Genomic DNA, 54,810 nt, shown 5'->3' with positions numbered 1-54,810 from the left:
AAGCGGAAAAAATATTGCTTAGCGTAGGCCGTAAGGCAAACCTGTCCGGCGTAGGACTGGATAAACTGAACATCGAACTCCTGCGTAACGGAGTGAAAGTGGATGAACATCTACAGACTTCCCATCCCCATGTATATGCTTGCGGAGATATTACGGGATATTCCTTATTGGCGCATACCGCCATCCGTGAAGCGGAAGTTGCCGTCAATCACATTCTGGGAGTTGAAGACCGGATGAATTACGATTGTGTGCCGGGCGTGGTCTATACCAATCCCGAAGTTGCAGGAGTCGGAAAGACCGAAGAAGAACTGATAAAACTGGGACTTCCTTATCGTGTCTCCAAATTGCCAATGGCTTATTCAGGGCGATTTGTAGCGGAGAATGAGCAGGGCAACGGACTTTGCAAGCTGATTCAGGATGAAGAAGGAAAAATCATCGGTTGTCATATGTTGGGAAATCCTGCATCGGAACTCATCGTGATAGCCGGCATCGCCATTCAGAGAGGATATACGGTGGAAGAATTTCAAAAGACCGTATTCCCGCATCCTACGGTGGGAGAGATTTATCACGAGATTATGTTTTAATTCTTATCCCGGCCAGTCTATGATTCGATGTATATATAGTCCGTTTACTGATATTTATTTTCACTTGGCAGCAGAAGAGTATTTGTTAAAGCAGGGAAACGATGATATTTTTATGCTTTGGCAGGATACTCCCTCTGTGGTGATAGGTAAACATCAGCGTCTGCGGTCGGAAGTGGATACGGAGTGGGCAGAACAGGAACAGATACATATTGCCCGCCGCTTTTCGGGCGGAGGGACGGTGTATCATGATTTGGGTAATGTCAATCTGACTTTTATCGAAACAGCGCCGCGCCTGCCTGAGTTTATCACTTATCTTCAGCGGACATTGGACTTTTTGGCATCCATCGGTGTAATGGCAAAGGGGGATGAACGGCTCGGTATCTATCTGGATGGAATGAAAATATCGGGGAGTGCACAATGTGTACATAAAGACAGGGTTCTGTATCATTGCACTTTGCTTTATGATACCAATCTTACGGTACTGAATAAGGTCTTGAACCCGGAACTGCCAGGCGATGACGGATCTCTATCCTCTGCATATGCCGTTCCATCCGTTCGGAGTGAAGTGACCAATATCCGTAAGCACTTGTCAGTAGGAACTGTGGACGATTTTAAAGAAAAGGCTTTCCGGTATTTCAGCAAATCGCAAATGGTCAGTTCATTCAGTGGTGAAGAGATTGTGGCTGTCAATCAGCTTCGGAAAGAAAAGTATGTTCAGAAAGAGTGGATATATAATCGTTGAAATATAAGTTATGTTTATCAGCGTCCGGTTAAAAATACCTTAACATAAAACTTTCTATTTCAGCCCATTGTTCTATTATATCAAGGTTGAATAAATAAATTTACTGTCTATGTCAAGATTCGAAATAAAAATGCCCAAGTTGGGCGAGAGTATAACCGAAGGGACAATCGTCTCCTGGTCTGTAAAAGTGGGTGATATGATTCAGGAAGACGATGTTCTTTTTGAAGTAAATACTGCTAAAGTAAGTGCCGAAATACCTTCTCCGGTAGCGGGAAAGGTAGTCGAGATTTTATATAAAGAAGGGGATACCGTTGCGGTAGGTACAGTTGTAACCATTATTGATTTGGATGGTGAAGGCGCTGCCGAAGGGGAAACTACCCATGAAGAAACTGTAAAAGAAGAAGTTCCCGCAAGTCAGTCTCCGGCTCAGCAGGAAGTTGTCAAACCGGTTGTCGCCGAGGAAGAGCGTTGGTATTCGCCGGTCGTGATTCAACTCGCAAGAGAAGCGAAGATTCCAAAAGAAGAACTGGACTCCATACAGGGAACCGGTTACGAAGGACGATTGAGCAAGAAGGATATAAAAGATTATATCGACAAGAAGAAAAGAGGTGTCAGTGGGGATTCCAAACCGTCAGCACCCGTTGCTGCTCCTGCTGCAAGCAAACCGTCGGTTGCTGCTGCTTCCGCACCGGCAAGCCCGAAATCTTCTCCGGCCGCTCCGGCTGAGTCCAAATCATCCGCTCCTGTCACTATGCCGGGTGTAGAGGTGAAAGAGATGGATCGTGTCCGCCGGATTATAGCCGACCATATGGTTATGTCTAAGAAAGTATCTCCGCATGTCACTAATGTGGTAGAAGTAGATGTCACCCGTTTGGTGCGCTGGCGCGAAAAGAACAAAGACGCTTTCTTCCGTCGCGAAGGTGTCAAGCTGACTTATATGCCCGTGATTACGGAAGCCGTAGCGAAAGCATTGGTAACCTATCCGCAGGTGAATGTATCGGTAGACGGATACAATATTCTTTTCAAGAAACATATCAATGTGGGTATTGCCGTTTCTTTGAACGATGGAAATCTGATTGTGCCTGTGGTACACGATGCCGACCGTCTGAATCTGAACGGACTGGCTGTTGCCATTGATTCCCTGGCCCTGAAAGCGAGAGATAACAAGCTAATGCCCGACGACATTGACGGCGGTACATTTACCATCACTAACTTCGGTACATTCAAGAGTTTGTTCGGTACGCCGATTATTAATCAGCCCCAGGTAGCTATCTTGGGAGTAGGCTATATCGAAAAGAAACCTGCCGTCATAGAAACCCCTGAAGGCGATACGATTGCTATCCGTCATAAGATGTACCTTTCCCTGTCTTACGACCATCGGGTAGTGGACGGAATGTTGGGAGGTAATTTCCTGCATTTTATAGCCGATTACCTGGAAAACTGGAAAGGTTGATAACTGATTGTTTCATTCATTAAGAACTTCATTAACCATGAAAAAATATGATATAAAAAATACAGATGTCGAAACCCTGAAGAAGTGGTACCATCTGATGGCATTGGGACGCGCCCTGGACGAAAAGGCTCCATCTTACCAGTTGCAATCTTTAGGTTGGTCTTATCATGCACCCTATGCGGGGCATGATGGTATCCAACTGGCGGTCGGGCAAGTCTTTACTCTCGGAGAAGACTTCCTGTTTCCCTACTACCGGGATATGCTGACCGTACTCTCCGCCGGAATGACTCCGGAAGAGATTATCCTGAACGGTATTTCCAAAGCGACAGACCCCGGAAGCAGCGGCCGCCATATGTCGAACCATTTCGCGAAGCCGGAATGGCACATCGAGAATATTTCTTCCGCAACGGGAACACATGACCTTCATGCGGCAGGCGTAGCCAGAGCGATGGTCTATTACGGACATAAAGGAGTGGCTATCACTTCTCACGGAGAATCTGCCACTTCCGAAGGATTTGTCTACGAAGCTATCAACGGCGCCAGTCTCGAACGCCTTCCTGTGATTTTTGTGATTCAGGATAATGGTTACGGTATTTCTGTCCCCAAATCGGAACAGACCGCCAACCGCAAGGTAGCGGAAAACTTCTCCGGTTTCAAGAACCTGAAAATCATCTATTGCAATGGCAAAGATGTATTCGATTCGATGAACGCCATGACCGAAGCCCGCGAATATGCCATCAGTACCCGTAATCCGGTGATTGTACAGGCGAATTGTGTCCGTATCGGTTCTCATTCCAATTCTGACAAGCATACCCTCTACCGGGATGAAAACGAACTGGAATATGTAAAGGAAGCTGACCCTTTGATGAAATTCCGCCGGATGCTGCTTCGCTATAAGCGTCTGACTGAAGAAGAACTGCAACAAATAGAAGCGGCAGCCAAAAAAGAATTGTCTGCTGCCAACCGGAAGGCTTTGGCTGCTCCCGAACCTGACCCCAAAAACATCTACGATTTTGTAATGCCCGAACCTTATCAGCCGCAGAAGTACAAAGACGGTACACATGAGGCAGAAGGCGAAAAGACCTTCATGGTCAACGCCATTAATGAAACATTGAAATCCGAATTCCGTCACAATCCCGATACTTTTATTTGGGGACAGGACGTGGCGAATAAGGAAAAAGGCGGTGTATTCAATGTGACGAAAGGAATGCAGCAAGAGTTTGGTGACTCCCGTGTATTCAGTGCGCCGATTGCCGAAGATTATATCGTAGGTACAGCCAACGGAATGAGCCGCTTTGACCCTAAAATTCATGTAGTAATAGAAGGGGCGGAGTTTGCCGACTACTTTTGGCCTGCCGTCGAGCAATATGTAGAATGTACGCATGAGTATTGGCGCAGCAATGGTAAGTTTGCTCCGAACATTACTTTACGTCTGGCTTCCGGTGGCTATATCGGTGGCGGACTTTATCATTCCCAAAATATAGAAGGCGCTTTGACGACTTTGCCGGGAGCACGTATCGTCTGTCCTTCTTTTGCGGATGATGCGGCGGGATTGCTCCGTACCAGTATGCGTTCCAAGGGATTCACTTTATTCCTCGAACCAAAAGCGTTGTATAACTCCGTAGAAGCGGCTGCCGTTGTGCCGGAAGATTTTGAAGTTCCTTTCGGTAAGGCACGTATCCGCCGCGAGGGAACAGATTTGAGTATTATCACGTATGGCAATACCACCCATTTCTGTCTGCACGCAGCGGAACGATTGGAGAAAGAAGGTGGTTGGAAAGTGGAAGTCATCGACATTCGCTCTTTAATTCCTTTGGATAAGGAAGCAATCTTCGAGTCGGTGAAGAAAACGAGTAAAGCGTTGGTTGTCCATGAAGATAAAGTATTCTCCGGCTTTGGTGCGGAACTTGCCGCTATGATTGGGGAAGAGATGTTCCGTTATTTGGATGGGCCTGTGCAACGTGTGGGTTCTACATTTACTCCTGTCGGCTTTAACCCGATTCTTGAAAAAGAGATTCTGCCCGATGAGGCTAAAATCTATGAAGCTGCCAGGAAATTATTAGAATATTAAATAGTATGGATTATGAAAAAGATAGGTTTATTTTATGCAGCGAAGGCTGAAAAGACGAGTTGGGTAGCAGAGAAGATTCAGCAGGAATTTGGTGAAGACAAGATAGAAGTAGTACCCATTGAACAAGCTTGGGAGAATGATTTTGCCGCTTATGATTGTTTTATAGTCGGCGCTTCCACTTGGTTCGACGGCGAACTTCCCACCTATTGGGACGAACTGTTACCGGAACTTCGTACAATGGATTTAAAAGGAAAGAAAGTGGCTGTCTTCGGCTTGGGAGATCAGATACGTTATCCTGAAAACTTTGCGGATGGCATCGGACTGTTGGCGGAAGTCTTCGAGGGAGATGGAGCTACCTTGGTAGGTTTCACTTCTTCCGAAGGATATATTTTCGAACGTTCCAAAGCATTGCGCGGCGACCGTTGGTGCGGGCTGGTCATTGACTTGGATAACCAGTCGGAACAGGCGAAAAAGAAAATCAAGGACTGGTGCGAACAGGTAAAGAAGGAGTTTAAATAACTTCTTTATATATAATATGTGACGAGGGTGTCAAAAAGAAAACAGTTTTTTTTGACACCCTCTCTTCTTTGGGGATTCTATAATGAAAAGAACTATCAGGCTTTATAAATAAACTTCACCTCTGCCCAACGATTCTTCTCTTTATAGTGGACAAAAGTCAATCCATTCTTTTCCGCTTCCTCACGGATTACTATGATATCATCCACATAGAATCCGCTCATATACAGTTCAGACCCCGGATGCATACATGCGACATATTGTTTCATGTCATTCAACAGGATATTCCGGTTGATATTGGCAATAATGACATCGAACGGCCCTTTTCCGGCAAGGGACGAAGCGTCTCCTTGAGAAACTGCAATGTCATCTACATGATTCAGTTCAATATTCTCGATGGAGTTTCGTACGCACCATTCGTCAATGTCGATAGCTGTACACGGGCGTGCACCTCTCATTCGTGCGAGGATGGCAAGAATTGAAGTTCCACAGCCCATATCGAGCAGTGATTTATCTTTCAGTTCGCTATCCAGCAACTCCTCAATGATGAGACTTGTCGTTTCATGATGTCCTGTCCCGAAAGCCATTTGCGGGTTGATAACAATATCATATTCCGCTTTGGGAACATCTTGATGGAAAGTGCTGTGAATCACGCATCGGTCGCCGATAATAATCGGCTGAAAGAAATTCTTTTCCCATTCCTCGTTCCAGTCCTTATCTTCTGCTTCTACATAGGTATATGTGATTTCCGTATCGGGCAGGGGAAACTCGGTGATTACACTCTTGATAGCGGCTTCGTCACATAATGATTGTTGGATATATGCGGTCAGTCCGCTTTCACATTCAACAAAACTCTCAAATCCGACTTCGCCGAGCACGGCAGCCAGTACGTCATTAACTGTTTCAGTGCAGGGATTGGTATGGAATGTGAACTCAAAATACTTCATAGTTGTTTTATTTTCTAGTAAATAATGTGCAAAGATAGTTAGAAATAGGGATTTCCCTATTATCCTTTGGGGAAAATCTCCCCCGGACGAAAAATCTCTTCCTTATCTTTGTAACGTGAATAAGTTTAAGTAATTACATAAACCGAGATGATATGAAAAAGATTGTTTACTTCTTGCTATTTGCCTTGTGCCTCCCGATAGGCTTGATGGCACAAAGCGTTGATGACGACCTTTACTTCGTACCTTCCAAGGACAAGCAGGAGAAGAAAGAAACTCCAGTCCGGAAGGAACCGAAGAAACAGGTGACCAACATCTATACTTCACCGGGGACTACCGTAGTTGTTCAAGACCGCAAGGGCAGAACACGGGACGTGGATGAATATAACCGCCGTTACGATGCACGTGAAAATGAATTCGTAATGGATAATGATACCTTATACATAAAAGAAAAATCTAATCCGGATTTGGACGGAGAATGGGTGACCGGCGAATTCAATGGTACGCAAGACGACTATGAATACGCTGAACGTATCATCCGTTTCCGTAATCCGCGTTTCGCAATCAGTATCAGCAGCCCGCTCTACTGGGACGTAGTTTACGGACCGAACTCCTGGGACTGGAACGTATATACCGACGGTATGTATGCTTATGCGTTCCCGACGTTCAGCAACCCGCTTTGGTGGGACTGGCGTTATAACTCTTACGGTTGGGGATGGAACTATGGCTGGGGATGGAATCGTCCTTACTATTCTTGGGGCTACTCTCCGGGTTATTGGGGCGGCTGGTATGGCGGCTACTGGGGTGGCTGGTATGGCGGCGGTGGCTATTGGGGACATCATCACCATTGGCACGGTGGTCCTAGCTGGGGCTGGGGCGGTGGTGGAAACCATTGGGCACGCAACACCTATTACAATAATCGTCGTTCTAACTTTGGAAACAGCGGTGGAAGTGCCCGTCGTTCTGCTTATACAACAAGCGGTGACCGTAGAATTGGTACAACAGTTGGTACACGTCGTACAAGTGGAGGAAATGTAAGTCAATCTGCACGTCGCGGTACAACTTATAATTCTTCTTCCAGAAGAACTGTAGGCAATCGTACTACGGATACGAGAGTAGGGACTGGCACAAGCTCAAGTTCTTCTCGCAGAAGTTCTACCTACACTCGTCCGAGCAGTACACGTAGCAGTTCGACATATGATAGCAGTCGTTCCAACTCTTCTTCCCGCAGAACTTATGGAACAACGAATAGCAGTAGCAGTCGTTCTTCTTCTACATATAACCGTGGAAGCTCTACAACTCCTCGGAGTTATTCACCATCGAATAATAGTAGTAGTCGCCGTTCTTCTTCTAATTCCAGTTATTCTCCAAGTCGTTCTTCATCAGGTTCCAGCTACTCTCCGAGTCAGTCTTCATCGTCTCGTTCGAGTGGTTACTCAAGTGGTGGTGGAAGTTCCCGCTCTAGCGGTTCTTCTGGTGGCGGTGGAAGTCGAAGAAGATAATAATGATTGGTATTTTAATAAGATATATTTATGAAAAATATAAGATTTGCAATAGTGATACTGTGTACTTTGGTTGGTACTACTATCGTAAGTGCACAGAGTTTATACGATGCTGCCCGGTTTATGGGGAATGATTTGAATGGAACCGCACGATTTGTCGGCATGGGAGGAGCTATGGGAGCACTGGGTGGTGACATATCAACTATGGGTACTAATCCGGCAGGGATTGGAATATACAGAAGCAGTGATGTGATGACTTCATTTGGTTTCAGTAATATTGGAATGAAGTCTACTATGAACGGCAGTAAAAATGAACAGGATAAGCTATTTGGTTCATTTGATAATATCGGGTTTGTCATATCAAGCCGTATCGGAAATGAAACACCCTTGCGATTTGTGAACTTTGGTTTTAACTATCGTAAGGTAAAGTCCTTTGATAAAAACATGGTGATGAATGGACTGATAGAAGATTCGGAAGGGCCATTGACACAAAGTGATTTATTTGCTTCTTTGTCCCAAGGACTTACTGAAAAATATTTGGGCTCTAATGCGGCTTTCACTGATGGAGGTGCCAATGCTGCGCCGTGGTTGGGAGCTATGGCTCTTCGTACGAGAGTGATTGGCTCAGTGGGTGACCATGGTGAAGATAATGACCAATATGCCAGTAATGTAGGCTATATGGTGGATAAGGACGGCAATACTATTTATTTGCCAGTGATGGGAGAATATACTTCTAAAGAAAGAGGTGGATTACACTCCTATGACTTTAATGTTGCTCTAAACTTTTATGACCGCATTTACTTGGGGGCTACGATAGGAGCTTATAGTGTAGATTATTCAAGAAACTCCATTTACAGGGAAAGTTATGAGGGAGATGCTTCGACCTATTCTTTAGAGAATTGGTTTGATACAAGTGGAACGGGAGTTGATTTTAAGCTGGGAGTGATAGTACGTCCGTTTGAATCCTCTTCATTCCGTATCGGTGCAGCAATACACACACCTACATGGTTTAATTTGGAAGACCGGACATCTGCCATCATGACTTCTGATGTTGATATGAACAGTGACGGAACCATTGGTAAGGATGAATTGTTTGTATATGATACGATGGAATTCCCGGGTGAATCAAAAACCAAATATCAATTGGTAACTCCCTGGAAATATAATTTGAGTTTGGGATATACTATCGGTCGTTCCGTAGCATTAGGAGCAGAATATGAGTATAGTGATTATTCTTCAGCCAAACTGAAATATGATGATGGTTTGAAGATGGAGGATGAAACATCCCAAATAAAAACCGGACTGAAAGGAGTACATACATTGCGCGTAGGGGCTGAATTTAAACTTGCACCTGAATTCTCTTTCCGTGTAGGTTATAATTATATGACGGCAGCAATGTATGACGATACTTTTAAGCGACTTGCACTTAACAGTATTAGTACAAGTACAGAATTCTCTAACTTGAAAGCAACCAATAATTATACGGTAGGATTGGGATATAAAGGTTCTGTTTTCTATGCTGATTTAGCTTATCAGTTCCATACTTATAAGGAAGACTTTTATCCTTTCTATAATGAGGTAGGAGAGAACTTTGAAACAATCATTGTGCCGAATGCTACCAAAGTAACCAATACCCGTAGTCAAGTACTATTAACCCTAGGTTTGCGCTTCTAATCAACCAAAGACAGTTTTCAATTTCAATAATAACTTTTGTGTGTAAAAAATCCCTGGAATGCTGAGTGTCTACAGCGGTTCCGGGGATTTTTATTAGTATCACTTTTATTTTTTTGTTTTATCTGCGCAATGGAGTCCGTTCGTCAATAATACCGCGACCTCTGTAAAGGCTGATGGCAATAGGAGTATCGGGAGTCAACTCGATATCCTCATCCACGATAATAGGTTCTTCCTTATCATCTACGATAACCGTTCCTATTGTCTCGCCGGCCTTAATCCGTTGCGGGAGCAAGTTAGTCAGGATACCTTCCGATATTTTTCGGATGTCGATGTATTCGGGTTTTGTATTCTTGTCCGCTTCGATTTTACCATTGAACAGGTCTTGTACACCTTTGTTTTTCAGGAAAAGCTTGACGATTGCATCGCCTTCATACGGTTGTCTTTTCTCATCAAGCAGGATAACGGGCACCGTCATTCGCTTGAATTTAAGAGCAACGTTCTTGGAACCTTTGGCAGCTTGTGCCATTCCGAACAAATACTCTTTACCACCTGTAATCCCACGATAACGGCTACCGAACGAACGCGTAGCAACATCATCGGACAATTCGGGATAATGAGCATAAAAAGTAACAGCTTCCGCATCCGTGTCTATCGCGTCCCAGGCAGGGTTTTCCATACCTATGGTGAACGGTAGATAATCCTGTTCGGAAGCAGACATCGAGATTACATCTCCATCCGAGAAACTACTTTTTGCAGGAAGAGAAAGAGTGCTGCTGCTACGTGTAAGAGCATCAGTGATACTTTCATTGTCGATAGAAGCAGAAAAGCTGAAAGCTTTCTTGCCGGGTTCTTGTTGTTCATCTTGTTGCTGACAACCGAGCAGGCATGACGCCGCTAAAAAAAAGAGAAGGTTTTTCTTCATGTGAGGGGTAAATTAATAGGTTAATAATAGTGAGAGGCTTACATTTAATATTCTATCTTGTCTTCTTTGGCCGCCCAGGCTTTGAAGGCAGTAAGGGCTTCATTGTGTAGTAAGATTTCAGAGGGGAGTTTTCTGTTTTCAGGTTTAAGTTCCAGTTCGTCATAAATAAAAGAGTCGTCAAAACCGATTTCTTTGGCATCCGTCTTATTGTTGCCATAATACATTTTGTCCAGTCGTGCCCAATAGATGGCACCCAAACACATTGGACAAGGTTCGCAGGAAGTATATATTTCATATCCGCTAAGGTTGAAAGTTCCGAGCTTCGCAGCCGCGGCACGTATGGCACTCACTTCAGCGTGAGCAGTGGGGTCACAGGATGCCGTAACACGGTTCACACCCGTTGCAACTATTTCCCCCTCTTTTGTAGCAATCACAGCGCCGAAAGGACCACCACCATTTTCAATGTTCTCCTTAGAAAGCTCGATTGCTTTCCGCATTAATTCTTCTTTTGTCATAGCACAAAAAATATATTGTTAGTTTTATTCTAATCACTTCTTTTACAAAGATACGAAGAACTCGCAAAAAAACGGCAAAATTTGGATAAATAAAGTAAGTGTTTGGTATTGAGGAGAGTTAAGCCAAATTCTTCTATACCTTTCCAAATCGCTAAAATGCAGGATAATGAAAGGTTAAGAGAAAGATTTGCTACTTATCCGTTGCCTTTTTTAGCCCCGGATAATCCGGCAAAATAACGCTTGACCACCTGCGGTTTTACCGTTCACCATGCAAAGAACCCTATATTTTGCCCGTAAAGATAACCGTTTTTTTCCGTTTTTCATGGAAATACAGGTTATGTTACCGGCATCCGGGGTTTTATTCTTTGTTCCGCTATAATTTTCATAACTGTAAATAGCTATATATCAAGTAATTTTGCAACATAAAAAAAATAGAGTTATGAAACAGACGGATGTAACGGTTACGTTCTACCTCAAAAAGAGCGAAATGAATGACGAGGGACATTGCCCGGTCATGGCGAAACTTGTTGTCGGCAAATTTTCAGAAGCGGCTTTTAGTGCGAAAATGTCCGTACCCGCTGCACTGTGGGCATCCGGACGTGCCACGGGTAAAAGTAACGCCGCGCGGGAAATCAACCGGCAACTGGACGATTTGCGAGCTTCAGCCATTTCCATTTATGACGAACTGTCAGCCACCCGTGAGAATGTAACGGCTGAAGAAATAAGGAATCTGTTGTTGGGGACGGCTTTCGGGCAGGAAACCCTGTTGGGTTATTTCCGGACGTTCATCGAACATTTCGAAAAACGTGTCGGCGTGAACCGGGAAAAGGGAACAGCACAATCTTACCGCTATGCTTGTAACTGTGTGGCTGCTTTCATCCAGGAGAAATACAAGTTGTCGGATGTTCCTTTCACGGCCCTGAACCGTTCATTCATCGACAACTATGACCTCTACCTACGCACGGAGCGCCGCTTTGCCCTGGGAACTATCGTGTTGCTTGTCACACGGTTGAACACGATTGTCGGGGAAGCCATCGCGGAAGGGATTATCACTGCCGACCCGTTCGCGGGGTATGAAGCCGAACATCCCGAGCGGGAACAGAAATACCTTACCGCCGCAGAGTTACAACGGCTGATGACCACACCCCTGCACGACCCGAAACTCTACCATATCCGCGACCTGTTCCTCTTCTCCTGCTACACGGGTATCCCTTACGGGGACATGTGCCGCCTGACGACGGAGGATCTGGAAGTGGCCGAGGACGGTGAGGTATGGATCAAGACCGCCCGCAAGAAGACGAAAATCGACTATGAAGTGCCGTTGCTCGACATACCGTTGCTCATCCTCGACAAGTACCGGGATATGGCCCCGGAAGGAAAACTGCTGCCGATGTACAGCAACAACGAACTCAACCGGACACTGAAACGTATTGCCGCCATTTGCGGAATTGAACGGAAACTCGTCTTTCACTGCGGACGCCATACCTACGCCACCGAGATCACGCTTTCGCATGGTGTCCCGCTTGAAACCGTCAGTAAAATGCTGGGGCATAGCCGCATTTCCACGACGCAGATTTACGCCAAAGTGACCGATGACAAGATCGACATGGATACCCGGTCTTTAGAGGAAAAGATTGCCGGCCGCTTCTCCGTAGCTATTTAATCTATCATTGACAATCAAATTCACAACGATTATGGAAACGAATAATAAAGAGATAAAACGCCGCAGCACGTTCTCCCTGCTGTTCTACATCAACCGCACGAAAGTCCGCAAGGACGGAACATGTAAATTGTTATGCAAGGTAAGCATCGACGCCAAGTCGGCCCCGATCAATATCAACGCGTTTGTCGATCCATCGCTTTGGAATCCGGAAACCAAAAGGGCGAACGGACGAAGCGAGAACGCCCGAACGGTAAACCAGGCAATAGAGAAACTGACCGAAAAAATCACCGGACATTACCGTCATATTCGTAAAAGCCTCGGTTTCGTGACGGCCGAGCTGGTCAAAAACGCCGTGGAAGGAATCGGGCAGAAACCGTTCACCCTCCTTGCCTTGTTCCGCGAGCATAACGAGGAGTTCCGCAAGCGTGTCGGCGTGGATCGCAAGGAAGAAACTTATGAAAGTTACGAGAACTCCTATAATATTTTAGCCTCCTTCGTGAAAAAAAGGAAGGAAAAGGAGGATGTAGCGTTGCGGAGCCTTGACCGGGAGTTCTACGATGATTTTGAAATATTCCTGCGTACAGATCGTGAAATGAAACCCAAGACAGTACACGAGCATCTTTACCGGTTGAAAAAAATGACCAAGCGGGCTGTCAGTCAGGGTACACTCCGGCGCGACCCTTACGGGAAGCTGCACCCGGAACTGCCCCGGCGCAAGAGCCGCCATTTGAAACTCGAAGACCTCAAAAAACTGATGGAAACTCCCGTCGGTAAACCCAACCTCCAGCGGGTGCGGGACTGGTTTCTCTTCGCTACCTTCACGGGGTTGTCCTACGCCGACCTGAAACGCTTGTCCGAAAAAGACATCACGCAGTCGGACGACGGAACGTACTGGATACACATCCGGCGCCAGAAGACCGAAACGCCCTCGGCCATCCGCCTGCTGAACGTGCCGTTGCAGATCATCGAGAAATACCGCCACGAGCGTAAAAGCGACAGGATTTTCAACCTCTATTGCCGGGGGTATCTCATCAAGCTCACCAGAGAACTGGGACGGACATACGGCTTCGACATGACCTTTCACAAGGCGAGGCACAATTTCGGGACACATATCACGCTCTCGCTGGGTGTGCCTATCGAAACTGTCAGCCGCATGATGGGACACAAGAGCATTTCCACCACGCAGATTTACGCCAAAGTGACCGACCGCAAGGTGGACGAGGACATGAAACGTCTGAAAGAACAGACCAAAGGCCGGAAAATAAATCTCTACGAGGAGGACGAACCGGAAACGGCAGATATTATAACGGTAAACGGTTGAACAGTATAACAAAAATTGATAAATTTGTATGACTATGACGACAAGAGAACCTATCAGCATTGAAAACGGGCGGGTGGAAATCCACACGCCGGAGAACCGTGTATGGCTCACGCGCCACCAGATTGCCGACCTGTTCGGAGTCTTCGTTCCTGCCGTGGGGAGCAACATCCGCTCCATACTCAAAAGCGGCATACTCCGTGAGGAGCGGGTTTACCGCCGGGAGCGCAACCGTGACGGCGGTATTGTCGAGCTGTATTCGCTCGAAATGATCGCCGCGCTGGCTTTCCGCTTAAAATCCGGGAATGCCGAAGCCTTCCGACGGTGGCTTGTCCGAAGGGCCACGACGACCGCCGTCGTCTGGCAGCTCCCCGGCATGAACACGATATTGAACTGAAAAAGAAGAACGGCCGTGATGGCCGTTCTTCTTTTATACCCATTCCTGTCCCCCGATACATTTCTTCCGGGAATCTTCCAGAAATTTCTGTATCTCGGATTCCATGTATAGTACCTTGCCCTGAATCAAATAATAGGGAATGATCCGCGCCGTGCGGTATTCCTGCAATGTACGCCTGCTGATTTTCAGCAGCCGGGACAATTCCTCGTCGGTGACGAACCGCTCTCCCTTGAGTGTCCGGCCTCCGGAGGATTCCAGTTTATCCAGTGCCTTGCCGGCCTTTTCCAAACGCCGGAAGAGATCCGCCACACGCGGATCGTGCTTGTCGATGAAATAATGGCTCATAACGCGGCGGTATTAGGATAGTGCGACGATTGCAGCAGTTTCCCGACATCTTCCGGTTTGTAGAAGATTTTGTGACGGATGCGGCTGAAAGGCAGCAACCCTTTCTCCCGGTAGGTTTGCAGGGTACGTTTCGATATCCCCAGCACGTCACAGACATCCTGGTTGTCCAGCCATTTTTTCAAACTCACGTCCTCCTGCCTGCGGCATAACGCCTCGGCTTTTCTTTCAATGGCTTCCACGTGCCCTGCCAGCGCGTCGAAAGCCTTCACGTCCATACTTATTATTTCCATGTTCTGTTTCATTTTTTGTTTCCCGGATGCCCAAAAGTACACAAATGAACAGTATCTTGTTATCAGCCAGTGGTATATGGACGTATCCGTCTTAAAAGTGGCAGCGAGTGGCGCCACGTCCGGCGGAAACGATCCTCCGCCGATACGGGATCGGCACGCTCCGATACGCCAATCGCCCGTGAAAGGAAATGTTCGCGGGCGATTTATCATTCCATGCAGGGTGAGCCGTGAACCGACTTTCGCGAGCGTTCACGGCATATCGTTTTCTCCCCGTTTCTCTCCCATAACCTTTTCCTCTCTTTTTTTCATGCCGCGGAGCGCGGTATGGAAATCTGTTGTCAGTAGCAAAGGTAGTTACGGGGCTCACGCTGCTGCAAGATCGGGCCGCGGGGCGGTTTGCCGCAAAATCTTCCTCTTTCCCTGCGGGCGAGCGTATTTTCCGACAAAATCTTGCAGCAGCTATCCCCGACACCTTTTGATGCTACCGAAACAGATTCCATCCATACCGGCTCCGCTACGGCATAAAAAAAAAGTCAAAGGTTATGAGAAACGAAGAGAAAAATAAATGGAAACAGAAATCCTCCAACCTTCCACTTGGCATAAAGGCAAAGGTCGGGTTGGCGGTAAAGGTCGGGGCGGTGGCTTTGGGCTTCCACGTGTGGGGTATCGACTTTATTTGGGTCGTTTTGGGCTTCACGTTCTGTTATGACATCCTGCGGGGCATTTTCTCCTGCCTTGTTTCTCTCGTGGCTCTAACCGGCTTTTTCTATTTCCTATTCACTCACATCTTCTAAATTATTACAGGTATGACAAAGTACATTTCATTATTCGGAGCGACTACCACGGACACACGGGTGCAGGTAGTCAAGGAAAACCAGGTAATCATCGGTATCGGTGCGGGTGCGAGCAGAAAGCGTTACGTCGTTTACAAGGTGGAACACACCGCCCGTGGCTACGTGTACCACATGGTCGATACCGAAACAAAGGAAATCAGCCAAACGGACATTCTGCGACCCCTCTCGCAAACATTCGGTATCGGCAGGTACTACGACGACGTGAACCCCGAGTTCATGGACGCTTTCGAGGTGGCTTTGCTCGTGGGGCAGGCGGAAGAGCAAGCCACGGCGCAAGCCATCGCCGCCGCCAAAGAGAAAGCCGAGCATGACCGCATAGCGGAAATAGGAGCGCAGAGGTTACGCCGCATCATGCCCGAAGGGGTGCAGGGCGTAATCATCGCCGAACTCAACGAAACGGAATACACTGACCCCTCTTACGAGTGTTCGACCACCCGAAGCGTGCGTACCGTCATTCTCGGCTTTTCGGCCACCTCCCGCAACGGCTTCGGGGAGTTGAGAAAGGCGGCGGCCAATTTCCCGCAAACGGCGCACCTCTCCGAATACGACCCCAAGAACGAACACCGCTATCCCGTTTTCACGCTCGGCAAAAGTCCGAAATACGGGTGGAGTGTCTGCAAACTGACCCACTACACACGTGAAGGGTACATCGACAGGCTGGCATATATCGCAGGAAACGAGGAGAATATATGTCTGCCCGAGCCGAAAGACGAAAAACGGGCGGAACGCACTGAAACGAGCGTGCAAGGCGGGTTTATCATCGTGGACTATTCCGAGAAGGCGATAGCCGTATTCGGGGACACCAAGCCCGTCAAGGACGCCCTTCACGCACTCGGGGGACGCTTCAACGCACGGCTGACGCATGACGGGCAGAAGAGAGCGGGATGGATTTTCCAAAAGACCAAAGAGGACGAGGTGCGGCGGCTTCTCGGAAAGGACGAATAAATGTTGAACACGGGGCGGCTCGCCGCCCCACAATACCAAAAAATCATGGCACAAGGAACAGATTATTTCAAACTGACGATACAGAACTATCTCGACGCACGGGCACGGGAGGACGAACTTTTCGCACCCCGATACGCCAACCCGAAAAAGAACATTGACGATTGCTGCACTTTCATCATCAACCAAGTACGGCAGAGCGGTTGCAACGGGTTTGCCGACGAGGAAATATACTCTATGGCACTCCACTATTACGACGAGGAGGACATCGACATCGGCAAACCCGTCAGTTGCAAGGTAGTGGTCAATCACACCGTCGAACTGACCGAGGAGGAAAAAGCCGAGGCACGGCGGAACGCCATACGGAAGGCCGAGAGCGAAGCCTACGCCAAGTTGGCGAAAGCCAAGTCCAAACCCAAGAAAATCGAAGATAACAAACTAATGCCCAGTCTATTTTAGTTATGAAACCGAGAACAAAATTCCAACAGAACGTCGTGGCGGCAAGCAAACACCTGCCGCCGCTTACCCCCGCACAAATCGAATGGGGGTACAAGAACTGCATCGAGCATATCGGACGCCGCACGCCGAAAGGACTTATCACCTGCACCGAGTGCGGCCACACGTGGCAGAGCGAAAACGGAGAACTCACGGACAATCTGTTAGGGTGCGAGTGTCCGCACTGCCACACCCCGCTGAAAGTGGAAACCACCCTGCGCCGCAAGTTCAACGATTACGAGTATTTGTGCATCGTAACCCGCTGCAAGGGTTTTCAAGTCCTGCGCTTCGTCTATATCGAGTGTTGGGCGAAAGTGGGACAGACGCCCGTTTACACCCATATCGAAGCCGTACAGCGGTGGATTGCCCCCGACGGACGCTCCGCAACCTTCGCACGGCTGCGCCCGATGGGCTTCTTCGTTCACGGGTGGAGTTGGTCGAGCGCATTGGAACTGCGGGCGGAGAACGACGGGAAATACAACATCACGCCCACACGCATCTATCCCCGGCAACGGCTTATCCCCGAACTGCGCCGAAGCGGTTACGGCAAACAACTCCCCGATGTAACCCCTTTCGACCTTATCCACCTGCTGCTCTCGGAGAACAAGGCCGAAACGCTGCTTAAAGCGGGACAAACGGCACTCGTGCGATTTTTCGCCCGTTCCTCCCGCAATATCGCAGACTATTGGCCGGCCATCCGTATCGCCATCCGTAACGGGTACGCTATCGGGAAACCGACGGAATGGTGCGACTACATCGACCTGCTGCGATTTTTCGGGAAAGACCTGCATAACGCCCATTTCGTGTGTCCCGCAGACCTGCCCGCAGCGCATGACCTCTACATGGCTAAAAAACGGCGGCACATGCAAATGGAACGGCGGCAGGAGGAACGGCGCAAGGCGTTGGAACAGGAAGCCTCGTTTGTCAAAGCCAAAGGACGGTTTTTCGGAGTGGAGTTTTCCGACGGGGAAATCCGCATCAAGGTATTGGACAGCGTTGAAGCCATACGGCAGGAGGGCGAGGCCATGCACCACTGCGTGTTTACCAACGAATACTATCTGAAAGCCGACTCGCTCATACTCTCGGCTACAATCGACGGCAAACGTATCGAAACGATAGAGGTGTCCCTAAAACGCATGGAGGTCGTGCAGAGCCGTGGCGTGTGTAACAAGAATACCCCATACCACGGGCAAATACTGAAACTGATGAAGGGGAACATGTCCCTTATACGGAAACGAATGACAGCATAAAAATCGGGGCGGCGAAAGCCGCCCGCAAAAACAAAATAGAATGAACCAAATAGCATATAAATTCGTGTCGTGGGACGTTCCCGCACTCGAAAGCCTTGCAGGCTCAAAAGCGTACATATTACGCAAACGGCTCAATGACGGGGGAACGCTCACCCGTGAGGAGAAAGACTGGATTACCCGTGAGGTAAACCATAACACCTATTTCAAGGACTCCATTCCGCTTTTAGGGTATCGTTTCAACTTTGTCGATGTACTGAAAACATTCGTGGTAAAGCAGTACGGGCATTACACGGAATACAAGGGCGTGGACAAGACGAGCATACGCTCCATGTTGTACGGCAGAGTGGAAAGGATTGTCGAATTATAAAATCGGGGCGGCGAAAGCCGCCCTACAAAAAAAATATAACAATGAAAATCATCTATAAAAGCTACATGGCACGCCCGCTCAAACCCTTCGGGGAGTGGGATTGGGAAGTTCGGGAAGCAGTCAAGACGGCCCTTGCGCTCGTCGAGGGGAAAAACGGGTTCAAAACCCATTCCGAGATATGGCGAAGGTGCAACCTCGTCATTACCGTGGGACACAACATCTACACCACGAGTATCGAGATACGACCACCCGAGCAGGACGTGATACGCCGCAGGAGCAACTGGCATAACGGCTACGCCTACTACTGCAACGGCGTGTTCTGGGCGAACATGAGCAGGGTTAGAGTGGAACTTGTCTGATTAAAAAATTTCGGGGCGGCAAAAGCCGCCCGTAAAAAGCGAGAATATGAAAACGAATGAAGTAAACAAGGAAATCTCCTATGAAACGCTGCTCGTAACCTTCGGCGAGGGTATCGGGCGGCTCAACACCATGTTCGACGACCCGCAGGTGTGGGGCGTTGCCACGCTGAAGCAGTGGATCGACGGGTATGAAACTACGCGCTTCACCGAAATCGACGACCGAACGGCGGTTATCACATCCGAATACAACATGGACAGCGTGAAGGAATGGCTGCAAAAGAACACACCGATTATCAACCTGGAAAAACGATAAAATCATGCGCAAGTACAAATTATTCATCGGCTACCGGCTGCTGGGAGAGTTTTCCGGTATATGGGAAGCCAAAAATTTCGCCGCTGAAAGCGGCATGAGCGGAATTTTCTCGCTCGTGGGAGAAAATTACCGGGACAGTTGGTACGAACCAAAAAAACAGGACAAGAATGGAAACAAAGATTAAAGACATCACGGGAGCGGAAATAACCGTTACCGACTTAAAAGAGGCGGTACGCCAATGCCGGGAGTGCCTCGCAAGTCCTTACCTGATGCCCTCGGGGCATACCGTGGGGGAAAACCATGCCTACATGTTGCGGCAACTGCTCGCCCTGCAAAGGCGGAAACGGGAACACGGCAGGCAACGGCCGTGAAAATACGACGCGAAAAAAATCGGACGATAACTGAAGTGCACCCCAAATATTGGACGGATTAGTATTTGTTTAGATGGCATGAGTTCGGTATTGTACCGGGCTCATGTTGTTTAAGTATTTCTTTATCCGCTTGTTATTGTAGTAGTCGATATATTCTTCCAATTCTTTTCGGAAATGGTCTATGGATGAGAATTTTTGCAAATATAATAATTCGGACTTCAATAATCCAAAGAAACTTTCCATAGCAGCGTTATCCAGACAGTTACCCTTGCGCGACATGCTCTGTGTAATACCTTTCTGTCTTAAACGGAGCTGATACTGCTTCATCTGATACTGCCAGCCCTGGTCGGAATGCAAGACAATACCCGGAGAATCCGGTATTCTGGCAAACGCATCGTCCAGCATCTTCATGATCTGCATAAAGTTAGGGCGTTCAGCTATTTTATAGCTAATAATCTCCCGGTTATATAAGTCCATAATCGGCGATAGATATAACTTTACGCCGCAAACCGAAAATTCCGTAAGGTCAGTAACCCACTTCTGATTCGGTTTTTCGGCTGCAAAGTCGCGTTGCAGAAGATTGGGCGCTATCCGTCCGATCTGTCCTTTGTATGAACAGTATTTACGGAGCCTGACCTGACTTTTTATCCCGCAAATATTCATCAGCTTAAGTACGGTTTTGTGATTTATCGCATATCCGATCTTATTCATTTCAACGGTAATGCGCCGATAACCATAACGCCCCTTATGTTCGTGATATAACCTTATAATACTCTCTTTTTCGCGAGCATATTTATCGGGTTGTTTTGATTTTCTGAAGTGATAATAAAATGTGCTTCGCGCCATCCCTGCGGCTTTGAGCAATACTGAAAGCCGGCACTGCGGCCTTAGTCCTTCGATGGCTTGGGCTCTTTCCCGCTCTCGCGGACAATGCGCTCCTCGACTAAGGCCTGCAATTTTTTTAAGTAAGCATTCTCGGCACGAAGATACTCCAGTTCCTTAAGCAACTCTTCGTGCGGAGTCGTTTTGAGTTTGACTTTTTTAGTCTTCGATTTACTCATGGCCGGCCTCCTTCTTTGCGGTTTACGCCGCAGGCCTTCAGCACCTTGGTTTTGATAGAGCCGCTCCCATTGACGAATAACAAAAGGGCCCGGAATGCCGAAATGCACTGCTGTCTCCAGCAAAGATAGATGATTTTGGTGCATATGCTTCAAAACTGACAACTTAAATTCTGCACTGTAGCTACCGTGGCGCAGCTTAAGGCCGGTAAGGCCATGGCGCTCGAATAATGTTACCCACAAGTGAACTTGCGAGCGGCCACAGCCCAAGTGACATCCGGCTTCCCTAACCGAAAGTCCGCCTTCGAGTACCAGTTTTACGGCCTTTAAACGAATCTCATAATTATATTTCATAAAAAACACCCCAAAAGTGTCCAACTTTTGGGGTGCAGTACAAACAACCGTCCGATTTTTTTGTTTCCCGTCAATCGACCGCCGTATGGTCGCCCAGCTTCCCGTGCAGTTCACGCCCGATATGTCCGGCAATGCCACGGGGAGAAATTTCAGAGATTGAACCCCACCCGCCATGCGTGTATATGCACGTCTTGAGCGGTTCGGTACGGGAAAGGTAGAACAGATAGCCGTTGCGGAGCAGGATGCCCACGAACACCGAGCCGACCTCGATGTCGGCGATCTCGTCAAAACGTATCTTCCCGTCATTGTATAATACTGCCGTGCCATCCGCATCGGGAATGACGAACAGATCGTCTTCCATAACAATCCCGTGCAACTCGATTAGCGACCCCAGGCATTCACTCGCCGATACCCGGTCGTAATCACCCTTTACCTCATTTGTCGATTTCGTTTCCATATCGCTTTTCTTTAGGTTCAGACAAATACCATACGAAAAAGGCGTGAGAATACGTTAAATACCGGCATTGAGGTACAGCCAAGCACCCATCCACTCGATAGATAATTTCTCCCCACGCCGCTATCGCATACGCTTGACGCATATAGACACGACGATAAAGAAGAGAACTACCCATTATTTTGCGAGCGGATTAAAATTTGGCTGTTTTCAATGCCCCACCATAATGTGTTCCTTCCGTATGTAAATCGCCCGGCGGCACGCCGCCGGAGGATTCGATTGCAAATATAACGATTTCATCCGGGTATCGGCGACAACACGTGCGATTTTTAACAACCTTCCTGCCAAAGAACTACCCGCCGTCCTACAATTTCGGCCCCCGGGCGGGTTTGCGGGGCGCGACCTTCGGCTGCGCCTTCTTCTCCCTGGGCGGTTCGACGATCCGCAGTTTGAGTTTCTCCGTCTTACGGTCGTAACGCACCTCGCAGCAATCAATCTCACCCGCAACCGACGTCCACACGTTGTTCACACGCACCGCGCCGCCCGAGTAGAGGGTCTTGTATTGTTCGTATTCGAGCGGCTGCCGCAATTTCGCGTCCACCTGACGGTGGAACGAATAGATATTACGTCCCTTCGCTATCTCGTCGGGAACGTAAACCCGCAACTCTGGATGGGCGGCCTCGGCATAGAGGCACAGATCCGCCGTGCGAAGCTCCCTCGGAACCCACTGGATCATCCTCGGGTCGCCCCGCACGGCCGTATCGGCCACGAGCGGCGTGATGGCCGTCTGGGGAATGTCATACAGCACCCCCGCATCCTTGCGAACGGCCTCCAACGCCACCTCCTCCGTTACAAGCCGGCGGTTCAGGTGCAGGACACTCATCAACCGGTGTATCTTCTGCGGGTCGTCCTGCTCGCGGAACACCTGCAAGACCAGGGCGGGGTCGCTCAACGCGCTGATAACCGAGAAATCGGTTTTGTCCTTCCCGTAGGTACGCTCGAAAGCCTCCCGGCTCATCTCCGGCGTCCGGGCTTCGCGGGGGACGCCTTTCAGGTTTTGCGGGTTCTCCCGCACCAGGCTCATGTATAGATCCGGGCTTTTCATGCTCTCGGGCAGGTGGGCGATGGCATAGGGACTGCGCCGTATGGCCTCCATGCACAACTCCGGCGTTTTCCACTTCTCGGGGACATATTGCAGGTAGCTCCCGTCGTGCCCGACGGCCCGGCGGCACATCTCCTCGTTCTTGGCGTGGTCGGGAAGGTTGTAGAACAGCTCCGGCTCCAGGGCGAAAATTTCCCGGGCCACTTTCGGCGTGACGTGTGCCGGGTTCATGTGCTGCAAAAAATCGAAGGTCTTCTCGTAATTCGTGCAATAGAACCCCAACGCCTTCATGTGTATATCCTCGAAAGGGATATAGCGGAGGACACGCAGGTCGTCGGCACGGGCCAACGCCCGGTTGCAGACCTCCGGCGTGAGCTGTTCGGGGTTGAAAAAGCGGATGGCCAGGGGATCGCGCTCCAGCGCTATCTCGCACAGACGGTCGGTTTTCAGATGCTTCGGAACGTACTCCAGTGCCAGGTAGTTCGAGGACACGGCAGCCTCGCAGACCCGTTCCGTGCGTAATTCCTCCGGCACTTCATGGAGCAGGATGCCGTCCCCACTGACGGCACGCAGGCAGACTGCCTCCGTGCGCAGTTCCACCGGCACGAGCGAAAGGCAGGACGCGTCCATCCCCACGCCGTGAAGGGCCAGCTCCCCGGTCATGACCTCCGGGGCAATGGAGGCGAAAATCTCGAACTTGTCCACGAACGACATCCCGAATTTTTTCAGCCCTTCCAGGCATATATCGGGATACGGAATGTAAGGGAGTATCTTGTAATCGGCACTGTCCACCGCTTTCAACGCCGCACGGCATATTTGCGGCGTCCTCAATTCCCCGGGAACGGCCTCCAGCACCAGGCCGTTGCGCTTCACGGCCGCCATGCACAGTTCGGGGGTCTTCAACCCCTCCGGAACGTAATACAGCGCGTAGCTGTTGCTATCGACGGCGGCACGGCACATTTTCGGTGTCTTCAGACGGTCAGGGACGAATTTCAGTGTTTCGCCCCGGTAGCCGGCCGCGGCAAGACAAAGTTCCGGCGTTTTCATCGCTTCGGGAACGAACTCGATGTTGAAAGCCGATTTCTTGATGGCGAAACGGCAGACCTCCGCCGTTTTCCGATCCTCGGGCAGCGTCTCGAAAAGGTTCTCACGCCACGGGTTCTCGTACACCCCCGTATCGAGATAGGCTATATCTATTCTCTCTTGCTCTGTCATGGTTTTCAGTATTTATGGAAAGCGCCCGGGTGACGGGCGCTTCTCTTGGTTAGACATATTCCGTTATCGTTCCGTTTCCTCCGTCCCGTTCTCGCTCTGGAACGTGAAGGAGGTCTTCACGACCTGACCCGTGTTGTCCTCGACATAGACGTCGATGGTCTGCTGGTCATCGCTGCGCGATGTGTAATAGAGGCGGAACACCTCACGGTCGAGCGGATAGCGGTCGTTGGGCAGGAACACCGTACCGTCGTCCATCCTCAACTCACCGCGCCCGTCGGGCTGGAAATAGCGGATCGTGTAACGTGCGCCGTCATATCTCCCCTCCCGCACGAGCGTGCAGCGGATTTCAGCGGTTTCACCAACGGAGATTCGCTTCTGAACGGGCATCGTTTCCAGAGAGAACGTGTACGCCTGCTGTATATCCAGCCCGTTGTCGCAGGATGCGCATAAAAGACCCAGGGCGGCGATCCAGACCGCCAGGGCCAATATCTTTTTCATCTTTTTCATGTCGCTTGCAAGTTTAATGGATTATGAATTTCACGCCCAGGCCGAACTGCGCGTGGAAATGTCCCGTTGTAGTGCCCCATAGGATACGCTCACGCCCCGTCAGCGAGAGGATAATCCTGTCGGTCAGGTACGCATCGACCTCCAGCGTGACGGCCCCGCCATAGAGGAAACGGTCGCGGTGGCGGAGCGTAGAGCCGTCATAGAGCCGCCTTTCGCCCCGGTTCACACTCTCGTAACCGGCCAGCGCCGAGCCGCCGAGGTAGAAGAAAAAAGTCCTGGACGGGTCGGCGAGGAACTTGTAATAGTAACCTCCCTCGGCCGTGAACTGCGCCACCGGGATACGTTCCGACTTGTAGGGGTAATAACGGTTCAGGAACTCCGCGCCGAACACCCACTTGTCGGCATTCTTCGCGTAGCGGCTCATGGCCAGCCCGAACCAGTAGCCCGTTTCGCTGCGGCTGTCCCGGGTATAGAAGCCGTCGGCCATGCCTCCCCGTATTTCCAGCCCGCGCATGGCGGGCAGGGCACGCTGGGCGTGCGCCCCGTCCGAAAGGAGGAGGCATAACCCCAGCGTGAGAATGAATATCGCCCGTTTCATATCACTTTACCTTTAACTCGTTGATAACACGTGCGCGCACCAGGTCGGCATTCTCCACCGTGAAAGTCTGGTGTCGCCCGCCCTGCTGCTCGTGCAGTTCCACGACCAGCTGCTTGTCGTCGGCCAGCGTGAACTTCGGGAGCGTGAAGACCATGCGCTCGGTACGCTTGCCGCCGATGACCTGCACGTTGTTGTACGCACGCACGGGCCATACGACCTGCTCCTGGATGGCCGTGCGTTTGGCCACCTTCTTGTCCGTAATCTTGAACGTCAGGTAGTCCACGTTGAAAGGCACGTTGGAGGAGTTTTTCAGTTGGAGGTGGAAATAAAGCAGGTCGTTATGCACGTAGATACCTTTGAGGAGGTATTGTACCCCGAAACGCTTGCAACCGATATGCTTGATCTCGCGGCGGTCATTCTTGTAAATGGACTGCATGATCAGTTTGACCAGCAGCGGAGATTCGCATCCCAACTCCTGCAAATAGATGTCCAGCGCGTTATTGGGGCGGTTTACCGCCTCCCCGTCATGCAGGAAGTCCGCCATCTCGACCGACAGTTTCACCGGCTCGTCGGCATACTTGACATTGAAGCTGTAATAGGCCCCGTCCTCGGTAATGACCGAAAGGTTGCTCTCGCGCGAGAAATCACGCAGGGCCGCCTTTACACGCAGCACGTTTTCCGTGCCATCGGCTTTCGCCGCCAGAAGATCCGAAGACCCCAGATCGACGTAACGGATGGCCGAGGGGAAAATCACATGCACGGTCTTGCTGAACGTCACCTCCAGCGCGTAGGGCGGGATAACCCGGTTGAAAGTCAGCGGACGGGTAAGACCGTCGTACAAATCGCCCGTGGAGGGCTTTTCCTGCGCGTGGGCAGCGAACATGCACCCGATAAAAGCGAGTGCCAGAAGAATCTTTTTCATACTCGATAATTTTTTGATTGTTGATAAAAATGGATTTTTTCAGTGGTGTACGGAAGTACGTCGTTTGTACCCTTATTGAAGGGGCGGGAGCAGCAGGACGCTGTAACCGGCCTTGAGCGTGACCTTGACCGAGCGCATCTTCTTGCTCACGTATTGCGACACGCCCTGGATGGCGCTGCGCCCCAGGTCGGAGAGCAGTTGCGAACCGGCATCGTCCGTGATCGTGATACTGCTGCCCATGCCCGCGCCCATATTGGCGGCGATCTCCTTCACGGCATTGAGTTCTTCCGACCCCGGCACGGGAATACCCTCGTTGCCGTTCGTGTCATAGACCGACAGATCGACCGGAACGACCGCCCCGCCGTGCTGGACAGCGCTGACCTTGACCGTCAGCCGTTCGCCGTTGATCCTCGCCGCCCCCGTTACGGGCGTACCCGAGGGGATGAGCAGATCTCCCGCCATCATCGGTTCCAGCAGCCGGAAAGTAACCTCCCCGCCATCGGTGAGCGTCACGGTTTGCTGCACGGCGGCGCGGATACTGTTGCGCTCGGGCTCGCGAAGGTCGCTCCCCACCGTGTTGAAACCCCAGTTCCGGGGCTTGACGAACTCACGGGCGAAGACCGAATCGGGCAGCGGGGCGGCGAGCAGCGACACGATGTTACGGCGCACCTGGCGCACGGGCTGCACGGAAGCCTTGCCGGAAACGGAGGCTTTCTGACGCGGGGCTTCAGGGGCCTGACCGCCATTCATGTAGCGGGCGGCGATCTCGTAGGACTTCTCCAGCAGCGCCACCTGCTCCTCCTGGGCCGTTTTCTGCGCCTGCTGTTCTTCCAGGCGGCGTTCCAGTTCCTCGATGCGGGCCTGCATCTCGCGCTCTTCCCCCGTTTCACCGGCGGTGTCCTCGTAGAAACTGCCTAACTGGCGGTTGATGTCGGCATAGGCGGCACGGGAAGTCCGGAAAGCTCCCGACGAACCGCCGGCAGGGCCGGAAGACTTATCCGGCACGGCAGCGGGCATGACGGGCTCTTCCTCCTCGTCCTCCATCCCGAACGCGAAATCCTGCAAGGAGCGCATCTTTTCCCGCTCCCTGCGCCGCATCTCCTCCTGCACGTAGGCATCACGCTTGTCCGAGAGGATACCCTCCGATTCCGGGGTCGGCAGCTCCGTGTTGAAACCCTCCGAAGGCTCCTCCCGTTCTTTTTCGCCGGGGGAGAAGATCAGCCACATGCACCCGGCAAAGGCCAGGAAAAAGAGCGGGAAGACCACCATCTTCTTCCGCATCTGTATCTGCCGGGGCGTGAGTTCCTTTTTCCCCGCCTCCGGCTGTTTATTCTGTTTTTCGTTCGTCGTCATAATTGAAATCTTTTAGATGTTTTACACTGTCGGCCTCCTGCCGTTGTCTTAATTCCAGTTCCAGCCGCTCGATATGCCGTATCTGCATCCGTTCCCCGGCTCCCTTGCCGAAGCGGTAGATGGAAGACACGGTAAAGTAGAGCGACAAGACGGAAAAGAACAAGAGCAGCGTGAGGATCACGATAATCCGCTTATCGGGCGAGAGTGCCCCGCAAGCGCGGCGCAGGTGGTCTTCGACCCACTCCCCGAAAGCCTTTATTCTCTTCTTTGCCATAGCCTTATCTTTTTAATGTACGTAAATCGCGGTTCTCCAGAATCTCGAATTTCTCCATGATGAAACCCTGCGGGTTATTGTCCGAACGCCCCGAGTTGATCAGCTCGCAGCGCGTGACCAGCGAACGCTCGGTGATGTTGCTCTCGCGGACAATCATTTGCCGGGCATAGGTCATGGCCCGGTAGGGATAGGCGTTGAAGTCGCACACCACGGAGTCCACCTCGATACGCTGGCTGATGTTCCCCGACACCACACGGTTGTAGTAACCTTTCTCCTGCATGTCCTGGTAATAGGCGAAGGCGCTCTTATCGACCAGGAACAGCGCGCGGTTGATGTTGCTCTCGATGGCCGCACGGTCGGGCGAGAGGGTAAAGAACAACTCGTGAAAACGCCGGATATGTTCGCGCGCCTCCACGGGGCGGTTCTGGCTCAAATCCTGCGATAGCGCCAGCATCAGCGACTTGCCCCCGTCCAGGACGTAGATCTTCTCGCGCTGCTTTTCGGCGAAACGGAAGCTCGCGACCACGCTGAACACGGATACCAGCGCGCACAGGCAGAGGAACACGATACCGAAAAGCCGAATCTGCCTGAAACTTGTTTCGATGTTTTTTAATGACTTGAATTCCATTGTCCAAATTGTTATGAATGATTATTGTTACCTTGTGTTGCCAGGTTGCGCCCGTTGGGGGCACTGCCCGAAGCCGGGCCACCGCCGCCGTTACCGGAGGAGGAACCGCCACCGCCGCGACGCCCGAACGTGCGGCCGATCATGTTGCCGGCGATACCGCCAGCGACACCCGTGGCGAATGCCCCGGCCTTGTTGATACCGCCCATAGCCCCGCCGGCTCCGCCCGACTGGATCACCCACTCGGCAACGGTGGGGATCGTGAAATAGCCTATGATACCTATAATCAAAAAGATAATATAGACACCGCTGCCGCTGTCGGGAATGTAGTTGGGGTCTTGCAGGGCCAGGACGTCCGCCTGGAGCATCAACGTCTGGATCTTGGCCAGCACCGCGGAGAACAGGTCGGCGATGGGAAGCCAAAGGTACACGCTGATATAGCGGGAAATCCAACTCGCGAGCGTCGAGTGGAAGCCGTCGTAAATGGAGAGGGCGAACGACAAGGGCCCCAGAATCGACAGCACGACTAAAAAGAATGTCCGCAGCGTGTCGATGGTAAGCCCCGCGGCGTTGAACAACAACTCGAAGAAGTCCCGGACAAGCTGCCGGAAACCGGCCTTGATGTCGTACCACGTGCGTTCGGCCCACATGCTGATAATCTCGCCCAAATCCGTGATACCCATATCCGCAAGCCGTTGTTCATACACCTCGTCGTCCACTAACCAAGCCTTGCCCTCGCGCCTGCGGGCCTCGGCTTCCAAATCGTCCTTCTGTTGCTGGTATGCCTGCAAATCCAATGTCTGCCCCTCCAGTATGGCGTGCGTGCCCTGCACCACGGGCGACATCACAGCGTTGATCGTCCCCAGAACCACGGTGGGAAAGAACATCACGCACAAGCCGATGGCGAAAGGCCGCAGGAGCGGGAACACGTCGATAGGCTCCGCGCTGGCCAGTGCCTTCCATACCCGGTAAGCCACGTAAAAGAGCGCACCCAGGCCGGCGATACCTTTCGCCACCCCGATCATGTCGCCGCATAGCGGCATCATCTCCTGATACAGGTTCCGGAGAACCTGGTGTAAATTGTCGAAATCCATGACTGCCTCCGTTTTCAGGTTACCAATATCTGTCGTTCGGGTTCCCGTAAAGTGCCAGCACCCGGTGCGCGTCGCCCTTTTCGCGGCTGCGGATGAAGGACACGGAGATGGTCTTGCGCGTGTAATAGCGCGTGAGGTTGCGGTACTCCAGCATCTTCGTGTAAACCTGATCCACCACGTCCATCCGCTCCTTGTCCGAGAGCGAGAGGCCGTTGCCGCCGGTTATGACCGTCTTGAGTTCCGCCACCAGCGCACCGCCCTCCTCCAGCAGCCGGGCGTAACCCGCCGAGATCGCCGCCAGCTCGTCCACCGTGAAGTTCGGGTCTGAAACCATACGGTTGAATCCCGAGGTGTAGATTTCCGTGATCTCGCTGACCATTTCGAGCGTCAGCTTCACCTTCCGGGCATCCTTGATGATGTTATGCACCGATTTGAGGGCGTCGTAGTAAGCCTTGCTCTGGTTATAAATCTTGATACTCTCTTGCAGCGACTTGACCATGTTGGTCGCCGTGGTCGAGCTTTGAACCGCGCTCTTGATGTTCTGAACGAGGTTCGACGGGTCGATGACCGTCCACTGCGCTTTTGCCTGGTACGTGAAGCAAAGAAGCCCCACGAACAGCGTTAAAATCAATCGTTTCATCCTTTTCATTATTTAATTCGTGAATACTTGGGCGGTCATTCCGACGCCCGGTAATAATCCCCGTAGGCGGAGAGCTGGAGCACCTCGCGCCCCACATCGTAGGCCAGGGCGACATACCCGTAGAGGTCGAAGTAACGGATACCTCCCCAATACTTCCTCACGGGACGGGAGAAGCGTGTCCCGTCCTTGTAGGACACCTCCACGTAAAAACCGCCGCCCCGGCGTCCCGGGTTGCGGTAGATGCGAACCCGGGGAGAACCCGAGCGGCTTTCCCACTCGCCCGCCACCTCGTACAGCGCGAAGTCCAAACGCGCCGCCGTGGGGTCTGATCCGATACACTTGCGATACATGGCCTGCCCTCCCTTTAACGTTTGCCCTCGGCGAGCTGCCTGATCGCCAGTTCTATATCACCGCCCAGCTCGCCGGCAAGCCGCTGTACCTCCACTTTCTCCGTTTCCTCGGTCGTGTAGGCCAGGTACTCCGGGACGCTGACCTCCGTGGCATAGACCGCCGACTGAACGCCGCCCAGACCGATCCAGACCTCCTTGTATTTACGGGAAGGGTTGTTGGACTGGTTGATCGAGAGAATCTGCGCCTTCTCCTTGTCGGTCAGCCCCAACAAGGACTGAATCGCGTCGAAACGGTTCATGAACTTGCGCTGGTCGAGCAGGATCTTGCAGTCCGAGTTGTTGATGATCGCCTCCTTGACCACCGGGCTGGAAATGATGTCCTCGACCTCCTGCGTCACAACGATGGCCTCACCGTAGTATTTGCGGACGGTTTTATACATATAACGCAGATATTCAGCCATATTGGCCGTAGAGAGCGCCTTCCAGGCCTCCTCGACGATGAGCTGTTTGCGTACCCCCTTGAGCCGTCTCATCTTGTTTATGAAAGCCTCCATGATGATAATGGTGACCACGGGAAAAAGCTCCTTGTTTTCCTTGATGGAATCCACCTCGAAGACCACGAAGCGCTTCGAGAGCAGGTCGATGTTGGCCCGGGAGTTCAAAAGGAAGTCGTAGCGTCCGCCCTTGTAATATTGCCGCAGGGTGATGAGCATGTTGTCGATGTTGAAATCCTCGCGGCTGACCCGGATCTCCCGCTCCTCCAGCTCGCGGCGGTAGTCGTCCCGCAGGTACTCGTAGAAACTGTCAAAACACGGCACGATATTCCGGTCGGCGCGGATACGCTCGATATAGGCGTTCACGGCACTGCCCAGCTCGCCGCTCTCGGTCTTCGTGATCTTGTCGTCCTCGGTTTTCCAGAGTGTCAGCAGCAGCGTCTTGATGCTGTCCTTCTTCTCCACGTCGAAATAGTAGTCGTCGGTGTAGAACGGGTTGAAACTGATGGGATGTTCCTCGGTATAGGTAAAATACACGCCGTCCTCACCTTTGGTCTTACGCCGGATCAGCTCGCAAAGACCCTGGTAGCTGTTACCGGTATCCACCAGCACGACATGCGTGCCCTGCTCCCAGTATTGGCGGACTAAATGATTCATAAAGAACGACTTGCCTGACCCAGAGCCGCCTAACACGAATTTATTCCTATTCGTAATGATCCCTTTTTTCATCGGTTCGTCCGAGATGTCCAGGTGCAGGGGCCTGCCGCTTACGCGGTCGCACAGCTTGATGCCGAAAGGGCTGGACGAGGATTTATAGTTGGTTTCCTCCGTGAAGAAACAGACTGCGGGCTCGATGAACGTGTAGAACGATTCCTCGGCGGGGAAATCCCCCGCGTTGCCCGGCATACCCGCCCAGTAGAGCGTGGCGGCGTCCACGGTGTTGTGGCGCGGGCGGCACTCCATCAGAGCGAGCTGGCTGCCCACATCATTGCGGATATGCCGGAGCTCCTGCACGTCGTCCGACCAGGCCAGCACGTTGAAATGGGCCCGGACGGATTGAAGACCGAACGAGTGCGCCTCGTTGAGATACTGGTCGATCCACTCCTTGTTTATCTGGTTTCCGCGGGAGTAGCGGGAAAGGGACTGCATGTTACGCGCACGTTTCTCGAACATACGCAGGTTTTCGTCGCTGTCTTCCAGGAACACGTACTGGTTGTAAAGGTGGTCGCAGGAAAGCAGAAGCCCCACGGGGGCCGCGAACGACAGCAGGCAGTCCGAACGGTCGGTGGAAAGACGCTCGTAACGGGTATCCGTACCCACGCGCCCCGGCAGGTCTTCCGTGTCCGAGAGCGTGTGCAGGCACACCCGTTTGTTGCCCACGCGCAGAACCTCGGCCCCCAGCTCGATGTCCTGAAGAGAAGTCGTCTCCGAGAGCGAGAGGGAAAAGTACCGTTCCAGCAGGCCCGGACAATCCGCCGTACCCGTGATCTCGTCCCCCGTGAGGCGGACAAGGGTCAGGAAACCCGAATCGTTCAGAATACGCTCGAACTGTTCCGCCGCCTCCAGGAATTTTGTCGCCGATTCCCGGTTTACCTCTTTGGGAATGATGTTGCCCCGGCAGAGGGTCGAGAAGTCTGAACGCATGTGCATACGCTCCCTCGTCGTTTTCGTCAGGTAGAGGAAGCAGGCGTGGGTCAGGAACGGACGCTCGTTGAAATGCCGCTCGTAACTGCGGGAGAGGAAACTCATGTCCCCCTCGCCCGTGGCCGGGCGGTAACGCTCGCGGATGAACCAGTCCTGCTTGTGTACCACGCTGTATTCGGGCAAGACCTTCAGGGCCTTGCACCAGGCGGCGTGGATCGCCTCGTACTCGGCGGACGTGACGGTGAACAGCTCCGGGAGTTCGACCCGATAGGCGACCGTTATGTCCGCGTCCTTGCTGATGATACAACCGCCTTCCACGGCCAGGAGCGGGAACTTGCTTTCCAGCGTGGTGGCTTTCAAGATGTTTCTCATACGCGGCCCCCCTTTCTTTTCAGCAACCGGCGCAGGGACTTGCGGTTGAGCAGGTAGCGGGGATGCCGGCGCGCGGCGAACAGCTTCATCAGCCCGTGTTCCCCGTAACGGGCGTTCAGGCGGAAGGTAAGCCAGACCAGCACCGAAGCCGCCGCAACGCCGAAAGCGATACATACCCACTGATCGACCCCTGCCATGTAGAGGATGACGAACACCACGAAGACGGCCAGCAGGCCGCCCGCGAAGATGAAGAGGTACTGCGCCTTCAGGCCCCGGAACTCCACGCTCTTGCCGATTCCCTTGTTGATTCCATATTCCATAATTATTTGCATGACAGGTTGGACTACAAGAAGAAAGAGCGTAGGATCGTCGCGGCGACAATCAGGAAAATACACGCGCCGAACCAGCTCGCGGCGGTCTTCGACGTGTCGGGGTCGCCGCTCGAAAACTTGTTATAGACCTTGATCCCGCCGATAAGGCCGACCACAGCCCCAATCGCGTAGATGAGCTTCGTTCCGGGATCGAAGTAGCTGGTTACCATGTTGGTAGCCTCCGTAATGCCGGCGATGCCGTTGCCCTGCGCGAAAGCGGAGGAGATGGCGGCAAAGAGAAATGCCGCCGGAAGAAGAATCTTGTTCTTTCTCATAACTCGATAATGTTTGAATTGTGGCGCGGGGATGGATAGGCCCCGCACCGGGTTAAACTTCTTGATTCGGATTTTTTCAGTGGTTCGAGGATAGCCTCACGTGCTACCCGTAGTCTTTTTCTTTCATCGTGATGTCATTATGGGGTTAAACAAACTCACGGACGTCGAAACCCGTGGGAACCGAACCCTGCGGAGATGGGCTTTCCGCAGACCTCTCGGACATACGCCGGTGAAAGGCCGAGAGGTAGGTGTCGATCAGGGATTTTACCCTGTCGTTCCCGTCGGGGCGGCCCGAAACGATGACCTCGAACATGTCGGTCTGTTTCAGGCCCAGGAGGACACGTCCCGTTTCCTCCCTTTGCTCGTCTGTTGAAGGTGGATCATGTACCACGTGGCGGTAGGCTTCGCCCATCTGTTCAAAACTAACCCCCTGGGCAAGCGAGCGGCCCAAAAGGGGCAGCTCTTCGGTGTCGTCTTCATCCTCGTCATAATCCGGCTCCTCCGCGTCCGCATCCGGGAAAGATTCATCGTACAGCGGAAAGTCGATTTCCAGAGGTTCGTTAGGCTCCCCCTCGGGAGCGACACCGAACACTTCATCCAGGTCTTCCGGCGGAATCTGCCGGGGGTGTTCGGGTACATTCGTGGGCACAAATATATCGGCTTTTTCCGTAACTTTTTCAGTTTCAGATTCTACGGCAGCTTGTGGCCGGGAGTGGCGCGGGTCGAGGACAAAGCGGCTCCTGCCGATGATCTCCTGCCGGCAGGGAGTGTCTTCGGCAACGATCCCGTCTGCCGGTTCGTTGCGTTCCATCCGCCACAGGCGGAAAAACGCCCACAAGGCATACCCCACGGCAAAGAGGGGCAGCAGCCACAACGCCCCGTTCATCGCTCCTCCGCTTTGGGTTGCCGGGAGGCCACGGCCTCACGCTCCTCGAAAAGCCGCTCGATGGTTTCCCGGTTATCGTCCAGGTGCGCCTTGAGAACCTTGTCCACGTAGGCCGTGATCGTCACGTCGCCACGACCGATGACACGGGTGATCTCGCGGATACGCTCGTGATACGACGGACGTATCTTCACGTGCTTGTTACCGGCGAAAGGCAGCCGCAGCAGGCAGATGTAACGGGCCAGGTACTCGGCCTCGGGGGTGGGGACAGTCCCCACGGCGACCTCCCCCGAAGGGCCGTCGGGGACGATAAGGGTTTTCATCCTGCGCCGGTAGCGGCACACGCGGAAGATGAAGGGCACGGCGACGCAAAGGACGGCCGCCAGGATAACAGATAAAATAATTGCTTTGTCTGACATGATGGATTGTTTTTAATAGGTTGTAAATATTGGGTTCATAACTAAAAAATATCGGAGTTCCGTTTCTTGTAGAGTTCCGAAATTTCCTCCTGATAGGTCGCGAAATGCTGCTCCAGCACATTGTCCAGGTAGCTATACAGCGAGAGTTCGTTCTTACCGATAACCTGCACTATCCGGGTTATACGCTCGTGAAACTCCTTGCGGATATACACCGTTTTGCCGCTTCGGGTATTGGAGGGGGCGTTCCGGATAAAAAGACGCTCGTAATCCTGGCCTTTCCCTCTTCGGCGGCGTCCCTCCTCTTTCGTAGCCGGCGAGGCGGCGGCCTCGCCGGACGGTTCCGATAGAGCCGATGCCTCCTCCTCTTTTTCCGGCGTGTAAGGATGTAATGGCCGGTTTCGGCTTTTGGCCTGGCTGATGATGAAGGAAGCGTCCAAACCGTCGTCATGTTCTTTTCCGCTCATAAGATCCTACTTTAACAGTTCGATCAATTCATCCACGAGTTTATCCAGGTTGCTGCCCCGGATCAAAGAACGGTCTGCCGGGAAGAGCGTGGAGCGGAAGACAGAGCGACGGCTGGCGTTCTGCTCACGACGAAAACGCTTGGTGTCAGGCAGGAAGGTCTTCAGAACAGGAAGACCCAGCTCTTTCATTACCGCCTCGTAAACCTGATATAATTCTGTCTTTTCACGTCCGTCCACCATGTTCCATAGCATATACAGCCCTTTCATCCGGGACTTCTCGCGGCCCATGATATGCTCCTTTACCACAACCGCGTAATTCAGGGTGCTTTCCATGACAACCCGGTCGGCACTGATCGGGGCGACGAGATAATCCATTCCGGCCAGGGAATGAATCAGATCCTCGTTATTGATCGTACCGGGAAGGTCGAAGAACACATAATCGAAATCACCTTGCGGCAGGAGGTAGTCGGCATCGGCCAACGCCTCTTTCGTGTTGCTTTCCACGACAGGATAGGCTTTCTTTTGAAGCCGGGTGAATTGTTCGTAAGCTAACCTCTTGTAATGTTCGTCTTCGAGGGCAAGCTTCAGGTCACGTTCCCGCATCTCCACGATGGAGTGTTGGGGATAATCGCAGTCGATGACCGCGACATTGAAACCCTTTACATAGTGCAGGTAAGAGGCTGCCAGCACCGTGAGGGTGGTTTTGCCCGCTCCGCCTTTCTGGGTGGAGAAGGCCACGAATTTCGTTTTCTCTTTCATTGTTCCATGCGTTTTTAGTTATACAATCGGGTAATCGTTCATCTCTTCACGTATCCGGACAAGTGACGGCATGAGATTTTATGCTGGTATGCCGGCACGCATATATGCTGGTGCGCTGGCAGGCTGTTACGCCGGTATGCCGGTGCATGGGCGCGTGTCCGATTTTATACTCATGCGCAACCGCATTTGCTTATCCGGACAAAGACCCGCTTTTTCCTCTGCACACGATGTTTTCTGCATCCGTCCACACGTGTGCGGACAGGGGGATGTGTCATTGCCCGTATCCGTTCTCACGTGCAAAGTAAACCCTTAAAAACACGGGTTGTATGCTCTTTTTCCGCTATGGCCGCGTGTGGCGTCAAAGTGGACGCAAGTGGCGTAATCGCTTATGGCACAAGTGATTGAATAGGTCGGTATCTTTGCCTCGTGAACGATCCCGACGCTAATGAAGCCGTCCTTGCCCCGTTTTACGGCGGCTCTTTCAATGTTCTGTCCGCGAGCGGGCAGAAGGTATTTGCAAAGGGCAAATAGCAAGCTGTGTTTTCTGCTGCACGATTCTCGTTTTGCAGCAGAAAACAGCTTGCCCGCAAGGGGGAGAAAGCACCTCCGGAGTCGGTGCTTTTCAGAAGGGCGGCAGGCCGCGAAGGGATCGGAATTTTCAGGAACCGGTGGGGCTCTGGCCTCTCCTTAAAATTTCGATGCGATGGAAAAGAACAGAAAGCCCCGAGGGGGCAAAGGGGGACGACCCGCGAAAAACGACCCGGCCGTTTACCGCTTTTCGGTAAACTTTTCAGCCGTGGAACATGCCCGTTTCCTCGACCTTTACGAGCAGTCCGGGCTATTGTCCAAAGCCGCTTTTATCAAAGCGAGAGTGTTCAACGAGGCGTTCCGGGTGGTAAAGACCGACCGGGGAACGCTCGAATACGTGGCGAAGCTGACCGCTTTCCACGCCCAATTCCGTGCCGTGGGAACGAATTACAACCAGGTGGTGAAGGAGCTGCACGCGCATTTTTCCGAGAAGAAAACACTCGCGCTGCTCTATAAACTGGAGAGAGCGACACGTGAACTGGCGGCCGTCGGGCAGCAGGTCGTGTCGCTCTCCGAAGAGTTCAAACAGCGATGGTAGCCAATATCACCACCGGAAAAGACGTGTACGGCGCGCTGGCGTACAACCAGGAGAAAGTCGATCGGGGCGACGGGAAAGTACTGCTGACCCACATAGTGAGGGAGCCGGCGGATGGGCGCTTCAACGTGGCCGCGACGGCAGAAGACCTCCTGCGCTGGATGCCCTCGCACTACCGGACGGAAAAACCCGTCGTGCACGTATCGCTCAACCCGGCTCCCGAAGACCGCCTTGACGACGGGCAGCTCGCGGAGATAGCCGGGGCCTACATGGAGCGCATGGGCTGGGGAGGACAACCTTATATCGTATTCAAGCATACCGACATCGGACGGGAGCATATCCATATCGTGTCGGTGCAGGTGGCCCAGGACGGGCGCAAGATAAACGACAGCAGGCGCAACGAACGCAGCGTGGCCGTTACCGAGGAACTGGAACGGGAGTACGGACTGCATCCCGCCAAAGGGAGAAGGCGGGAGAAAGGGCAAGGGATCGTCCCCGCCGATTACACGCGGGGCGACCTGAAACGCCAGGTGGCAGCGGTAATAAAACCGGCCGTGGCGACATACCGCTTCCAGACCCTCGGCGAGTTCCGGGCATTGCTGTCCTTATATAATATAGGTATAGAGGAAGTCCGGGGAGAGCGGAACGGAACCCCCTACCGGGGATTGCTCTACACGCTGCTGGACGAGAACGGGGACAAGGCAGTGGCCGCGCCGCTCAAATCCTCACTGTTCGGTAAAGAGGTCGGGTATGACGGGCTGGAACGGCACATGGAGCGTAGCGCCGAACGGTTCGGGAAGGACGACACGAGGAGGCAAATCCGTGGCCGGGTCGATAAAGCGCTTCGGGGAGAACCCACGGAGGAAGAACTGCGCGAACGCCTGCGGGGAGCCCGGGTGGATCTCTACATACGACGCAACGAAAACGGCCGCATCGTGGGTGTGACGTTCATTGACCACGAAACACGGACGGTCGTGAACGGATCACGGCTGGGAAAGGCATACTCGGCCAACGCCTTCGAGCTGCGCTTCGGCGGAAAACGGAATCCCGGGGAAAACACGAGGGGCTTGTCCCCGAAACAAGCGCCTGCCGGACGGGACGGGCAACGGAAGCGGAATACCTCACGACGGAGGAAAGTATAACATCTCAATTATCATTCATTTATTAAATCTTACGGTTATGCAACAGGAAGACGACCTTCGGGGTCTTGCTAAAACAATGGATTTCATGCGGGCATTGAGTATCTTGTTCGTGGTTATCAACATCTACTGGTTCTGCTACGGGCAGATACGGGAATGGGGAATCAATATCGGCGTGGTCGATAGGATTCTGCTGAACTTCGACCGCACCGCGGGGCTGTTCCGGAATATACTATGGACGAAACTTTTCGCCGTAGTGTTCCTCGCCCTTTCATGCCTCGGGACAAAAGGAGTAAAAGAGGAGAAAATTACCTGGCGGAAAATCACGGCATCGCTGGCCACGGGAGGCGTGCTGTTCTTCTTCAACTGGTGGCTGCTGGACTTGCCGCTGACGGCAGCGGCGAACGCGGCTTTCTACATACTGACCCTATCGGCCGGGTATATCTGCCTCTTGATGGGCGGCGTGTGGATGTCCCGCCTGCTGAAGAACAATCTCATGGATGACCCTTTCAATAACGAGAACGAATCATTCCAGCAGGAAACACGCCTGATCGAGAACGAGTACTCCATAAATCTGCCGACGAAATTTTACTATAACAAACAGTGGAACAACGGGTTCGCCAACGTTGTAAACCCGCAAAGGGCTTGCATCTGCATGGGAAGCCCGGGCAGCGGGAAGAGTTATTGTGTTGTAAACCAGTTCATTAAACAGCAAATCGAAAAGGGCTATACCCAATACATCTATGACTACAAGTTTCCCGATCTTTCGGAAATCGCTTACAACCACCTGCTGAATCACCAGAAAGGTTACAAGAAAATCCCGACTTTCTACGTCATAAATTTCGACGACCCGCGCCGCTCGCACCGCTGTAACCCCATTCACCCGGACTTCATGACCGATATTTCGGACGCCTACGAGAGCGCCTATACCATCATGCTCAACCTGAACCGAAGCTGGGTGCAGAAGCAGGGCGATTTTTTTGTGGAAAGCCCCATTATCCTTTTCGCGGCCGTGATCTGGTTCCTGCGCATCTACGACAACGGGCGGTATTGTACCTTCCCGCACGCCATCGAGTTCCTGAACAAGCGGTACGAGGATATTTTCCCGATTCTGACATCCTACCCGGAACTCGAAAACTACCTCAGCCCCTTTATGGATGCCTGGCTCGGAGGCGCTCAAGACCAGCTCCAGGGCCAGATAGCATCGGCCAAAATTCCGCTTTCCCGCATGATTTCGCCCCAGCTATATTGGGTCATGTCGGGCGATGACTTCACGCTCGACATCAATAACCCGAACGATCCCAAGATACTCTGCGTGGGGAACAATCCCGACAGGCAAAACATTTACGGAGCGGCTTTGGGATTGTATAATTCCCGGATTGTCAAGCTCATAAATAAGAAAGGCCAGCTCAAATCGGGCATCATCATCGACGAGCTGCCGACAATCTACTTCAAGGGACTCGACAACCTGATCGCCACGGCCAGAAGCAACAAGGTCGCCGTGCTGCTGTGCTTCCAGGATTTTTCACAGTTGAAGAGGGACTACGGGGACAAGGAGGCCGCCGTCGTGATGAACACGGTGGGCAACATCTTCTCCGGGCAGGTCGTAGGTGAAACGGCCAAGACACTCTCGGAACGGTTCGGTAAGGTATTGCAGAAGCGGCAGAGCATGACGTTGAGCCGCAGCGACAAATCGACATCCATATCCACGCAGCTGGACAGCCTGATCCCGGCCTCGAAGATCTCGACGCTCACGCAGGGAATGTTCGTCGGGGCTGTGGCGGACAATTTCGACGAACGTATCGAGCAGAAGATTTTCCACTGCGAGATTGTCGTGGACAACGAAAAAGTGAAAGCGGAAACGGCCCGGTACAAGAAGATACCACAAATTACCGATTTCACGGACGAGAACGGGACGGATCACATGAAACAGGTCGTGCAGGAAAACTACGAACGTATCAAGGCAGAGGCCGGCCGCATCGTCGCCGAGGAACTGGAACGTATCAAGAACGACCCGGTGCTTTGCAAGCTCCTGCCGGAACAGAACTAAATGAACACAAACACCCCCGCAAACACCCTCCGTTACCTTAACGGGGGCTGTTTCTTGGTTTTATAACCGCACAGCCGGTGTTTTGGAGCATAAAGTAGTGATTATGTGAACAGAAAACATTATTTTTGTGTTCGGAATCCTTTTAATTATAAGTATGACAGTTACCGATATATACGAAGCAATGAACAGCAAGGCGGAAGCGTTTTTCGAGTGGTTGCAGGCTCACCCGAAATACGGGTTGCTGTTTGGTGTCGGGTTGCTTGCCCTATGGCTTGCAGGGTTGCTGTTCCGTTGGAAATGGGCGTGTCATTGGCAGTTTAACAGCAAACTGTGGTTATTTGACGATTGCAAGCCTGAAACACGCCGCAGGGTTCAGATTGTGTTGGTCAGCGTTCTGATTATACTTATATTGGTTGGTTTCTTTGTATGGAGATAACGGTATGGAAAAGGACAATCGCAAATACCGGATCTGCTTCATCGACTATATGTGGTATGTAGCCGAGATATGGCACGAAAGGGAGCGTACCAATCTCAACGGACGTATGCTACTGTTTTGGTGCTGGCTCTTCGTCCTACTCATACCGCTTGGGGTTCCGCCGATATTGCGCCTTTTCGGCTGGATGATTGGTTTGGCCATAGTGATTCCTCTCTGCTTTCTTCCCGATTTATTCTGCAAGCTACGCTATACAGCCGGACGGCGTGAAGCGCTCCGTGAACATTACGGGAAGATGAAACATCCCGGCAGGAAGCTCGCCAAAATAGTTCTTATCGCTATCGCCCTGATCGTGGCAAATGTAGCGCTGATGTTCCACCTCGGATTTATACATTGGGCATGATGAAACGGCAGGAGAATAAGCAACGGTTCTATCTCTGGGACTACCTCTGGTGGATGGGGGAGAAATTGGAACAAGCAAGACGAACAGGCAGGGTCGATGGCGAAATGATGCTCTCGATTTATATCTTCGCTCTTTTGATATTCCCTATGATGACTGTTACTATCCGGCTTTTTCCAGGTGTGTCGGCATTGTTGCCATGTGTCGTTTTTAGCATTGTCACATTTGCCGTTATGTCGCTCGTCAGCAGGATTTACAAATGGCGAGGCAAAGCAGTGATGTCTCACTATGCCAAGTGCAGGTTTAACGAACTCCTTGCGGTTCTGTTATTTTTCCTTGCGATAGCCATTATCTGCTTTATGATGTATCTTCTTGACAAAAAGTGAAACAAGCTTTGATACGAACTCCGGGCCGTTATATCGAATGGTCTAACTCGATGTACCAGTTTCCCTTGATGGGTTTGTAAAGCGTGGTGTCGTTGTACGTCCTGCGGTAGATCTCGTTCAGGTCGCCATATTCGGTGATACGGATATTCCGACGGCTTCTCAATCCGGGATCGTAAACGAAACTCTTGGACGTTCCCGCATCCACGATGCCGTGGGAGTAGTACGGCATAACAAGGCTCACATATACCGAATCTGCCGTTCCCCATTCCCTGCGATCAACAAGGATAAAACCGCATCCAATCTCTGATAACAAGGAGTCGAGTAGGATTCGCTCCGGCTTCAACAGTCCATATACCGGAATGTCTTGTTCGTCATTCGTTTCATGGAATGTATCGCTTTGTTCTGTTGAATCAAGTATAATGACCTCTTCCGGAGAAAGCGGCGGGTAGTGAAAACTACCTTCTGAACTCTCTGCCATGATTTCGTACACCTTACGGAACGCCACCTCGTGCGTGGTGAAATGGCGTATCATTTCCTCGTCCGACGGCGGCATGGGAGGCTCTCCGCAGCTTGCGGCAAGCAGGATTACAAATAACAGGATTATGATTGGTGTTCTCATTTTCTAATGTTTAATAGGATGCAGATAATCACTGTTTAAGTGATTGATGTGCGTGTTATCAATACTTTAACTACAAACTTTAAAACAATCATTCATTTTATAATAATAGTTTCGTATCTATCAAAATGTATTCCTTGAAGATGATGTTTCAATACAAGGTTCTTAAATTCCTCCCCATAAAAAGTATAGCGACAATTTACATTCGGAAGTCTGAAAATAGTTTGCTCTTGGATTTTATTTTTATCCAACACAAATTTATTTATACAACTCACCCATCCTCTTTCTTTATCTAACCACACTATATCTGATTCTTTTTCAATCAAAGCATCTATTATATTGGTACAATGAAAAAAATAAAAACCTTTTGGCGACTTTATATCAAGAATTTCTCCATTTTTGATAAGAATATTTTCTAAAATACTTAATGCTTTGTCGCTAATAGTTAATAGAGGATTACAAAATTGTGATAAATCAAAATGTTTATGTCTATTACTTTTTTTCCATATATATTCCATCTCAGGAGGATTCCACTGCTTTAGTAAACCTTCAGCATGTCCCATACAATTTTGCCAATCTTCCACATTTGGAAAACGTAAATCGTTAAATCCTTCTAAACTACCTATTAAGTAAAAGTTCATATTGTCGTACTGTAATTGATAATGGTTTGACGGGGAACGGCGTTAGTCCGTTATCCCGGCTTGTTAATATTAAATTTATGTTTCCTGATAGATTGTTTCAGAATATAATTCTGTCGAAAGAATAATAGATTTTAATTCTCCATTAGACTTATAATCAAATGAATGTTGTAACGTATCCTGTTCAATATCATTTCTATCAAATTGTCTTATAACTATTTTTTGTAGGCGGTCATTTTCATAAAAATATGTTTCTTCTCTACTTCCACGAGAACCCTTTGAATACATTTTCTCTATTTTACCATTACTTCCATATAGATAATATCGGACATTCACAATACGTTTGCTATTATCATATGCAATAGTTTTCATGAGTTCCTTTTCATAAATGAAAAAGGTGTAATAGAATTGATTTTTAAGTTCCAAGCCCTCTCGGATTTCTATAATTTGATTTTTTACATCGAAATAATAAGTAAATAGGTTATTAGTTGTTTTGAGAGAAGTTACATTTCCAACTATTTTCCCTTGCTTAAACCTGTTTCTTTGATAAGAATAAGGGGATATTTCGTAGAACTCACCTTTGTAATTCTCTTCCCTTACAACATTCTTATCAATTTCTCTTTTCAATTCATCAAACATATTTCTCAATGAATTAAAATCATCTTTCAATTTATCAGGTATCATAGTGTTTCCTTTTAATATTAATGTTTGGTGGCTAACCGACCTTTCAGGGGTAGTTAAGCCGCTTGTTAGCAACCTCTTTTCGTTTTATAGATTATTTCAGAATATCCATTTGGAAATGATTTGGTAATACTTTCTAAAGCCCCATCGTCTTGATATTGGAATATATGAATTAAATCATTACCACTATTACCCTCAATATCATATTGTTTGACTTCAATATGTGTCAAAGCATTTTCTTTATAGATATAATTCTCTTCACGGCAACCATACCTACCACATAACTGTGACCGTTTCAGCTTTCCGCCCTCAAAAAAGTAATGGCATACATTCATCAAATGTTTTCCATTATCGTATAGAATACTTTTCACAAGATTGTCTGTATAATACAGGAAAGTGTGATAAAACTGATTTTCAATAGAACAACCAACCTTAACTTCTACGATTTGATTTTGGTTATTAAATCCGTAGATACAAAGATTTTTGGTGCTTTTTATTGTATCAGGACGCTTTACAGGTTTTCCTTGTTTGCAACCATTACGCTGATAGGAATATGGAGTAAGTTCATAAAACTCGCCCTTATACAACTCAGTCCTGACAACATCGTCTTCTATTTGTTGCCTTATGGTTTCAAAGTCATTTTTCAATGCTTCAAATTCAGTTCTTATAGTTTCTCCAATCATTTTCATCTTTTTGGGGTTGCTAATGTTCGGCAGCGTTCCGCTTATTCAATCGGTTTGCTGTTTGTTATCGGTCTATTTCTTCTGTTTCAATCTTGCCTCCAAGTTGTTCAATTTCTTTTCGATATTCATCCACAATTATAGAGTTCCCTATTCCAAGTAAAATTTTATCTCTTGAACAAAATTCCTTGATTTCACTTAGTGGAACAGAAAATTTCTTTTTTAAGTACAGCATAATTTTAGGCAATTCATTTCCCTTGTCTGCAAGATATATATTGTAAATCTTAGGACTAATGATTGTCAGATAATCATCTAATTCCGTATTCTCAAATTGCACAAACTCGGCAGTTGGTAATATTGCATAACGAAAACAATCCGATTTTGTATCACAAAACACAATGGAATAACCGCCTCTGTTAAGTTGCTTGTTCATAGCTTGGAACAACAAAGGCAAATAGTCACCTCGGCGAATTTTGTCCCAATCCAAAGAATCCTCAAACTTTTTAGTGTTCCATAAGAAACGTTCTATCCCATAATTCTTTAACATCATCGTAATGGAACGCTTAACCTGCCCTGAATATTCTTCACCACTCCAATCAATAACTGCCATTCTGTGAGAAACTATAGCAAAACAAAGCATAATATCTACTTCACTAAATTCATTGTCTTCAGAGCTTGTATCGTACCATCCCTTTTCAAACATTTTCCTATGTTGAAGGACAAAGGTTCTCTTATCTATATTGAACAACTGAATCATTTCTAAAAATTCATCATAGTGTTCTTTTAATAACACTTTAGCGAATAATTGAAGTTTACTATCCATATTTTAATTTTTAGACCGATAATGTTTGTTGGATAATCGACCTTTGGAAGATTAATCCGTATGCTATCGTTTATTTCAACTTAATTAGTTTTTCATATTGACAAGAAACATCAAGAAGTTTATCTACTAATTCATCTCCAAGCCAACAATCTATTAGATATTTGCCATAACTTGGTGTAAACGAGTAAATATCTTTATCAATCGCATTAATCATATTTTCCAATTCTTTTTGTACATTATGTAATGCACCATCAGGAAGAGAAGTCTTCCTACATTCAAAAGGTTGCGCTAATATTCTTTTTACATCATCAAGTATATTCACACAACAACTTTTTACTGTTTCTTTTCTACTTACCATATTAAACGATAATGTTCGGCGAATAATCGTCCTTTAGGGAGATTGATACGCTTGTTATCTGCCTTTATTCGCTTTGATAAGTTTCAACTACATACAAATCAACATTAGGATAATCATTTGAAACTGTCTCTATAATTGCTTTTACATCATCCCATTTTAATCCTCCTAATCCAGCACCGATTGCAGGTAAGGCTATTGCCGTTACATTATCACCACTGGCTAACTCAAGCATCTGTATCAGTGCCTTTTCGATATACTCTATTTTAGCTCGTGTTCGCCACGTTGCTTGAGTACCAAGGTTATATATATGTCCATTGCCATAATCATAATCAAAAACATCACCGGGGCAAAACTTATTTTCTTTGCACAACTGCTTATATTCAAGATACATATCTGGATATTTGCTTTTGAACTGTACGGCAATGCCTTTACCCATTGCACCGGCACAATTACAACCATGCGCATAACTGCTCACTCCATCAATACGGAATATGTCGCCTTTTTCAATATACCTAATCATTGTTTTTTTCTTTTTTATTGTTAATTATTCTGGGCAGATAATGTTCGGTGAATAATCGACCATTCGGGGAGATTTATTCACGTGTTAGTTGCAAATTTATAACTTTGACAAAAGAATATTTAGCTCCTTTATTTCCTGCTTTTCATCATTATATATCAAAGCATTTCTATACGAATGATTACTTGTACATATCGTTCCTATCTTGGAATTTTCCTGTATGTCAGAGTTGGATACTAATAATCCGTTCAAGATACATTTACCTATATATTCGGAATGTTCCTTAAATAAGGGAATTTGTTGCAATCGTTGGACAATCTCAAAAAGTGCTGTATCTTTTTCCTTTTCTTTGATTGCAGACAAAGGTAAGAGTAAATGAAACAGTACATCTCCATATATCTCTTTTGTAATCCTCATTAATTCCGAATATGTGAGATACTTCAAGTGAAAGTTGCCACTAACTTCCCCGATTAAAGTGTCATTCAAAAAATAATATGTACAGCAAGGATGAAATTCTATTGTCAATACAATATCGCTGCCGATAGGAAGTGTTAGAGTTCTTGGGTTTTCTATTTCACCTTGATTTTCGGATGTTTTCAAATCAATTTGAGATAGCCAACACCAATATTTCTTGTACTTCTTTTCATCCAACAATGTTGGTACAAGTTCTTCATCCCATACTTCATCAAAATTCGCATCCCTTTCTTCATCAAAGGCTCGAATATGATGATGTAACATTACGTTCCAAAAAAGCGCATTTGAAAACGAATATTCTTTTTCTGATATTACATTCATTTTTATTTCGTTTTTGACCGCAACTAATGGTTGGTAGATAACCGACCTTTGGGGCGGTTGAGCCGCTTGTTAGACACCTTTATTCATTAATAATTTATAGAAATACTCTATGCTTTCTGTGTTATTCCCATATTTCCTCTTTTTTTCAAGTAACGAATTGTACTTATTTTCAACTTCTTCAACTCGCCCCATTTGCTTTAATAGGAACAGTCCTTGATATTCTGTATTGTTTATAATCCAGTTTATATCTTCTGTTTTCTTGAAAAATTTCAAAGACAGATTTATGCTGGTCAAACATTGCTCTTGCCATGTGGGACTTCCTTCTTTTTCCAAAATGTTATTCAAATCCTTCAAATCTTCAAAATAAGGGGGTGACCAGAGGCGAAATCTGGCATTGAAACTTTCCAGCGATTCATTTTCCTCTTTAAGTTCTCTCCAATCCCCAAGTCCGCATAAAGTTACATACTTTTGTTTCAATACCATTTTTATACATTCATCCCGAAAATTATCTTCAAAATTCCGGTATCCAAAGATTAAGGTTTCTCTGTATAAAACATCAAAATCTTTTAATAGCACTTTATTTTGAACAATAAGCTCGATTGACATAAGAAAACAGCCGTATTTCTTCCTGAAAGTTATATGATATTGCTGTTCTGTGTTTCCATCAGATAGCTTTCGTACAAAGCGACCACCTCGTACATATCGAAAACCATGTGTAACGAAAGGTTTTTCCAACACATTCACTATTTGATTCAATATTTCTTTTTTATCAACCATATAATTTTATTTAGAGGTGTCTAATGTTTGGTGGCTAACTAACCTTTATAGGAATGTTCAGCCGCTTGTTATAATAAGTTTCCAATATCAAAGCCTAATTCTTTTAATACATTTGTTTGTTCTTTTTGGTATTCCAAAGTTCCACTATGGATAAAATCTTTATTTACAATATAGCTATTGGGGAAATCCTTGTAATACCTCATTAGAAAGTCTGGTATAATTTCATAAGTATTAAAACAAAATAAAATCTTACCGGATTTTACTAATCTAATAAACTCCTCTTTACTTTCACATTGATAAAGGTTCCCATCTTCATGAAAAACTCTACATTGATCAAGAAATAATTTCATGTTGAAATTAGCAAAATTAGCTAAATATTGAGGGCGTTGCCACCGTGCAATATCTGTACAGTTTGGAGATGATACGACTTTTTCCCATATACCTCGTTTTATAGGAAAAGAGTTACAGCTAAAATAGAGACGATAATGGGTTTGAGCAAATGTCTCTTCATTCAGTTCGCCTTCTAATGATGAAAAAACGCCATAACAGTCGTTTGTCAAAAGTCTTACATAATACAATTCACCACTTCGACCATTAATTTTATAAATTGCCCCCAACTCATATTTTGCCATAATGCTTTGATTTTTATTTATTATAATGTCCGGCAGATAAACCGCCTTCAATGTTTCATCTGTTTGTTAGCAACCTATTTTCTATCAATCTTTTGTAAAAGTTGATTGTAATACTTCTCTAACATTTTGATGTTATTTTTTCTGTCAATTTTTCCACTTTCATTATCTGTGTATGCAAACCACTTAAATAGCAATTCAACAAAAATATGTTTACCAATTTCTGTTAAAGAACTTTCCTTGATAATTGAAGGCATGATTAGGTTTCCTTCATTATCACATGGATTATCACACAAAAGCCCCTTTCCGTATGCGTAGTTTAATAAGTTCTGACAACAGACTTTCGCGTAGTCTTTATCTCTCTGACGGATTTGAGCTTCTATAAGTCCGTCAACATCAAAAATTATTTGGTCACTCATATTCTTTTTAGTTTGTAATGTCCAGTGGATAATCGACCTTTAAGGGAAATTATCCGTTTGTTAGTCGCTTTATTCTGCAATATAAGTTTCCAAATATTGAATACCGTTGTAACTGTCTAATTCATCCACAAATTTTTTAGGTGTTTCATATGAATCATAATTTTTCTTCTTAATAAAGATTTTCTGATTCCTTTTGTTGTCCTTGAAACCATTGGGTATATAGCACACAATACAATTTGATGGCTTTATGTGGTATTCATCAATATCGGACTCAATATACCAGTCAAGGACAAGTTTGTTATCAATCATCATTCTAACAAGATTAAAAGGATTTTCGGGTTCATCCTTAATTTCCACAGTTAGAAATTCTGGATAGTAATACTTTATATTAATGTCTTTACAGAACTGACAGCGATGTTCCGGATTTGGGCGTTTCTTTGTACGACTTTCTTTGTAATCTCGTATTTCTTTCATGTATTCATCTTGATTGAAATACTCCATAAATTCTTCCCGACTTTTATCGGTTGTGCCAATCCAAATCATATATTCTAATCCAGCATTAGACCCTTGTACACCTTCAGGCGACAGTTCAAACTCAAACGTACCAAGATAAGTCATGGTTGTGGCATTCTCTGCCTTCTTAGGAGATATACCCTCACGACAATTATAGCAGATAACAGCATTTGCCATTGTAATATTTTTATCAGCCATCGACAGACTTATCTTTTGGGTATCAGCAGGAATAAGGTTAAGTAATCCTGCCAAGCCGTCAGATGTGAATTTCATAATAAGAAAATCCTCATCATAGTTCATTACACCAAGCTCCTTACAGAACTGGCAACGAAGTTCCTTATTGTCTTCATCATAATCTTTCCACCATTGACGGAAAGCCGATTGATCCATATATTTCTCAACGTCAGCTTCGGAATCGAATTGACCGACCCATATCATTATCTTACTCATTTTCTTTTTTTATTTTTCAAGCGACTAATGTTCGGCGGATAATCTCTCTTACGGAGATTTATCCATTTGTTACCGATGTGCCATTTATTTCTATTTCTTTAAATTTTAAAAACTCATTTGCCTTATACAAATGAAGTAATTGCATTTTCATATTTTCATTGACAATGTTTTTATAAAAACCGTATTTATTCCACCCTTTTAAAAAGAACCCATCTACAGATGAAGGTATTTTAGACATATCTAACACAAGTGTACTCATGCATTCAAATTCTTCTCGTTTGGAATGAATATTGTCAACACAATCAATTACTTCATTAAAAATAATTGCCATATAATCAAGTGGGAAATCTCCATGTACTGAAACCCTTTTTAAAGAAATTCCTTTTATGGAGGACAATTCGTTTATATTCAATATATCTTCTCTGACAAGAAACAAATGGCTGACTTCAGCAAATTCTGGCATTCTTATTTGCCCAAATCCAGATATACTTTTAGCGATTAGCCCCTTACCTTTGATAAGAGCTTTTATTTGATACCTTTCCGATGAAGATGAATCTATAATTCTTTGAAAATTAATTTCTTTATCTTCATATATAAACTCCCACGAATATGTAATACATTTCTTCCATATTCGATTTTCTCCATTCAAGTATATTTTATACCATTTCATATTGTCATTGTTAATCGGTAATGTTTGGCAGCTAACCGACCTTTAAGGGGAGGTTGAGCCGCTTGTTATTCTTTCAATTTGGATATGGAGTGTAATATTACAGCTCTTCTATTGGTTATACCGGTTTCTTCACATATACAAGCAATTCCATCAGACAATATTATGGCAAAGCCAAAATTCGACTGTATTCCTGCATTTATAGCCTCTGATATATCTGCCCATTTTTGATCCAGCTCAAAAAAACCGATGCAATATCCTTCTTTCTCTTTAGATAATTCACGAAGTCTATCTGTCAAATGGATTAAATCCGTAGAATTATAGACCTCGACAATCTTATTCTCATTTATAATATCCATCATATTATGACAAATTCGACTAATAGCTTTTACTCTTTTTTTGTTTGATGACAGTTCAAAAAAGAAACGGTCTTGATAACCAGACTTAATGAATTGCTTACAAAAAAAATCTTCTATGGTATTTCCTTTATTCATATCCAATTCTTTTGAAGAATAATGGGTTGTAAATAGCAACTGTTAGGGTTGCTTATTTACTTGTTATCCGCACATTAATTCTCTTCATCATTGCCATAGGCTAATTCTATATCAATAAACTGAATTACCAACTGACATATTTCGCCGCCTTCGTCTATGCCCCAATAAACCGGATACGTACCATCTCCGAACCCTGATTGAAAAATGGGAATATGATACTCCGTCCCCGGCACTTGCCAATTTAACCAGTCTCCGCCTGCACGTTGATATTCTGGATGGAGATAATAGTTTTCTTTGAATAATGCAGCAAAATATCCATCATAAGGATTATCATCGGGATTATCTTTGCGCCATTGTTCATCCCAGTCGCAATAAATACGGTGGATAATTTCATCACATACACATCCTAAACCAGCATCTACACAAAATCCAAAGTAATCACCCTCTTCCAATGTTTCAAGGTTTTCATTCCCAACTAATGCTTCATAGAATCGAACAGCCCGCTTTTCATTGAAGCGCAAACGTACTGCGGCATAACGGTCGCAATCCTCGTCGTCAGATTTGATTACACAAATTTCCGTTTCATATTTACCCGCAGGAGCGTTCTGAAAATATGGACGTTCGTTTCTGTTTGGGAGATATACCAATGGATCTCGTACCAAAAGATTTCCACTCGGCAAATCGCAAGAACCGATATTAATCGTCGTTAACGATTTTCCTGCAATTTCTTCTTGCTCAAAATAAGTATTGAGGTCAACAGGGCAGACGGTTTTTTCTTTTACCGATTCCCATTTTTTCATCCAGTTGTTTTCTAATTCTTTCATATTCCTTTTTGATTTTTAGTTGCGGATAATGGTTTGGTGAGGAACAGCGTTTAGCTGTTATCTCGACCTTGTTACAGACGATTTAACTAACATAATTCCATTTCCAATATCTTATATACCTGACCTTTGGCATTGCGAATAAGTATGGAAATGAAATCAAAAGCATTACATTTTAGATACTCTTTGTTTACCCAGTCGCCGTTGATTAGTTGTACTTGTTCGGTGGCTGGGTATTCATCATCGAAATCGGTATTACTGCATCCAAGAATGATAATTTCAAATTCTGTTTCAGCATCTTTATCTACAAATTGAATTTCAGGAGATAATGGTAGTTCTCTCTTATCCTCTATTAGTAATGCTTCATATCCATTATACCTTTCATCGAAAAGAGTAATCTTTTCTCCTGAATCTACTGAATACGCATATACAGCCAAAGGGAAATTTTGCTTGCCTGCAATGGAATTATCAATTAATTCACCACAAAAGTAAAGTCTGAATTTTGTTTCGTTTTGTGGGGATATTAACCTACCTTTCCAATACACAGGATTATTAAACCATGAATCTTCTATCAATTCAGGAAAATAGTCTTTGTGTATAATAAATGGTTTCAGATAATCCGGTATATATTCCATATATTTCTGTATTAAGTTGTCTGTAATGGGTTGGAAAGGAACGCCGTTTAGGGGTTATCTTTCCTTGTTATAAACTTTTTTATTTTTCCAATGGATATATAATTCTCCATTCTTTAGTCTTTTCTCTCCAACTATTGCACATAAAAGATTATTTTCATAGGCAAAATTATATTCCTCTGCTGGCATATTGCCCCAACGAGAAGCATACCTATGTACTTTACTAATTCTTTCTTTATCATATTCATATAAATACACTGACCAATCTTTATATGAATTTATACCCTGAAAGATATTCATTTCATGGTATGGATAAAAATAGCTTATTGAGATTATGGTTGTATATTGATTGGGTATATATTTAACATGATATACATAATATGAAAAGGCATTATCATACTCATATATATCAGTTATGATGCCATTTCCTATATTATCTGGAGCTTCTTGCGAACAAAGTATTTTTCCTTCTGCATTAAAGCCAAAAGAATACAGACCAGCTATTTTTAGACGGTCTTTTTCTTCAATATTTTTTCGTATTCGTCCGTTTGGTAAACCCGCTAATTCATTTTGATAGGGAGCAGGAACATAAAATTCATGTGTAGCATACTTCCATGAAGAGATTTGTCGTAAAATACTTTCAACTTTGGCATGAATGACAAGCTCTGACTGTTTTAACCGTTGATACAGTTTGTCATTCATTTCCATAATATGTATATCATTCTTTATATCCATTGGCTTTATTGTTTATAATGTCTGGCGGATAATCGAGTTTTTAGAAGATTAATCCGCTTGTTATAAACTCAATTCAATCGCTTTCCATTTCTTAGACTTCAATTTTTCTAAAGAGTGTTCGCTATATCCCTTTTTAGTAGCTTTTACAGGAATAAGCGTATAAAGAGTAACCATATCCTCTTTGTTATCATATTGATTCGCTGTATCAGAGTAGTTATAATCTACGACATAGAATCCAGCCAATTTCTCCGACCAAGAGATTGCGTTGAACCCTTTCTCTGTTTTGGATATAAAATCTCCATCAGAGAATGTTCTTCCGTTACGGACTTGGTTCGTTAATTCTTTCATTACCATATAAGGGAACTGTGTCTTCTCCATTTTAGAGTATGGATTCCAGCCAAACGGAAGCACAATAACAAACTCCACATAAGGCTGGGTATATTGGAAATTTCCTACACTGAACAATAACGAATTGTTGCCTCTATTAACAACCGCAAGCCTATTGAATACACCATTTTCCGTTTCATTGAATTTGTTAGGAATAACTCTGCCAATATTCCAGTCTATATGTTGGGATATGCCACCACCGACTTCAGACCATACATAATCGTGGTTGATATTGGACGACGCACCCTTTTCCTTCAGAAAAAGGCTTATTTCGTTATGTCCACTACTAATAGACCAATCAAGAGGAGAAAAAAGTAGAGTTGTAGTAAGCCTATTTATATCCGCACCTTTCTCTATAAGGTAGCGAACAATCTCAAAATGCCCTTTAGCGGCAGCTTCATTCAAAGCTGCTGTTGTAGAACTTTCATAAGCATTTATATCTGCGCCATTTTCTATCAATAATTTGACTATTTCTAAATGGTTTCCAGACGAAGCACCCCATAAAGGAGAAAATAATCTATCTTTAATACAATTTACATCGGCTCCATATTGAATTAAAGTCTTGCAAATTTCATAAAAACCTTTCTTTGCAGCTCGGCATAAAGGTGGATGAAGCGTATATAAATTCTCATCATTCAAATCCAGATCTGAATGTTGGTCGAGTATATTCGATACTTCCTGCACGTTGTTATCGCCAACTGCTTTTTCCAGTTTTATATAAATTTCTTTATTATTCATCTATTGAGTTATAATGTTATACTATCAGCCGATTTGGCTGTTATTTTCTTTAAGTATCAGACCTCGTCTTCCTCCATCAACAGATCGTCCAACGGGCTTTTGATATTGCTTTTGAAAGTGTCGGCTATGTGGACATACCTTTCTGTCGTCTTGATATTGTTATGTCCCATAAGCTCTTTCACTATCTTGATGTCGGTTCCCTGCTCCAGCAGGTGAGTGGCGAACGAATGGCGCAGCAGGTGCGGATAAATCCGTTTCGTGATTCCCGCTTCCCGGGCCGCTGCCTTCAGCCGTTTCGACACGATACTCTCGGTGAAAGGTTCTCCCGGTCTGTGTTCAAAAAGCCACACTTTCGGTTTGTATAGTCTGTTATATTCCGTCAGCTTTTTCATCAACGGTCTTGACAGCAGGGTGTAGCGGTCTTTTTTCCCTTTACCCTGCCGCACCCGTATCAGGGAGCGGGATTCGTTGATGTCGCCGGGTTTCAGTTCCAGCAGTTCGCTGATGCGCAACCCTGCGGAATAGAGTATGGAGAACATACAGAAGAAACGCAGGTCTGTCACCGTCACGTCGAGTATTTTCTTTATTTCCTCCTTGCTCAACACGTCGGGCAGCGTCTTCTCCCGTTTGGCACGGTTCACCTTGTAACACCGCCGTTCCTGACCGAGAACTTTCTCGTAATAGAACTTGATGGCGTTGATACGCTGGTTTTGCTGGCAGGAGGATATGTTTTTCTCGTGGATGAGATACAGCAGGTAGTCGTTTATCTCGCCGGGAGTAACCGTTTCAATCTTA

69 protein-coding genes (2 of these 69 cut by a window edge) are annotated in these 54,810 nt (G+C 47.8%); 25 read left to right on the top strand and 44 right to left on the bottom strand.

The window, feature by feature from the left end; genetic code table 11:
* The 5 genes from lpdA to AB5443_RS01450 form a co-directional block, all read left to right on the top strand.
* On the top strand, positions 1–584 hold the final stretch of the coding sequence (lpdA, locus tag AB5443_RS01470; RefSeq protein ID WP_277130783.1) for a dihydrolipoyl dehydrogenase. Its footprint begins 760 nt before the window's first position; the window shows 584 of its 1,344 coding nt (coding positions 761–1,344); its start codon lies beyond the left edge, outside the window; the stop codon is at positions 582–584.
* Positions 585–603: 19 nt separating this feature from the next.
* The gene (locus AB5443_RS01465; RefSeq protein WP_288361676.1) at positions 604–1,326 is read left to right on the top strand and encodes a lipoate--protein ligase family protein; all 723 of its coding nucleotides are present in this window, start codon (positions 604–606) and stop codon (positions 1,324–1,326) included.
* Positions 1,327–1,435: 109 nt separating this feature from the next.
* Complete coding sequence (locus tag AB5443_RS01460) at positions 1,436–2,779, top strand: dihydrolipoamide acetyltransferase family protein (protein WP_368113067.1); 1,344 nt, start codon at positions 1,436–1,438, stop codon at positions 2,777–2,779.
* Between the two features lie 37 nt (positions 2,780–2,816).
* Positions 2,817–4,850 (top strand): thiamine pyrophosphate-dependent enzyme, encoded by a 2,034-nt coding sequence (locus AB5443_RS01455; RefSeq protein WP_368113066.1) that lies wholly within the window; start codon positions 2,817–2,819, stop codon positions 4,848–4,850.
* A gap of 12 nt (positions 4,851–4,862) precedes the next feature.
* Complete coding sequence (locus AB5443_RS01450; RefSeq protein ID WP_368113065.1) at positions 4,863–5,369, top strand: flavodoxin; 507 nt, start codon at positions 4,863–4,865, stop codon at positions 5,367–5,369.
* A gap of 95 nt (positions 5,370–5,464) precedes the next feature.
* Here AB5443_RS01450 and prmA read toward each other — a convergent pair whose 3' ends face one another.
* Complete coding sequence (prmA, locus tag AB5443_RS01445; protein WP_195406982.1) at positions 5,465–6,313, bottom strand: 50S ribosomal protein L11 methyltransferase; 849 nt, start codon at positions 6,311–6,313, stop codon at positions 5,465–5,467.
* A gap of 152 nt (positions 6,314–6,465) precedes the next feature.
* Here prmA and AB5443_RS01440 point away from each other — a divergent pair, with 152 nt between their 5' ends.
* Complete coding sequence (locus AB5443_RS01440; RefSeq protein WP_333697457.1) at positions 6,466–7,812, top strand: hypothetical protein; 1,347 nt, start codon at positions 6,466–6,468, stop codon at positions 7,810–7,812.
* A gap of 30 nt (positions 7,813–7,842) precedes the next feature.
* On the top strand, positions 7,843–9,486 hold the full coding sequence (locus tag AB5443_RS01435) for a hypothetical protein (RefSeq protein ID WP_333697458.1): 1,644 nt from the start codon (positions 7,843–7,845) through the stop codon (positions 9,484–9,486).
* A 118-nt stretch (positions 9,487–9,604) separates the two neighbouring features.
* Here AB5443_RS01435 and AB5443_RS01430 read toward each other — a convergent pair whose 3' ends face one another.
* Both AB5443_RS01430 and AB5443_RS01425 read right to left on the bottom strand, forming a co-directional pair.
* Positions 9,605–10,408, bottom strand: a complete 804-nt coding sequence (locus AB5443_RS01430; RefSeq protein WP_368113063.1) for a fimbrillin family protein — start codon at positions 10,406–10,408, stop codon at positions 9,605–9,607.
* A 44-nt stretch (positions 10,409–10,452) separates the two neighbouring features.
* Complete coding sequence (locus AB5443_RS01425; protein ID WP_073348335.1) at positions 10,453–10,923, bottom strand: nucleoside deaminase; 471 nt, start codon at positions 10,921–10,923, stop codon at positions 10,453–10,455.
* A 439-nt stretch (positions 10,924–11,362) separates the two neighbouring features.
* Here AB5443_RS01425 and AB5443_RS01420 point away from each other — a divergent pair, with 439 nt between their 5' ends.
* From AB5443_RS01420 to AB5443_RS01410, 3 genes are read left to right on the top strand one after another with little or no spacing between them, the layout of a single operon-like run.
* Complete coding sequence (locus AB5443_RS01420) at positions 11,363–12,586, top strand: site-specific integrase (protein ID WP_004303751.1); 1,224 nt, start codon at positions 11,363–11,365, stop codon at positions 12,584–12,586.
* Positions 12,587–12,617: 31 nt separating this feature from the next.
* Positions 12,618–13,907: a site-specific integrase gene (locus tag AB5443_RS01415; RefSeq protein ID WP_007568639.1), complete on the top strand. Its 1,290-nt coding sequence runs from the start codon at positions 12,618–12,620 to the stop codon at positions 13,905–13,907.
* Between the two features lie 28 nt (positions 13,908–13,935).
* Entirely contained in the window at positions 13,936–14,301 is a 366-nt protein-coding gene (locus tag AB5443_RS01410) for a hypothetical protein (RefSeq protein WP_007559043.1), read from the top strand.
* Positions 14,302–14,334: 33 nt separating this feature from the next.
* On the opposite strand, the gene AB5443_RS01405 is transcribed toward AB5443_RS01410, so the two are convergent.
* Entirely contained in the window at positions 14,335–14,646 is a 312-nt protein-coding gene (locus tag AB5443_RS01405) for a helix-turn-helix domain-containing protein (RefSeq protein ID WP_004295430.1), read from the bottom strand.
* A complete protein-coding gene (locus tag AB5443_RS01400; RefSeq protein WP_004319131.1) occupies positions 14,643–14,936 on the bottom strand; it encodes a helix-turn-helix domain-containing protein in 294 nt (97 codons plus the stop codon). Before AB5443_RS01400 ends, AB5443_RS01405 begins: the two co-directional genes overlap by 4 nt.
* Before the next feature lie 542 nt (positions 14,937–15,478).
* Between AB5443_RS01400 and AB5443_RS01395 the strand changes: the two genes are divergently transcribed.
* Genes AB5443_RS01395 through AB5443_RS01355 form a run of 9 tightly spaced genes read left to right on the top strand, consistent with a single transcriptional unit; the run spans position 15,479 to position 19,887 of the window.
* Positions 15,479–15,730, top strand: coding sequence for a hypothetical protein (locus AB5443_RS01395; protein WP_004303766.1), 252 nt, complete (start codon positions 15,479–15,481; stop codon positions 15,728–15,730).
* 12 nt (positions 15,731–15,742) lie between these two features.
* Positions 15,743–16,735 (top strand): hypothetical protein, encoded by a 993-nt coding sequence (locus AB5443_RS01390; RefSeq protein WP_007559037.1) that lies wholly within the window; start codon positions 15,743–15,745, stop codon positions 16,733–16,735.
* A gap of 45 nt (positions 16,736–16,780) precedes the next feature.
* Positions 16,781–17,191: a PcfK-like family protein gene (locus AB5443_RS01385; protein ID WP_009132163.1), complete on the top strand. Its 411-nt coding sequence runs from the start codon at positions 16,781–16,783 to the stop codon at positions 17,189–17,191.
* A gap of 2 nt (positions 17,192–17,193) precedes the next feature.
* Positions 17,194–18,477: a PcfJ domain-containing protein gene (locus tag AB5443_RS01380; protein WP_347021972.1), complete on the top strand. Its 1,284-nt coding sequence runs from the start codon at positions 17,194–17,196 to the stop codon at positions 18,475–18,477.
* Between the two features lie 40 nt (positions 18,478–18,517).
* Positions 18,518–18,844 (top strand): hypothetical protein, encoded by a 327-nt coding sequence (locus tag AB5443_RS01375; RefSeq protein WP_004295437.1) that lies wholly within the window; start codon positions 18,518–18,520, stop codon positions 18,842–18,844.
* Between the two features lie 41 nt (positions 18,845–18,885).
* On the top strand, positions 18,886–19,203 hold the full coding sequence (locus AB5443_RS01370) for a hypothetical protein (protein ID WP_004295436.1): 318 nt from the start codon (positions 18,886–18,888) through the stop codon (positions 19,201–19,203).
* A gap of 46 nt (positions 19,204–19,249) precedes the next feature.
* Complete coding sequence (locus AB5443_RS01365) at positions 19,250–19,516, top strand: hypothetical protein (protein WP_004295438.1); 267 nt, start codon at positions 19,250–19,252, stop codon at positions 19,514–19,516.
* A 4-nt stretch (positions 19,517–19,520) separates the two neighbouring features.
* The gene (locus AB5443_RS01360) at positions 19,521–19,700 is read left to right on the top strand and encodes a hypothetical protein (protein WP_004295439.1); all 180 of its coding nucleotides are present in this window, start codon (positions 19,521–19,523) and stop codon (positions 19,698–19,700) included.
* Complete coding sequence (locus AB5443_RS01355; protein WP_004295440.1) at positions 19,684–19,887, top strand: hypothetical protein; 204 nt, start codon at positions 19,684–19,686, stop codon at positions 19,885–19,887. The genes AB5443_RS01360 and AB5443_RS01355 overlap by 17 nt, the downstream gene beginning before the upstream one ends.
* 69 nt (positions 19,888–19,956) lie before the next feature.
* Here the strand turns inward: AB5443_RS01355 and AB5443_RS01350 are convergent, their stop codons facing one another.
* From AB5443_RS01350 to AB5443_RS01255, 20 genes are all read right to left on the bottom strand, one after another.
* Complete coding sequence (locus AB5443_RS01350) at positions 19,957–20,844, bottom strand: IS3 family transposase (protein ID WP_117615371.1); 888 nt, start codon at positions 20,842–20,844, stop codon at positions 19,957–19,959.
* Positions 20,775–21,299 (bottom strand): helix-turn-helix domain-containing protein, encoded by a 525-nt coding sequence (locus AB5443_RS01345; RefSeq protein WP_032568716.1) that lies wholly within the window; start codon positions 21,297–21,299, stop codon positions 20,775–20,777. Before AB5443_RS01345 ends, AB5443_RS01350 begins: the two co-directional genes overlap by 70 nt.
* Before the next feature lie 70 nt (positions 21,300–21,369).
* Positions 21,370–21,756, bottom strand: a complete 387-nt coding sequence (locus AB5443_RS01340) for a hypothetical protein (protein WP_004295441.1) — start codon at positions 21,754–21,756, stop codon at positions 21,370–21,372.
* A gap of 361 nt (positions 21,757–22,117) precedes the next feature.
* Positions 22,118–24,070: a DUF4116 domain-containing protein gene (locus AB5443_RS01335; protein ID WP_005681342.1), complete on the bottom strand. Its 1,953-nt coding sequence runs from the start codon at positions 24,068–24,070 to the stop codon at positions 22,118–22,120.
* A 63-nt stretch (positions 24,071–24,133) separates the two neighbouring features.
* Complete coding sequence (locus AB5443_RS01330; protein ID WP_004295445.1) at positions 24,134–24,577, bottom strand: DUF3872 domain-containing protein; 444 nt, start codon at positions 24,575–24,577, stop codon at positions 24,134–24,136.
* A gap of 13 nt (positions 24,578–24,590) precedes the next feature.
* Positions 24,591–25,175, bottom strand: a complete 585-nt coding sequence (locus AB5443_RS01325) for a conjugal transfer protein TraO (RefSeq protein ID WP_004319140.1) — start codon at positions 25,173–25,175, stop codon at positions 24,591–24,593.
* Between the two features lies 1 nt (position 25,176).
* On the bottom strand, positions 25,177–26,097 hold the full coding sequence (gene traN / locus AB5443_RS01320; protein WP_004303795.1) for a conjugative transposon protein TraN: 921 nt from the start codon (positions 26,095–26,097) through the stop codon (positions 25,177–25,179).
* A 72-nt stretch (positions 26,098–26,169) separates the two neighbouring features.
* A complete protein-coding gene (gene traM / locus AB5443_RS01315; protein WP_368113061.1) occupies positions 26,170–27,450 on the bottom strand; it encodes a conjugative transposon protein TraM in 1,281 nt (426 codons plus the stop codon).
* Positions 27,425–27,724, bottom strand: a complete 300-nt coding sequence (locus AB5443_RS01310; protein ID WP_004295449.1) for a TraL conjugative transposon family protein — start codon at positions 27,722–27,724, stop codon at positions 27,425–27,427. The genes traM and AB5443_RS01310 overlap by 26 nt, the downstream gene beginning before the upstream one ends.
* Positions 27,725–27,728: 4 nt before the next feature.
* On the bottom strand, positions 27,729–28,352 hold the full coding sequence (gene traK, locus AB5443_RS01305; protein ID WP_004295450.1) for a conjugative transposon protein TraK: 624 nt from the start codon (positions 28,350–28,352) through the stop codon (positions 27,729–27,731).
* 11 nt (positions 28,353–28,363) lie between these two features.
* The gene (gene traJ, locus AB5443_RS01300; protein WP_007851775.1) at positions 28,364–29,443 is read right to left on the bottom strand and encodes a conjugative transposon protein TraJ; all 1,080 of its coding nucleotides are present in this window, start codon (positions 29,441–29,443) and stop codon (positions 28,364–28,366) included.
* A gap of 19 nt (positions 29,444–29,462) precedes the next feature.
* Positions 29,463–30,083 (bottom strand): DUF4141 domain-containing protein, encoded by a 621-nt coding sequence (locus AB5443_RS01295; protein WP_004295452.1) that lies wholly within the window; start codon positions 30,081–30,083, stop codon positions 29,463–29,465.
* 35 nt (positions 30,084–30,118) lie between these two features.
* Entirely contained in the window at positions 30,119–30,433 is a 315-nt protein-coding gene (locus AB5443_RS01290; RefSeq protein WP_004295453.1) for a hypothetical protein, read from the bottom strand.
* Between the two features lie 14 nt (positions 30,434–30,447).
* Positions 30,448–32,943, bottom strand: a complete 2,496-nt coding sequence (locus AB5443_RS01285) for a TraG family conjugative transposon ATPase (protein ID WP_032568655.1) — start codon at positions 32,941–32,943, stop codon at positions 30,448–30,450.
* Positions 32,940–33,266 carry a DUF4133 domain-containing protein gene (locus AB5443_RS01280; protein WP_029427933.1) on the bottom strand — a complete coding sequence of 109 codons (327 nt, stop codon included), beginning with the start codon at positions 33,264–33,266 and terminating at the stop codon, positions 32,940–32,942. Before AB5443_RS01280 ends, AB5443_RS01285 begins: the two co-directional genes overlap by 4 nt.
* Before the next feature lie 20 nt (positions 33,267–33,286).
* The gene (locus AB5443_RS01275) at positions 33,287–33,589 is read right to left on the bottom strand and encodes a DUF4134 domain-containing protein (RefSeq protein WP_004303800.1); all 303 of its coding nucleotides are present in this window, start codon (positions 33,587–33,589) and stop codon (positions 33,287–33,289) included.
* A gap of 145 nt (positions 33,590–33,734) precedes the next feature.
* Positions 33,735–34,475, bottom strand: coding sequence for a hypothetical protein (locus tag AB5443_RS01270; RefSeq protein WP_029427932.1), 741 nt, complete (start codon positions 34,473–34,475; stop codon positions 33,735–33,737).
* Positions 34,472–34,891 (bottom strand): DUF3408 domain-containing protein, encoded by a 420-nt coding sequence (locus AB5443_RS01265; protein WP_004295458.1) that lies wholly within the window; start codon positions 34,889–34,891, stop codon positions 34,472–34,474. The genes AB5443_RS01270 and AB5443_RS01265 overlap by 4 nt, the downstream gene beginning before the upstream one ends.
* Before the next feature lie 41 nt (positions 34,892–34,932).
* A complete protein-coding gene (locus AB5443_RS01260; protein WP_004319163.1) occupies positions 34,933–35,355 on the bottom strand; it encodes a DUF3408 domain-containing protein in 423 nt (140 codons plus the stop codon).
* A 6-nt stretch (positions 35,356–35,361) separates the two neighbouring features.
* On the bottom strand, positions 35,362–36,114 hold the full coding sequence (locus tag AB5443_RS01255; protein ID WP_004295460.1) for a ParA family protein: 753 nt from the start codon (positions 36,112–36,114) through the stop codon (positions 35,362–35,364).
* A 703-nt stretch (positions 36,115–36,817) separates the two neighbouring features.
* Here AB5443_RS01255 and mobA point away from each other — a divergent pair.
* The 6 genes from mobA (at position 36,818) to AB5443_RS01225 (ending at position 41,645) form a co-directional block, all read left to right on the top strand.
* Positions 36,818–37,240 carry a conjugal transfer protein MobA gene (gene mobA / locus AB5443_RS01250; protein WP_004295462.1) on the top strand — a complete coding sequence of 141 codons (423 nt, stop codon included), beginning with the start codon at positions 36,818–36,820 and terminating at the stop codon, positions 37,238–37,240.
* Positions 37,234–38,379, top strand: coding sequence for a conjugal transfer protein MobB (gene mobB, locus AB5443_RS01245; RefSeq protein WP_004295463.1), 1,146 nt, complete (start codon positions 37,234–37,236; stop codon positions 38,377–38,379). Before mobA ends, mobB begins: the two co-directional genes overlap by 7 nt.
* 37 nt (positions 38,380–38,416) lie before the next feature.
* Positions 38,417–40,426, top strand: a complete 2,010-nt coding sequence (gene mobC, locus AB5443_RS01240) for a conjugal transfer protein MobC (protein ID WP_005681351.1) — start codon at positions 38,417–38,419, stop codon at positions 40,424–40,426.
* A 154-nt stretch (positions 40,427–40,580) separates the two neighbouring features.
* Positions 40,581–40,862: an Imm17 family immunity protein gene (locus tag AB5443_RS01235; RefSeq protein ID WP_004295465.1), complete on the top strand. Its 282-nt coding sequence runs from the start codon at positions 40,581–40,583 to the stop codon at positions 40,860–40,862.
* Positions 40,863–40,866: 4 nt separating this feature from the next.
* Positions 40,867–41,262, top strand: a complete 396-nt coding sequence (locus AB5443_RS01230; protein WP_004295466.1) for a hypothetical protein — start codon at positions 40,867–40,869, stop codon at positions 41,260–41,262.
* Positions 41,259–41,645 carry a hypothetical protein gene (locus tag AB5443_RS01225; RefSeq protein WP_004295467.1) on the top strand — a complete coding sequence of 129 codons (387 nt, stop codon included), beginning with the start codon at positions 41,259–41,261 and terminating at the stop codon, positions 41,643–41,645. Before AB5443_RS01230 ends, AB5443_RS01225 begins: the two co-directional genes overlap by 4 nt.
* Positions 41,646–41,673: 28 nt before the next feature.
* Here the strand turns inward: AB5443_RS01225 and AB5443_RS01220 are convergent, their stop codons facing one another.
* The 19 genes from AB5443_RS01220 to AB5443_RS01130 form a co-directional block, all read right to left on the bottom strand.
* Entirely contained in the window at positions 41,674–42,264 is a 591-nt protein-coding gene (locus AB5443_RS01220; RefSeq protein ID WP_004319175.1) for a DUF4948 family protein, read from the bottom strand.
* A 92-nt stretch (positions 42,265–42,356) separates the two neighbouring features.
* Positions 42,357–42,902, bottom strand: a complete 546-nt coding sequence (locus AB5443_RS01215; protein WP_004295469.1) for a DUF1629 domain-containing protein — start codon at positions 42,900–42,902, stop codon at positions 42,357–42,359.
* Between the two features lie 75 nt (positions 42,903–42,977).
* On the bottom strand, positions 42,978–43,583 hold the full coding sequence (locus AB5443_RS01210; RefSeq protein ID WP_004295470.1) for a hypothetical protein: 606 nt from the start codon (positions 43,581–43,583) through the stop codon (positions 42,978–42,980).
* 65 nt (positions 43,584–43,648) lie between these two features.
* Positions 43,649–44,269 carry a hypothetical protein gene (locus AB5443_RS01205; protein WP_004295471.1) on the bottom strand — a complete coding sequence of 207 codons (621 nt, stop codon included), beginning with the start codon at positions 44,267–44,269 and terminating at the stop codon, positions 43,649–43,651.
* 58 nt (positions 44,270–44,327) lie between these two features.
* Positions 44,328–45,083 carry a hypothetical protein gene (locus AB5443_RS01200; RefSeq protein WP_004295472.1) on the bottom strand — a complete coding sequence of 252 codons (756 nt, stop codon included), beginning with the start codon at positions 45,081–45,083 and terminating at the stop codon, positions 44,328–44,330.
* Positions 45,084–45,153: 70 nt separating this feature from the next.
* The gene (locus AB5443_RS01195) at positions 45,154–45,405 is read right to left on the bottom strand and encodes a hypothetical protein (RefSeq protein WP_004319180.1); all 252 of its coding nucleotides are present in this window, start codon (positions 45,403–45,405) and stop codon (positions 45,154–45,156) included.
* 100 nt (positions 45,406–45,505) lie between these two features.
* Positions 45,506–45,961 (bottom strand): macro domain-containing protein, encoded by a 456-nt coding sequence (locus tag AB5443_RS01190; RefSeq protein WP_004319182.1) that lies wholly within the window; start codon positions 45,959–45,961, stop codon positions 45,506–45,508.
* 96 nt (positions 45,962–46,057) lie between these two features.
* Positions 46,058–46,753 carry an Imm19 family immunity protein gene (locus AB5443_RS01185; RefSeq protein ID WP_115484191.1) on the bottom strand — a complete coding sequence of 232 codons (696 nt, stop codon included), beginning with the start codon at positions 46,751–46,753 and terminating at the stop codon, positions 46,058–46,060.
* Between the two features lie 69 nt (positions 46,754–46,822).
* A complete protein-coding gene (locus AB5443_RS01180) occupies positions 46,823–47,530 on the bottom strand; it encodes a hypothetical protein (protein ID WP_070752026.1) in 708 nt (235 codons plus the stop codon).
* A gap of 68 nt (positions 47,531–47,598) precedes the next feature.
* The gene (locus AB5443_RS01175) at positions 47,599–48,162 is read right to left on the bottom strand and encodes a hypothetical protein (RefSeq protein WP_004295267.1); all 564 of its coding nucleotides are present in this window, start codon (positions 48,160–48,162) and stop codon (positions 47,599–47,601) included.
* Positions 48,163–48,236: 74 nt separating this feature from the next.
* A complete protein-coding gene (locus AB5443_RS01170) occupies positions 48,237–48,578 on the bottom strand; it encodes a hypothetical protein (RefSeq protein ID WP_004295473.1) in 342 nt (113 codons plus the stop codon).
* 69 nt (positions 48,579–48,647) lie between these two features.
* On the bottom strand, positions 48,648–49,541 hold the full coding sequence (locus AB5443_RS01165) for an immunity 22 family protein (RefSeq protein ID WP_004319190.1): 894 nt from the start codon (positions 49,539–49,541) through the stop codon (positions 48,648–48,650).
* Positions 49,542–49,599: 58 nt separating this feature from the next.
* Positions 49,600–50,211: a hypothetical protein gene (locus tag AB5443_RS01160; protein ID WP_041926317.1), complete on the bottom strand. Its 612-nt coding sequence runs from the start codon at positions 50,209–50,211 to the stop codon at positions 49,600–49,602.
* Positions 50,212–50,276: 65 nt separating this feature from the next.
* On the bottom strand, positions 50,277–50,702 hold the full coding sequence (locus AB5443_RS01155; protein WP_005681360.1) for a hypothetical protein: 426 nt from the start codon (positions 50,700–50,702) through the stop codon (positions 50,277–50,279).
* A gap of 74 nt (positions 50,703–50,776) precedes the next feature.
* Positions 50,777–51,526 carry a DUF4241 domain-containing protein gene (locus tag AB5443_RS01150; RefSeq protein WP_004327342.1) on the bottom strand — a complete coding sequence of 250 codons (750 nt, stop codon included), beginning with the start codon at positions 51,524–51,526 and terminating at the stop codon, positions 50,777–50,779.
* 86 nt (positions 51,527–51,612) lie between these two features.
* Positions 51,613–52,158 (bottom strand): hypothetical protein, encoded by a 546-nt coding sequence (locus AB5443_RS01145; RefSeq protein ID WP_155162817.1) that lies wholly within the window; start codon positions 52,156–52,158, stop codon positions 51,613–51,615.
* Between the two features lie 54 nt (positions 52,159–52,212).
* Entirely contained in the window at positions 52,213–52,890 is a 678-nt protein-coding gene (locus AB5443_RS01140) for a hypothetical protein (RefSeq protein ID WP_004326085.1), read from the bottom strand.
* Positions 52,891–52,950: 60 nt separating this feature from the next.
* Positions 52,951–54,015 carry an ankyrin repeat domain-containing protein gene (locus AB5443_RS01135; protein ID WP_004319189.1) on the bottom strand — a complete coding sequence of 355 codons (1,065 nt, stop codon included), beginning with the start codon at positions 54,013–54,015 and terminating at the stop codon, positions 52,951–52,953.
* A 56-nt stretch (positions 54,016–54,071) separates the two neighbouring features.
* Positions 54,072–54,810, bottom strand: partial view of a site-specific integrase gene (locus AB5443_RS01130; RefSeq protein WP_032568676.1) — the 3' portion only. Its footprint extends 380 nt past the window's final position; 739 of the gene's 1,119 nt are visible here — the last part of the coding sequence; its start codon lies beyond the right edge, outside the window — the gene reads right to left on this strand; the stop codon is at positions 54,072–54,074.

Origin of the sequence: Bacteroides sp. RTP21281st1_H5_RTP21281_210402 (assembly GCF_040918965.1) — a bacterium.
GTDB lineage: Bacteria > Bacteroidota > Bacteroidia > Bacteroidales > Bacteroidaceae > Bacteroides > Bacteroides congonensis.
Note: the sequence above shows the minus strand (reverse complement) of the source record. Positions and strands in the feature narration are given on the sequence as shown.

What these genes read in the sequence shown, in the direction of transcription:
- AB5443_RS01465 (WP_288361676.1), top strand. Translation starts at nt 604, where the DNA reads ATGATTCGATGTATATATAGTCCGTTTACTGATATTTATTTTCACTTG.
- AB5443_RS01460 (WP_368113067.1), top strand. Translation starts at nt 1,436, where the DNA reads ATGTCAAGATTCGAAATAAAAATGCCCAAGTTGGGCGAGAGTATAACC.
- AB5443_RS01455 (WP_368113066.1), top strand. Translation starts at nt 2,817, where the DNA reads ATGAAAAAATATGATATAAAAAATACAGATGTCGAAACCCTGAAGAAG.
- AB5443_RS01450 (WP_368113065.1), top strand. Translation starts at nt 4,863, where the DNA reads ATGAAAAAGATAGGTTTATTTTATGCAGCGAAGGCTGAAAAGACGAGT.
- prmA (WP_195406982.1), bottom strand. Translation starts at nt 6,313, where the DNA reads ATGAAGTATTTTGAGTTCACATTCCATACCAATCCCTGCACTGAAACA.
- AB5443_RS01440 (WP_333697457.1), top strand. Translation starts at nt 6,466, where the DNA reads ATGAAAAAGATTGTTTACTTCTTGCTATTTGCCTTGTGCCTCCCGATA.
- AB5443_RS01435 (WP_333697458.1), top strand. Translation starts at nt 7,843, where the DNA reads ATGAAAAATATAAGATTTGCAATAGTGATACTGTGTACTTTGGTTGGT.
- AB5443_RS01430 (WP_368113063.1), bottom strand. Translation starts at nt 10,408, where the DNA reads ATGAAGAAAAACCTTCTCTTTTTTTTAGCGGCGTCATGCCTGCTCGGT.
- AB5443_RS01425 (WP_073348335.1), bottom strand. Translation starts at nt 10,923, where the DNA reads ATGACAAAAGAAGAATTAATGCGGAAAGCAATCGAGCTTTCTAAGGAG.
- AB5443_RS01420 (WP_004303751.1), top strand. Translation starts at nt 11,363, where the DNA reads ATGAAACAGACGGATGTAACGGTTACGTTCTACCTCAAAAAGAGCGAA.
- AB5443_RS01415 (WP_007568639.1), top strand. Translation starts at nt 12,618, where the DNA reads ATGGAAACGAATAATAAAGAGATAAAACGCCGCAGCACGTTCTCCCTG.
- AB5443_RS01410 (WP_007559043.1), top strand. Translation starts at nt 13,936, where the DNA reads ATGACTATGACGACAAGAGAACCTATCAGCATTGAAAACGGGCGGGTG.
- AB5443_RS01405 (WP_004295430.1), bottom strand. Translation starts at nt 14,646, where the DNA reads ATGAGCCATTATTTCATCGACAAGCACGATCCGCGTGTGGCGGATCTC.
- AB5443_RS01400 (WP_004319131.1), bottom strand. Translation starts at nt 14,936, where the DNA reads ATGGAAATAATAAGTATGGACGTGAAGGCTTTCGACGCGCTGGCAGGG.
- AB5443_RS01395 (WP_004303766.1), top strand. Translation starts at nt 15,479, where the DNA reads ATGAGAAACGAAGAGAAAAATAAATGGAAACAGAAATCCTCCAACCTT.
- AB5443_RS01390 (WP_007559037.1), top strand. Translation starts at nt 15,743, where the DNA reads ATGACAAAGTACATTTCATTATTCGGAGCGACTACCACGGACACACGG.
- AB5443_RS01385 (WP_009132163.1), top strand. Translation starts at nt 16,781, where the DNA reads ATGGCACAAGGAACAGATTATTTCAAACTGACGATACAGAACTATCTC.
- AB5443_RS01380 (WP_347021972.1), top strand. Translation starts at nt 17,194, where the DNA reads ATGAAACCGAGAACAAAATTCCAACAGAACGTCGTGGCGGCAAGCAAA.
- AB5443_RS01375 (WP_004295437.1), top strand. Translation starts at nt 18,518, where the DNA reads ATGAACCAAATAGCATATAAATTCGTGTCGTGGGACGTTCCCGCACTC.
- AB5443_RS01370 (WP_004295436.1), top strand. Translation starts at nt 18,886, where the DNA reads ATGAAAATCATCTATAAAAGCTACATGGCACGCCCGCTCAAACCCTTC.
- AB5443_RS01365 (WP_004295438.1), top strand. Translation starts at nt 19,250, where the DNA reads ATGAAAACGAATGAAGTAAACAAGGAAATCTCCTATGAAACGCTGCTC.
- AB5443_RS01360 (WP_004295439.1), top strand. Translation starts at nt 19,521, where the DNA reads ATGCGCAAGTACAAATTATTCATCGGCTACCGGCTGCTGGGAGAGTTT.
- AB5443_RS01355 (WP_004295440.1), top strand. Translation starts at nt 19,684, where the DNA reads ATGGAAACAAAGATTAAAGACATCACGGGAGCGGAAATAACCGTTACC.
- AB5443_RS01345 (WP_032568716.1), bottom strand. Translation starts at nt 21,299, where the DNA reads ATGAAATATAATTATGAGATTCGTTTAAAGGCCGTAAAACTGGTACTC.
- AB5443_RS01340 (WP_004295441.1), bottom strand. Translation starts at nt 21,756, where the DNA reads ATGGAAACGAAATCGACAAATGAGGTAAAGGGTGATTACGACCGGGTA.
- AB5443_RS01335 (WP_005681342.1), bottom strand. Translation starts at nt 24,070, where the DNA reads ATGACAGAGCAAGAGAGAATAGATATAGCCTATCTCGATACGGGGGTG.
- AB5443_RS01330 (WP_004295445.1), bottom strand. Translation starts at nt 24,577, where the DNA reads ATGAAAAAGATGAAAAAGATATTGGCCCTGGCGGTCTGGATCGCCGCC.
- AB5443_RS01325 (WP_004319140.1), bottom strand. Translation starts at nt 25,175, where the DNA reads ATGAAACGGGCGATATTCATTCTCACGCTGGGGTTATGCCTCCTCCTT.
- traN (WP_004303795.1), bottom strand. Translation starts at nt 26,097, where the DNA reads ATGAAAAAGATTCTTCTGGCACTCGCTTTTATCGGGTGCATGTTCGCT.
- traM (WP_368113061.1), bottom strand. Translation starts at nt 27,450, where the DNA reads ATGACGACGAACGAAAAACAGAATAAACAGCCGGAGGCGGGGAAAAAG.
- AB5443_RS01310 (WP_004295449.1), bottom strand. Translation starts at nt 27,724, where the DNA reads ATGGCAAAGAAGAGAATAAAGGCTTTCGGGGAGTGGGTCGAAGACCAC.
- traK (WP_004295450.1), bottom strand. Translation starts at nt 28,352, where the DNA reads ATGGAATTCAAGTCATTAAAAAACATCGAAACAAGTTTCAGGCAGATT.
- traJ (WP_007851775.1), bottom strand. Translation starts at nt 29,443, where the DNA reads ATGGATTTCGACAATTTACACCAGGTTCTCCGGAACCTGTATCAGGAG.
- AB5443_RS01295 (WP_004295452.1), bottom strand. Translation starts at nt 30,083, where the DNA reads ATGAAACGATTGATTTTAACGCTGTTCGTGGGGCTTCTTTGCTTCACG.
- AB5443_RS01290 (WP_004295453.1), bottom strand. Translation starts at nt 30,433, where the DNA reads ATGTATCGCAAGTGTATCGGATCAGACCCCACGGCGGCGCGTTTGGAC.
- AB5443_RS01285 (WP_032568655.1), bottom strand. Translation starts at nt 32,943, where the DNA reads ATGAGAAACATCTTGAAAGCCACCACGCTGGAAAGCAAGTTCCCGCTC.
- AB5443_RS01275 (WP_004303800.1), bottom strand. Translation starts at nt 33,589, where the DNA reads ATGAGAAAGAACAAGATTCTTCTTCCGGCGGCATTTCTCTTTGCCGCC.
- AB5443_RS01270 (WP_029427932.1), bottom strand. Translation starts at nt 34,475, where the DNA reads ATGAACGGGGCGTTGTGGCTGCTGCCCCTCTTTGCCGTGGGGTATGCC.
- AB5443_RS01265 (WP_004295458.1), bottom strand. Translation starts at nt 34,891, where the DNA reads ATGTCAGACAAAGCAATTATTTTATCTGTTATCCTGGCGGCCGTCCTT.
- AB5443_RS01260 (WP_004319163.1), bottom strand. Translation starts at nt 35,355, where the DNA reads ATGAGCGGAAAAGAACATGACGACGGTTTGGACGCTTCCTTCATCATC.
- AB5443_RS01255 (WP_004295460.1), bottom strand. Translation starts at nt 36,114, where the DNA reads ATGAAAGAGAAAACGAAATTCGTGGCCTTCTCCACCCAGAAAGGCGGA.
- mobA (WP_004295462.1), top strand. Translation starts at nt 36,818, where the DNA reads ATGGAAAAGAACAGAAAGCCCCGAGGGGGCAAAGGGGGACGACCCGCG.
- mobB (WP_004295463.1), top strand. Translation starts at nt 37,234, where the DNA reads ATGGTAGCCAATATCACCACCGGAAAAGACGTGTACGGCGCGCTGGCG.
- mobC (WP_005681351.1), top strand. Translation starts at nt 38,417, where the DNA reads ATGCAACAGGAAGACGACCTTCGGGGTCTTGCTAAAACAATGGATTTC.
- AB5443_RS01235 (WP_004295465.1), top strand. Translation starts at nt 40,581, where the DNA reads ATGACAGTTACCGATATATACGAAGCAATGAACAGCAAGGCGGAAGCG.
- AB5443_RS01230 (WP_004295466.1), top strand. Translation starts at nt 40,867, where the DNA reads ATGGAAAAGGACAATCGCAAATACCGGATCTGCTTCATCGACTATATG.
- AB5443_RS01225 (WP_004295467.1), top strand. Translation starts at nt 41,259, where the DNA reads ATGATGAAACGGCAGGAGAATAAGCAACGGTTCTATCTCTGGGACTAC.
- AB5443_RS01220 (WP_004319175.1), bottom strand. Translation starts at nt 42,264, where the DNA reads ATGAGAACACCAATCATAATCCTGTTATTTGTAATCCTGCTTGCCGCA.
- AB5443_RS01215 (WP_004295469.1), bottom strand. Translation starts at nt 42,902, where the DNA reads ATGAACTTTTACTTAATAGGTAGTTTAGAAGGATTTAACGATTTACGT.
- AB5443_RS01210 (WP_004295470.1), bottom strand. Translation starts at nt 43,583, where the DNA reads ATGATACCTGATAAATTGAAAGATGATTTTAATTCATTGAGAAATATG.
- AB5443_RS01205 (WP_004295471.1), bottom strand. Translation starts at nt 44,269, where the DNA reads ATGAAAATGATTGGAGAAACTATAAGAACTGAATTTGAAGCATTGAAA.
- AB5443_RS01200 (WP_004295472.1), bottom strand. Translation starts at nt 45,083, where the DNA reads ATGGATAGTAAACTTCAATTATTCGCTAAAGTGTTATTAAAAGAACAC.
- AB5443_RS01190 (WP_004319182.1), bottom strand. Translation starts at nt 45,961, where the DNA reads ATGATTAGGTATATTGAAAAAGGCGACATATTCCGTATTGATGGAGTG.
- AB5443_RS01185 (WP_115484191.1), bottom strand. Translation starts at nt 46,753, where the DNA reads ATGAATGTAATATCAGAAAAAGAATATTCGTTTTCAAATGCGCTTTTT.
- AB5443_RS01180 (WP_070752026.1), bottom strand. Translation starts at nt 47,530, where the DNA reads ATGGTTGATAAAAAAGAAATATTGAATCAAATAGTGAATGTGTTGGAA.
- AB5443_RS01175 (WP_004295267.1), bottom strand. Translation starts at nt 48,162, where the DNA reads ATGGCAAAATATGAGTTGGGGGCAATTTATAAAATTAATGGTCGAAGT.
- AB5443_RS01170 (WP_004295473.1), bottom strand. Translation starts at nt 48,578, where the DNA reads ATGAGTGACCAAATAATTTTTGATGTTGACGGACTTATAGAAGCTCAA.
- AB5443_RS01165 (WP_004319190.1), bottom strand. Translation starts at nt 49,541, where the DNA reads ATGAGTAAGATAATGATATGGGTCGGTCAATTCGATTCCGAAGCTGAC.
- AB5443_RS01160 (WP_041926317.1), bottom strand. Translation starts at nt 50,211, where the DNA reads ATGAAATGGTATAAAATATACTTGAATGGAGAAAATCGAATATGGAAG.
- AB5443_RS01155 (WP_005681360.1), bottom strand. Translation starts at nt 50,702, where the DNA reads ATGAATAAAGGAAATACCATAGAAGATTTTTTTTGTAAGCAATTCATT.
- AB5443_RS01150 (WP_004327342.1), bottom strand. Translation starts at nt 51,526, where the DNA reads ATGAAAGAATTAGAAAACAACTGGATGAAAAAATGGGAATCGGTAAAA.
- AB5443_RS01145 (WP_155162817.1), bottom strand. Translation starts at nt 52,158, where the DNA reads ATGGAATATATACCGGATTATCTGAAACCATTTATTATACACAAAGAC.
- AB5443_RS01140 (WP_004326085.1), bottom strand. Translation starts at nt 52,890, where the DNA reads ATGGATATAAAGAATGATATACATATTATGGAAATGAATGACAAACTG.
- AB5443_RS01135 (WP_004319189.1), bottom strand. Translation starts at nt 54,015, where the DNA reads ATGAATAATAAAGAAATTTATATAAAACTGGAAAAAGCAGTTGGCGAT.